Annotated in this window: 39 protein-coding genes and 1 riboswitch; of the genes, 10 read left to right on the top strand and 29 right to left on the bottom strand. The window is 63.9% G+C overall.

What is annotated here, in order from left to right:
• Nucleotides 1-267: 267 nt before the first annotated feature.
• Nucleotides 268-762: a cysteine hydrolase family protein gene (locus I8J29_RS28580; RefSeq protein ID WP_208850748.1), complete on the bottom strand. Its 495-nt coding sequence runs from the start codon at nt 760-762 to the stop codon at nt 268-270.
• Between the two features lie 367 nt (nt 763-1,129).
• Here I8J29_RS28580 and I8J29_RS28575 point away from each other — a divergent pair, with 367 nt between their 5' ends.
• The gene (locus tag I8J29_RS28575; RefSeq protein WP_208850747.1) at nt 1,130-2,299 is read left to right on the top strand and encodes a hypothetical protein; all 1,170 of its coding nucleotides are present in this window, start codon (nt 1,130-1,132) and stop codon (nt 2,297-2,299) included.
• 66 nt (nt 2,300-2,365) lie between these two features.
• Here the strand turns inward: I8J29_RS28575 and I8J29_RS28570 are convergent, their stop codons facing one another.
• On the bottom strand, nt 2,366-3,586 hold the full coding sequence (locus I8J29_RS28570; protein WP_208850746.1) for a GTP-binding protein: 1,221 nt from the start codon (nt 3,584-3,586) through the stop codon (nt 2,366-2,368).
• Nucleotides 3,587-3,965: 379 nt separating this feature from the next.
• Here I8J29_RS28570 and I8J29_RS28565 point away from each other — a divergent pair, with 379 nt between their 5' ends.
• Nucleotides 3,966-4,691, top strand: coding sequence for an SDR family NAD(P)-dependent oxidoreductase (locus I8J29_RS28565; RefSeq protein WP_208850745.1), 726 nt, complete (start codon nt 3,966-3,968; stop codon nt 4,689-4,691).
• A gap of 14 nt (nt 4,692-4,705) precedes the next feature.
• A complete protein-coding gene (locus I8J29_RS28560; protein WP_208850744.1) occupies nt 4,706-5,338 on the top strand; it encodes a ThuA domain-containing protein in 633 nt (210 codons plus the stop codon).
• Between the two features lie 177 nt (nt 5,339-5,515).
• On the opposite strand, the gene I8J29_RS28555 is transcribed toward I8J29_RS28560, so the two are convergent.
• From I8J29_RS28555 to I8J29_RS28535, 5 genes are all read right to left on the bottom strand, one after another.
• Entirely contained in the window at nt 5,516-6,364 is an 849-nt protein-coding gene (locus tag I8J29_RS28555) for a bifunctional 5,10-methylenetetrahydrofolate dehydrogenase/5,10-methenyltetrahydrofolate cyclohydrolase (RefSeq protein ID WP_208850743.1), read from the bottom strand.
• Between the two features lie 63 nt (nt 6,365-6,427).
• Nucleotides 6,428-6,509, bottom strand: a riboswitch (ZMP/ZTP riboswitch).
• Nucleotides 6,510-6,585: 76 nt separating this feature from the next.
• Nucleotides 6,586-7,062, bottom strand: a complete 477-nt coding sequence (gene coaD / locus I8J29_RS28550; RefSeq protein ID WP_208850742.1) for a pantetheine-phosphate adenylyltransferase — start codon at nt 7,060-7,062, stop codon at nt 6,586-6,588.
• Complete coding sequence (locus I8J29_RS28545) at nt 7,059-7,571, bottom strand: phosphoesterase (protein WP_208850741.1); 513 nt, start codon at nt 7,569-7,571, stop codon at nt 7,059-7,061. Before I8J29_RS28545 ends, coaD begins: the two co-directional genes overlap by 4 nt.
• Before the next feature lie 23 nt (nt 7,572-7,594).
• Nucleotides 7,595-7,927 carry a cupin domain-containing protein gene (locus I8J29_RS28540; protein ID WP_208850740.1) on the bottom strand — a complete coding sequence of 111 codons (333 nt, stop codon included), beginning with the start codon at nt 7,925-7,927 and terminating at the stop codon, nt 7,595-7,597.
• A complete protein-coding gene (locus tag I8J29_RS28535; RefSeq protein WP_208850739.1) occupies nt 7,927-8,967 on the bottom strand; it encodes a zinc-dependent alcohol dehydrogenase in 1,041 nt (346 codons plus the stop codon). The genes I8J29_RS28540 and I8J29_RS28535 overlap by 1 nt, the downstream gene beginning before the upstream one ends.
• A gap of 243 nt (nt 8,968-9,210) precedes the next feature.
• Here I8J29_RS28535 and I8J29_RS28530 point away from each other — a divergent pair, with 243 nt between their 5' ends.
• The 3 genes from I8J29_RS28530 (at nt 9,211) to I8J29_RS28520 (ending at nt 12,947) form a co-directional block, all read left to right on the top strand.
• Complete coding sequence (locus I8J29_RS28530; protein ID WP_208850738.1) at nt 9,211-9,918, top strand: G1 family glutamic endopeptidase; 708 nt, start codon at nt 9,211-9,213, stop codon at nt 9,916-9,918.
• A gap of 141 nt (nt 9,919-10,059) precedes the next feature.
• Nucleotides 10,060-11,646 carry a phytoene desaturase family protein gene (locus tag I8J29_RS28525; RefSeq protein ID WP_208850737.1) on the top strand — a complete coding sequence of 529 codons (1,587 nt, stop codon included), beginning with the start codon at nt 10,060-10,062 and terminating at the stop codon, nt 11,644-11,646.
• 338 nt (nt 11,647-11,984) lie between these two features.
• Nucleotides 11,985-12,947, top strand: coding sequence for an aldo/keto reductase (locus tag I8J29_RS28520; RefSeq protein ID WP_208850736.1), 963 nt, complete (start codon nt 11,985-11,987; stop codon nt 12,945-12,947).
• 174 nt (nt 12,948-13,121) lie between these two features.
• Here I8J29_RS28520 and I8J29_RS28515 read toward each other — a convergent pair whose 3' ends face one another.
• A complete protein-coding gene (locus I8J29_RS28515; protein WP_208850735.1) occupies nt 13,122-13,628 on the bottom strand; it encodes a GNAT family N-acetyltransferase in 507 nt (168 codons plus the stop codon).
• 159 nt (nt 13,629-13,787) lie between these two features.
• Between I8J29_RS28515 and I8J29_RS28510 the strand changes: the two genes are divergently transcribed.
• Nucleotides 13,788-14,111, top strand: a complete 324-nt coding sequence (locus I8J29_RS28510) for an ArsR/SmtB family transcription factor (protein WP_208850734.1) — start codon at nt 13,788-13,790, stop codon at nt 14,109-14,111.
• Nucleotides 14,104-14,568, top strand: a complete 465-nt coding sequence (locus I8J29_RS28505) for an SRPBCC family protein (protein ID WP_208850733.1) — start codon at nt 14,104-14,106, stop codon at nt 14,566-14,568. Before I8J29_RS28510 ends, I8J29_RS28505 begins: the two co-directional genes overlap by 8 nt.
• Nucleotides 14,569-14,654: 86 nt before the next feature.
• Here I8J29_RS28505 and I8J29_RS28500 read toward each other — a convergent pair whose 3' ends face one another.
• The 5 genes from I8J29_RS28500 to I8J29_RS28480 all read right to left on the bottom strand — a co-directional run bounded on the left by I8J29_RS28500 (nt 14,655) and on the right by I8J29_RS28480 (nt 16,959).
• Complete coding sequence (locus tag I8J29_RS28500; protein ID WP_208850732.1) at nt 14,655-15,236, bottom strand: maltose acetyltransferase domain-containing protein; 582 nt, start codon at nt 15,234-15,236, stop codon at nt 14,655-14,657.
• 75 nt (nt 15,237-15,311) lie between these two features.
• Nucleotides 15,312-15,773, bottom strand: a complete 462-nt coding sequence (locus I8J29_RS28495; protein WP_208850731.1) for a hypothetical protein — start codon at nt 15,771-15,773, stop codon at nt 15,312-15,314.
• A gap of 58 nt (nt 15,774-15,831) precedes the next feature.
• Nucleotides 15,832-16,122, bottom strand: coding sequence for a GNAT family N-acetyltransferase (locus I8J29_RS28490; RefSeq protein ID WP_208850751.1), 291 nt, complete (start codon nt 16,120-16,122; stop codon nt 15,832-15,834).
• Nucleotides 16,123-16,135: 13 nt separating this feature from the next.
• Nucleotides 16,136-16,375 carry a hypothetical protein gene (locus tag I8J29_RS28485; protein ID WP_208850730.1) on the bottom strand — a complete coding sequence of 80 codons (240 nt, stop codon included), beginning with the start codon at nt 16,373-16,375 and terminating at the stop codon, nt 16,136-16,138.
• A 17-nt stretch (nt 16,376-16,392) separates the two neighbouring features.
• Nucleotides 16,393-16,959 (bottom strand): GNAT family N-acetyltransferase, encoded by a 567-nt coding sequence (locus I8J29_RS28480; protein WP_208850729.1) that lies wholly within the window; start codon nt 16,957-16,959, stop codon nt 16,393-16,395.
• A gap of 231 nt (nt 16,960-17,190) precedes the next feature.
• Here I8J29_RS28480 and I8J29_RS28475 point away from each other — a divergent pair, with 231 nt between their 5' ends.
• The gene (locus I8J29_RS28475) at nt 17,191-18,042 is read left to right on the top strand and encodes an alpha/beta hydrolase (RefSeq protein WP_240546554.1); all 852 of its coding nucleotides are present in this window, start codon (nt 17,191-17,193) and stop codon (nt 18,040-18,042) included.
• A 180-nt stretch (nt 18,043-18,222) separates the two neighbouring features.
• Here the strand turns inward: I8J29_RS28475 and I8J29_RS28470 are convergent, their stop codons facing one another.
• The 16 genes from I8J29_RS28470 to I8J29_RS28395 form a co-directional block, all read right to left on the bottom strand.
• Nucleotides 18,223-19,110, bottom strand: a complete 888-nt coding sequence (locus tag I8J29_RS28470; protein ID WP_208850728.1) for a fructose bisphosphate aldolase — start codon at nt 19,108-19,110, stop codon at nt 18,223-18,225.
• A 209-nt stretch (nt 19,111-19,319) separates the two neighbouring features.
• Nucleotides 19,320-19,511 carry a hypothetical protein gene (locus tag I8J29_RS28465; RefSeq protein WP_208850727.1) on the bottom strand — a complete coding sequence of 64 codons (192 nt, stop codon included), beginning with the start codon at nt 19,509-19,511 and terminating at the stop codon, nt 19,320-19,322.
• Nucleotides 19,508-20,482 (bottom strand): TIR domain-containing protein, encoded by a 975-nt coding sequence (locus I8J29_RS28460; RefSeq protein ID WP_208850726.1) that lies wholly within the window; start codon nt 20,480-20,482, stop codon nt 19,508-19,510. The genes I8J29_RS28465 and I8J29_RS28460 overlap by 4 nt, the downstream gene beginning before the upstream one ends.
• Nucleotides 20,483-20,858: 376 nt before the next feature.
• Nucleotides 20,859-21,767 (bottom strand): hypothetical protein, encoded by a 909-nt coding sequence (locus tag I8J29_RS28455; protein ID WP_208850725.1) that lies wholly within the window; start codon nt 21,765-21,767, stop codon nt 20,859-20,861.
• A 79-nt stretch (nt 21,768-21,846) separates the two neighbouring features.
• Nucleotides 21,847-23,451, bottom strand: coding sequence for an ABC transporter substrate-binding protein (locus I8J29_RS28450; protein ID WP_208850724.1), 1,605 nt, complete (start codon nt 23,449-23,451; stop codon nt 21,847-21,849).
• A gap of 62 nt (nt 23,452-23,513) precedes the next feature.
• Nucleotides 23,514-24,476, bottom strand: coding sequence for a carbohydrate ABC transporter permease (locus I8J29_RS28445; protein ID WP_208850723.1), 963 nt, complete (start codon nt 24,474-24,476; stop codon nt 23,514-23,516).
• Nucleotides 24,477-24,496: 20 nt separating this feature from the next.
• Entirely contained in the window at nt 24,497-25,444 is a 948-nt protein-coding gene (locus tag I8J29_RS28440) for an ABC transporter permease (protein WP_240546553.1), read from the bottom strand.
• A gap of 151 nt (nt 25,445-25,595) precedes the next feature.
• Nucleotides 25,596-27,221 carry a response regulator transcription factor gene (locus tag I8J29_RS28435; RefSeq protein WP_208850722.1) on the bottom strand — a complete coding sequence of 542 codons (1,626 nt, stop codon included), beginning with the start codon at nt 27,219-27,221 and terminating at the stop codon, nt 25,596-25,598.
• Nucleotides 27,214-29,001, bottom strand: a complete 1,788-nt coding sequence (locus I8J29_RS34530) for a sensor histidine kinase (protein ID WP_208850721.1) — start codon at nt 28,999-29,001, stop codon at nt 27,214-27,216. Before I8J29_RS34530 ends, I8J29_RS28435 begins: the two co-directional genes overlap by 8 nt.
• A 140-nt stretch (nt 29,002-29,141) precedes the next feature.
• The gene (locus tag I8J29_RS28425; RefSeq protein ID WP_208850720.1) at nt 29,142-30,527 is read right to left on the bottom strand and encodes a peptidyl-prolyl cis-trans isomerase; all 1,386 of its coding nucleotides are present in this window, start codon (nt 30,525-30,527) and stop codon (nt 29,142-29,144) included.
• Between the two features lie 115 nt (nt 30,528-30,642).
• The gene (locus I8J29_RS28420; protein ID WP_208850719.1) at nt 30,643-33,588 is read right to left on the bottom strand and encodes a golvesin C-terminal-like domain-containing protein; all 2,946 of its coding nucleotides are present in this window, start codon (nt 33,586-33,588) and stop codon (nt 30,643-30,645) included.
• 3 nt (nt 33,589-33,591) lie between these two features.
• A complete protein-coding gene (locus I8J29_RS28415; protein WP_208850718.1) occupies nt 33,592-35,319 on the bottom strand; it encodes an S-layer homology domain-containing protein in 1,728 nt (575 codons plus the stop codon).
• A 193-nt stretch (nt 35,320-35,512) separates the two neighbouring features.
• A complete protein-coding gene (locus tag I8J29_RS28410) occupies nt 35,513-36,799 on the bottom strand; it encodes a DUF5050 domain-containing protein (RefSeq protein WP_208850717.1) in 1,287 nt (428 codons plus the stop codon).
• A gap of 206 nt (nt 36,800-37,005) precedes the next feature.
• Complete coding sequence (locus I8J29_RS28405; protein WP_090643849.1) at nt 37,006-37,680, bottom strand: TerC family protein; 675 nt, start codon at nt 37,678-37,680, stop codon at nt 37,006-37,008.
• Between the two features lie 88 nt (nt 37,681-37,768).
• The gene (locus I8J29_RS28400; RefSeq protein ID WP_420831170.1) at nt 37,769-39,622 is read right to left on the bottom strand and encodes an ABC transporter ATP-binding protein; all 1,854 of its coding nucleotides are present in this window, start codon (nt 39,620-39,622) and stop codon (nt 37,769-37,771) included.
• Nucleotides 39,615-41,363: an ABC transporter ATP-binding protein gene (locus I8J29_RS28395; RefSeq protein ID WP_208850716.1), complete on the bottom strand. Its 1,749-nt coding sequence runs from the start codon at nt 41,361-41,363 to the stop codon at nt 39,615-39,617. The genes I8J29_RS28400 and I8J29_RS28395 overlap by 8 nt, the downstream gene beginning before the upstream one ends.
• 862 nt (nt 41,364-42,225) lie before the next feature.
• On the opposite strand from I8J29_RS28395, the gene I8J29_RS28390 reads away from it, so the two are divergent.
• Nucleotides 42,226-43,080, top strand: an 855-nt coding sequence (locus tag I8J29_RS28390) for a ParB/RepB/Spo0J family partition protein (protein WP_208850715.1), incomplete at its 3' end; no start/stop codon positions are given.

Genomic DNA, 43,080 nt, shown 5'->3' with positions numbered 1-43,080 from the left:
CGATTAGAACGAAGCATGACGACACCATCCGATCTGTCTATGTTACTTATATTATACTATATTAACGCGGTGTCGTGTTAAATTAAAAGGACAAACAATTGGCTGTCGAGACTTTCTCGACAGCCTGGGACCCGCTGCAACGGGCAGCGGGTCCAAATCTATATTCTAAAAGGGGGGTCGAGATTGATTATAGGCGCCGTAGATTAAAACAAGCTGAAATTCGGATTGCATTCCCGTTACAATTGCGTGTTGGAAGATTACGGCGCGTCACGAGCGGCCCGTCATGTAGGCGATGACGGGATGCGAGATCAGGTTGCGATCCCGAACGGCGGACGCGATCGCGTCCGGATACGCGCTCAACAGGCCGTTCTGCAGCAGGACGGGCGTAAAGCCCCGCTCGGCCGCGCCGTTGTAGGTGAACAGCACGCACTGCTCCGCCGCGAAGCCGGCGATGACGACGAGCTCCGCGCCCCGTTCCGTCAGCCGCGCCTCCAGCTCCGTGCGCCAGAACGCATTCCCGCTCTCCTTGGATACCTTCAAGTCGCCGTCCTTGACCACGATGCCCGGAATCGGGTCGAAGTCGCCGCGGTTCGCTTCCTCCATGCCCTCGACGTCCAGCACGTGGACGACGGGATGCCCGCCGCCGCGGAGCCGCTCGGCCGCGAAATTGATGTATGCGCACGCGCGCTCCACCGCTTCTCCCCCCACGCGCCCCCGCAAATGCACGGGCTGCATGTCTACGATCAGTAATGCGATTTGCATCGAATAGCCTCCTTATGCGCAACCGGAGCCGCCGGCCTTGCCGTACGCGCTCCGCGTTTCTTTCGGCTACTTATTTCGGCGGCGGCACGCCGTTTCCTCCCGGCGGCGGACCGCGGCGTCCGGCCGGCCTGGCCCGGATGCCATTCGCTCCCGGAACGGAGCGGGCGGCGGACGTTAAGTTTCTATAAAATTTTGGAAATTCGCCAAGAAATCCGAAAGCGCTCCCGAATAGTATCCTTTAGGCTTCCAAGCATCGGCTATGCCATCAACGGCCGGCACCCGGCGATCGGCATCCCAAGGAGGTGTGCAGGCGCTCTGCAGGTGCCGATAACCGGTCCCATCCCAACGAAAAGCGAGGAGAATACTTATGAAACGACGTTCGAACCCGTTCGTTCGGGTCCTGCTGCTGTCAGCCCTCTGCCTGCTGCCCGCGCAAGCCGCGGCCGCCGCGCAAGCGCATGCCGCCTCGTCCGAGCAGCTCCTGAACGCCTTCGACGGCACCATCCGCGATTTCGACGCCGCCCGGATTCTGTGGGCCGCGAACGACGGCAGCACGCTCTGGCTGCACGACCGCCTGAACGGCGGCGACGCCAAGATCTACGACGCCTCCGGCACCGATACGCTCGTCGGGCCGGCGAAGCTGTCCGCCTCGGGCGTCGTCTATAACGTCAACACCCGCACGGGCGTATGGCCGCCCGCGAGCACGGTCTACGCCTGGGCGAACGGCGCCGCCGCGCCGATCGGAAGCGGCGAGGACGTGAAGCGCGTGACGGACGGCGGCACGGTCGCGGTGCTCACGAAGCATACGGTCGACCTCGCGACGGGACAAGCCCGCGAGCCCGGCTACGACAAAGCCGATTCCGCCGGCGGAACCGCCGTGTATACGGCGCCGAGCGGGCCGCTGCAGACGCTCGCGCTCTTCCGGGCGCTGCCGGGCGGGGGCGCCGAGCAGCTCGCGGCGCCCTCCGCGAAGGTAACGCAGTGGTTCGGCTGGACGCTCGGCTACTACGGACCGCTGACGGACGGCGGGAGCATCCTTTACCGCGAGCTTGTCGTGCTGAACAATTACCATGACATGAAGTGGGCGCTGCGCCTGCGCGGGGCCGACGGCGCCGTGACGACGCTGGCCTTGAACCCTTGGGCGAAGGGCAACTATTACGTCCCGAACGACGATTACCGGCTGAACGGCGGCTGGGTCGCCTATACGGCGTACCATAAGGAGCCGAACAGCTGGAGCCTGTACGTCCGTTCGCCGCAAGGGACGGAGAAGACGGCGTTCGAGGCCCCGGCGGGCTGGTCCTTCTCCGCCACGCAGCTGCGCATCGACGAACTGGCTCCCGACGGCACCGTCGCGTTCACGTTCAACGGCAAGTCGGAGCTCTACGATACCAAGACGGACAAGGTCGTCGGCACGGCCGGAGGCTCGTCCGCCTATCAGTACCGGGAGCATGCCTTCGCCGGCGGCGGCGATGCTTCCGCCCGGTACGGCGTCTGGTACCGCGTCAGCGGCGGATCGCTGTACGCGGTGCGTCCGTAGGCGGCGAGAGAACGCCCCTTGATTGGAAGAGCCGGCCCGCCGACGATCGGCGGGCCGGCTCTTGTCTTAATGCAAGCCGTGCTGCTCCGGCGCCGCGTTCGGCAGCCGGTCCGCGAACCGGCTCCAATCCCGCTTCATCTCCGCGTCGGTCAGCAGGCACGCGTCGAGCCCGTCCGCGATGCCCGCCCGGTCCATGCCGATGCCGATGAAGACGAGCTTGTTGATCCGGTCGCCGTGCTCGGCGTGCCACCGCGCGGCCGCTTCCGGCTCCTCCCGCAGGATCGCCCGCCGCTCCGCTTCGGGCAGCGCCGCGATCCAGCAGCCCGACGGGCCGAAATGAATGGACGGCCCCGCCTGGCTCAAGCTTTGGCCCATCGCGTTCCGGGTGGCGAGCCACACGATGCCCTTCGCCCGCACGATCTCCTCCGGCCAGCGGCTCATCCAGCGGTAGAGGCGCTCGGGATGGAACGGCCGGACGCGCTCGTAGACGAACGACGCGATGCCGTATTCCTCCGTCTCCGGCACGTGGAGCTGCTTCTCCATTTCGCGGATCCAGCCGGCCGACAGGCTGGCTGCCTCGAAGTCGAACAGCCCCGTGTCCAGGATGTCCGACGGGGCCACGCGTCCATGGCTGGCGCGGATCAGCTTCGCCCGCGGCTGCAGCTTCCGCAGCACGCCCTCCAGCTCCGCCAGGTCCGCTTCGTCCATTAAGTCGCATTTGTTCAGGACGAGCACGTCGCAAAATTCGATCTGGTCGATCAGCAGGTCGACCACCTCCCGCGCATCGTCATCGCCGACGTGCTGGCCGCGGGCGAGCAGCGATTCGCCGGAGGAATAATCGTGCCAGAACCGGTACGCGTCCACGACCGTCACCATGCAGTCGAGCCGGCAATAGCGCGACAGGTCGATGCCCTGTTCCTCGTCCACGTACGTGAAGGTTTGCGCGACGGGAACCGGTTCGCCGACGCCCGTCGACTCGATAAGGATATAGTCGAAGCGCCCATCCTTCGCGAGCTGCTCCACCTCCCGCAGCAAGTCCTCGCGCAGCGTGCAGCAGATGCAGCCGTTGGACATCTCCACCAGCTTCTCGTCCGTCCGCGACAGCCCGCCGCCGTCTTTGACGAGCGCGGCGTCGATGTTCACCTCGCTCAAATCGTTGACGATGACGGCCACGCGGAGACCGTCGCGGTTTTGCAGCACGTGGTTCAGCAGCGTCGTCTTGCCGGAGCCGAGGTAGCCGCTCAGGACGGTGACCGGAATTCGGCGCTCAAGGGTTTGTTGGTTCATGGATTCTCCCTGCTTTCCTATGTAAATTTTACGATCTGGAGACATGCAGCCGCCAAGGCAATTGCATGCGCGTCATTATTCGATCGGGGCGGCGGGCAAAGGCCGAAACGGAACGGCGCTCTTAGCCCGCGCCTTAATCGTAATAATTACTATTAAATCCTAACAGGCGCCGCCGCCGGCGTCAACCTCAAGCTGCCGGCTGCCGGATTTTGGCGTCCGGACCGAGGGGCGCTGCGCCGCGACACGCCCGATGCGCCGAAGCTCGTTCGCCCGGACGGATTGCCGCCTCGCCGCCTCGCCTCTATAATGGGGCTTAGACAACGAAGCGATCGCGCGAGAAGCACGGCATCCTTAATTCGAACCTATGGAGGGACTGCTTATGCCGCATTACCGGCACGTTTGCATTACCGGCACCGACCGCGGAATCGGGCTGGAACTGGCGATTGCCCTGTTGGAATCGGGCTGCACCGTCTACGCGGGCGGTATCGTCCATCCCAATCCCGAGCTGGAGCGGCTGTCGGCGATCTATCCGAATCGGCTGCACGCCTCCCGCCTGGACGTCGGAAGCGACGACAGCGTGAAAGCGTTTGCGGAATGGCTCGCCGCTCTGACGCCCGAGCTGGACCTGCTGATCAACAACGCCGCGCTGCTCGGCGACACCGGCAGCACCGTCGCGGACGAGCTCGACTTCGCCGACATGCAGCGGGTGTACAACGTCACCGCGCTCGGCGCGATCCGCATGGCGAACGCGCTGCTTGCGCCCGTCATGAACGGCGGCAAGCTGATCGTGAACGTCTCGTCCGAAGCGGGCAGCCTCGGCCAGAGCCACCGCGACGCCTGGTTCGGCTACTGCATGGCCAAGGCCGCGCTCAACATGGGCTCGACCATCGTCCACAACAAGATCCGTCCGGATGGCGGCCGCGTGCTGCTGCTCCACCCCGGCTGGGTGAAGACGTCGATGAGCGGCACGTGGAACGACGCCGGCACGTACACGCCGCGGGAAGCGGCCGCGCAGCTGCTCGCCCGCGTCGCGGAACGCGGCGGCGAGCTGCGCGAATTGCCCCTGTACCTCGAAGCGGATACCGGCCGCGAGCTGCCATGGTGAGGAGGACGACGAAGATGAACGAACCCGTACGCACGCTGCTGCTCGGCGACTTCGCGGCGGCGCCGTGGCATCCGCTGGAGCCGGCGCGCGCCGAGCTGGACGCCGCGCTCGGCCCCGAATTCGCGCTGGAGGCGACCGAGGATTACGACGCCCTGAGCCGGCTCGATCACGCGGAGCATCCGCTGTGCATCTCCTACGCGGACTGCTGGGACCGGACGCCGACGCCGGCGCAGACGGCGGGCCTGCTGCGCTACGTCGCGGGCGGCGGCGGACTGCTCGTCGTGCATAACGGCATCTCGCTCCAGCGCAGCCCGGAGCTGCGGCAGCTGATCGGCGCCCGGTTCACCGGGCATCCGCCTTATCAGCCGCTCGTCTACCGCCCCGCGGAGGAGCACCCGATCCTGGGCGGCGTCGGCGAATTCCCGCTCGAGGAGGAGCCGTACCGGTTCGAGCTCGATCCGCTGGCCGAGCTGGACGTGTTCCTCGCCTACGACTTCGAGGGCGAACGCTGCCCGGCGGGCTGGGCGCGCGACTACGGCCTCGGCCGGGTCGTCTACCTGCAGCCGGGCCACCATGCCCCTTCCTTCCGGCCCGAGCCGTACCGCCGGCTGCTGCTGAACGGCGCGCGATGGGCGTGCCGGCGGTAATCCGGTGCGGACGGTAATCCGGCGCGGAGCAAGCCGCCTCGGAAAGAACCGGATGCCTCGGCGCGGCGGGCAGCCCCACGGCTCCCGAACGCGGCGTTTCATCCAAAAAGGGCCGTCCCGCAAGCGGATTCGCTTGCGGGACGGCCCTTCGTTTGCCGCGCGGCCCCGAGGATCGCGCTACGCGCCGAACTTCTCCGCCGCGTCCACCGTATGCTTCAGCAGCGTCGCGATCGTGACCGGCCCGACGCCCGCCGGCACCGGCGTAATGGCGGAGGCATGGGCCGCGCACGCCGCGTAATCGACGTCCCCGACGTTGCCGGGATTGTAGCCGGCGTCGAGCACGACGGCGCCCGGCTTGATCCAGTCGCCCCGCACGAACTTCGGCTTGCCGACGGCGGCGACCACGATGTCCGCGAGCCGGACGATGGCCGGCAGATCGGCCGTGCGCGAATGGCAGGTCGTCACCGTCGCGTCCGCGTTCAGCAGCATCGCCGAGACGGGCTTGCCGAGGATCGGGCTGCGGCCGATGACGACGGCATGGCGGCCGCTTACGGGCAGCTCGTAGTGCGCCAGAATCGCCATGATCGCCGCCGGCGTGCAGCAGGGAAAGTCCGCCAGGCCGAACGCGGTCCGCGCGTAGCCGAGCGTCGTCACGCCGTCGACGTCCTTCTGGGCGGCGATCGCTTCGAACGCCGCCCGCTCGTCGATGTGCGGCGGCACGGGATGCTGCAGCAGAATGCCGTGCACCGCGGCATCGCCGTTCAATCCCCGGATGGCCGCGACCAGCTCTTCCGTCGTCGTCGCCGCGGGCAGCTCCACGCGGATCGACGCGATGCCGAGCCGCTTGCACGCGTTGCCTTTCATCCGCACGTACGTGGCGGATGCCGGGTCGTCCCCGACCAGCACGGTCGCGAGACACGGAACGACGCCCCGCTCCTTCAGCCGCGCGATGCGCGGCGCGAGTCCTTCTCTGATGCGGTCCGCGACCGCGCCGCCGTCCAATACCAACGTTTCCGAATGCGTCATGCTCCCTCATCCTCTCGCGTAATGGTCCCCTACAACAGAAAGAGGCAAGGGGACGAATCCCCTTACCTCTGCCCAGGCGTACGGCCGTATAAGCGTTCCGTGCTCCCCCGCGGTTCCCCGCGTTACGCCAGTCACACGCGCTTTTTGAATCGATGGTTGTATTATACCGTCCGGGGGGGCCGCAGGCAACCCGCATCGGGATATTCGCGCGGCCGCTTCGCCTACTTCGCGAACGTCACCATTTTCGCGTACGCGTCCGGATGCATGAAGGTCTGCGCCAGCTCGGTCTTGTTCGACTGGATGAACATCCGCACGAGCGAGCTGCTGGTCTGGATGTCCTTGAGATACGGCGACAGGTAGACGGTGTCCGCCGTCGTCGCGGTGCGCATGTACTGCTCCAGCTGCAGCTCGTACTCGAGGTCCGTGGAGTTGCGGATGCCCCGGATGACGGCCTTCACGGCGTTCGCGTTGACATAGTCCGCCACGATGCCCTCGAACGGCACGACGACCGCGTTCGTCACGTGGGCGGTCGACAGCTCCACGAGCCCCGTGCGCTGCGCGAGATCGAAGTAATGCTTCTTGCTCCGGTTGTTCGCGATGAGGACGTGCACCTCGTCGAACAGCGTGCCGGCCCGTTCGATGACCGAGATATGCCCGAGCGTGATGGGGTCGAAGCTGCCCGCGTACACGACCCTCATGCCTGCTCCTCGCCCGGCACGACGGCGTCGCGGATCTGCTCGAACGTAAGCGGCGTGTAATCCCAGTGCTCCACGCAGACGTTGAAGTGGTGGACGCCCTCGTATTTTTGCCCGTGGATGTGGCCGTGAACGTTCACGTACGGCATATGCCGGTTCATGTACATCGGCTCGTGCGAGAGGAAGAAGAAGTCTTTATAGATGATGGGATGCTCGCTCGCCTCGTCGAAGCCGGCGTCCAGCCACCACTGCCGCCCGCGCCCCCGGTCGTGATTGCCGAGGATGAGATGCTTGTACCCATTCAGCCGCTCCACGATCGCCTGGGTCCGGTCTCGGTTCAGGAACGAGAAGTCCCCGAGATGGAACACCTTGTCCCCTTCCCCGACGACCGCGTTCCACTTCGCGATCATCGTCTCGTCCATCTCCTCGGCGTTCGCGAACGGCCGCGATTCGAAATCGATGATGTGCTTATGGCCGAAGTGATGGTCCGAGATGAAAAACGTCCTGCCCATGCGGTTCACGCTCCTTGTCTGCCTTACTCGTCGTCCGTAATCGTCGCGAGCAGATCCGCCCGAAGCGGCGTGAACGTCTCGACGGCGACCGTGTCCGCGAGCGCCGTCACTTCATGCACCGCGCCGCCGGGAATGACGAACTGCTCGCCCGCTTCGGCGACCGACAGCGCCCCGTCCATCTCCAGCTGCAGCCGCCCGCTGACGACGAACGTCAGCTGCTCGTGCGGATGCGAATGCGCCGCGCCGACCGCGCCGGCGCGCAGCTTCACCATCATGCTCATGATCGTCTCGCCCGGCGGGAAGATCTTCCGCTCGATCCCCGGCCCGGACGCGTGCCATTCGTCAAAACGCGGCATCAGGCTTCGCCTCCCGGCACCAGCAAGACTTTCGATACGTGGCCCGGCGCCTTCAGCAGCGTCTCGAACCAGCGTCCGCCTTCGCGGAGCGGCGCTTCGACCACGCCGTCGGCCAGGCCGATGCGGCCCTCTTCGATCCACCGGAGCGCCGTCCGGAAGTTCGCCGCGGAATACGCGAACGCGCCGGTCATCGTCACTTCGTTCCGGATCGCCACGTTCACCGGCAGCGCCGATTCTTCCTCGTGCAGCCCCGTGAACACCGTGCGGCCGCCGCCCTTGCACGCGAGCACGCACTGCCGGCGCGTCAGGCTCGCGCCGACCGCGTCGATCGCGGCGTCTACGCCGGCGCCGCCGGTCAGCCGCTTCGCTTCCTCCAGCGTATCCGTACCGGACGCCGGGCATACGGTATGCGCCGCCCCGAGCTTGGCGGCGATCGCCAGCCGCTCCGCGTTCATGTCGACGGCGATGACGCTGCGCGCGCCATGCCGCAGGACCGCCTGCAGCGTAAGCAGCCCGATCGGCCCCATGCCGACGATGAGCACCGTATCCGACGGCTTCGGCGCGGCCAGCTCCGCCGCGCGGATCGCGCAGGCGGCGGGCTCCGTCATCGCCGCCTGCCGCAGCGTCACCGCATCCGGCACGGGATAGACGAACGCGGCCGGCAGCTTCACGTACTCCGCGTTGCTGCCGGGCAGCGCGGCGGACAGCAGCTTCCGCGACGCGCACAGCTGCTGCCGGCCGGTGACGCACGGCTCGCATTGCCCGCACGTGACGAGCGGGTTGGCCGTGACGCGCTGGCCGAACGCCCAGCGGCCGTCAGCCGCGGCCCGGCTGCCGATGGCGGCGATCGTGCCGGAGAATTCATGGCCGAAAATCATCGGCGGCTTGCGGAGCGAATTTTTGCCCAGATACCCGCTGAGCTCCGACCCGCAAATGCCGGAGTACGCCACGCGTATGAGCAGCTCGTCCTCGCCCGGGACCGGCTTCTCCGTCTCCCGGAGCACCATCTCCCGCGGTCCTTCGTAAATCAATGCCTGCATGCGCGATTTCCCCTCTCCACGATCGATTTCGGTTTCGTAAAGGTTTGGCAAATTTCGGCTTCATTCCTCTACATGGTAGCATTCCGCCCGCGAAGTCGAAAGCCCCAATCGGGCATCGGTCCGGTTCGGCAGGCGGTCCGGCGGCGGACGCGTCTCCCGAGCGCCGGACCTTAGACGGCCGTGACAACCCGCGGCGCGCGGGAATACGCTGGACGTAATGACAACGTACAGGAGGTTCGGCGATTGAACAACATCCGAAGAGGATCCGCGCCGCGAAAACGATCGACCTTCCTACAGCCGCGCCCGGTGAAGATTCCGCCGGGGTGGCGGGCGGAGAACTGGTCGGGCTACGCGATCAGCGGGAACCGAGGCGCGTATCGCCGCGTTTCGGGCTATTGGGCGGTGCCCCGCGTGAAATCGGCCAAAGGAAACCGCTATTCGTCCGCTTGGATCGGGATCGACGGCTTCGACAATCCGTTCTTGATCCAAACGGGAACCGCGCACGGTATCGAGAACGGCAAGGCGAGCTACTATCCGTGGTGGGAGATTCTGCCCGCCTACGAGACGCGGATCCCCCGGCCCGTCGCGCCGGGCGACGCGATGTTTGCCCAAATCACGAAACTGCGCGGCGGCAAGTGGCGGATTCTGCTCCGGAACCGGACGAAAGGCTGGACGTTCAAGACGGTTCAAGCCTATGCCGGCCCGGCTTCCTCGGCGGAATGGATTTTGGAGGCGCCCACGGTCGGGTTCGCGACGGCGCCGCTGGCGAATTACGGACGGACCGCCTTCTTCGGCAGCAGGCTGAACGGCAAGCGTCCCTGCTTCAAGCGGCGCAACCGGGGCGTCATGGCGCAGAACGGCCGCATCGTCTCCACGCCGTCCCTGCCCAACAAAGCCAGAGACGGCTTCCGCGTCGCCTACGGCCCCGACATGCCCACTCCGCCTTGCTGAGGGCGTTCGCATCCAATTCATGGCTGATTCCCGACTGTCCATCCCTTTAGGAAACATTTGGAATGCTCGACAGGAAACGCCACCTCTCGCCGTCGGCTTGCCTTACACTGAAGCTAGCTTTTACGACGCGGGAGGGAAACGATGTTGACAACGTACGATGTCATCCTGATCGGAAGCGGCCATAACGCGTTAATCGCGGCCGCTTATTTGACGCGCGCGGGAAGAAGCGTCCTCGTGCTGGAGAAGAACGACCGTCCGGGCGGATTTCTCCGCACGGAGGAGCTGACGCTGCCCGGCTTCAAGCACGACGTCTATGCCGCCGCCCACCCGCTGTTCCTGACCGGGCCCGCCTACGCGGACTTTGGAGAGGCGCTCGAAGCGCGCGGCCTGCGTTACGCGAACACGGAGCTGCCGACCGGCGTCTCGATGGAGAACGGCGACACGGCCGTCTTCGCCCGCTCCGGCGAGGAATTGGCCGCCGAGGCCGAAAGGCTCTCCCCCGGCGACGGCGCCGCGCTGGGGCGCATGTTCGAGGCCTTCGCTCCCTATGCGGGGCAGGTGTTCGAGCTGTTCAATCTGGATTTGTCGGGCCCTCGGGCGACCGAAATCATCCGGGAGCTGCTGGCGGCTCCCGGCGCCAAAGGCTACTCGCCGTTTGCCTCCTCCCTGTTCTCGACCGCCCGCCAGGCGGTGAGCGAGTTCCGCTCCCTGGTGACGCGCGCCATGCTGGCCTCCTGGGTCACGCATCTCGGCCGCACGCCGGACGAGGTCGGCAGCGGCGTCTGGGTGCCGCTGACGGCGATGGCGCTCATGGGCGGAGGGATGCCGATCCCCGAAGGCGGCAGCGAGCGCCTCGCCCAAGCGTTGGCCCGGCTGGTGCAGGACCAGGGCGGCACGATTCTGACCGGCGCGCACGCGCAGCGGATCGTCGTCCGCGACGGCAAAGCCGTCGGCGTGCGCACGGCGGACGGCGAGGAATACCGGGCGGCGCAGGCGGTCGTCGCTTCCACCGGCCCGGATCAGCTCTACCTGTCGCTCCTCGCGGACGCGCCGGTCGGCGCCGATCTCCGCGCCCAAGCCCGGCGCTTCCGGTACGGAAGAGGCTGCGTGCAGATCCATCTGGCGCTGAGCGAACCGCCCCGATGGCCGGACGCCCGGTTCGCCCGCGTCGGCCAGCCGCATCTGACCGACGGGCTCGACGGCTTCACCCAAGCCATCGCGCAGGGCATGTCCGATCTGCTGCCCGCGAAGCCGACCTTCACGGTGGACTGCCCGACCAACCTCGATCCGAGCCGCGCGCCGGCCGGCAAGGCAATCATGCGGCTTCAGGTGCTGGAGGTGCCGTGCCGCCCGCGCGGCGACGCGGCCGGCGAGATCGAGGTCGGCGACGGCGCCTGGACGGCCGAATTGACCGAACGCTTCGCCGAGCGCGTCATCGGCGTCGTCGGCAAGCATATTCCGAACGTCCCGGACGCGATCGTCGGCAAGTTCGTGGTCACGCCCGACGTCATCGCCCGCTTCAACCCGAATTCCGGCCCCGGCGACCCGTACGGCGGCGCGCACGATTTGGCGCAGAGCTACTTGTTCCGCCCGCTGCCATCCCAGCCAAGCCACCGGACGGAAATCCCGAATCTCTACATGCTGGGCGCGGCCACTTGGCCGGGGCACGGCATCAACGGCGGGTCGGGCTACATCGTGGCGCAGCAGCTGCTGGCAGGAGACCGGTAGCCGGCTTCTCCCGGGTTCCGAGCACGGTTCTGCCCTTCCCTGGAAAGTTCCCCTCCGTGCAGCGCACCGCTTGCGGCGCACCGTCTGCGCGGAGGGGACTTTTTTATTTGGCGATAGGCTCGCGAACCGATCTCCGGCGTACTGTGCATGACCCAGAACTACAGGGTACGGCGACTTCCGAATACAAGCGATGCGGACGCGCCGGAAGTTGAAGATTTTGTGAATGAGGCACCCCGCCCGCAAATTCGGACGGGTTTCGGTATAATGGTCTCTGGGGATGCGTCGCGCCCCGGAACGCCGCGCGTCCGAGTTGAAGCTGAAGAAGGAGCGGTGAACGAATGCAATATACGTATTTGGGGAAATCGGGATTGAAGGTCAGCCGGCTGTGCCTCGGCACGATGAATTTCGGATGGACGACGGAGGAGCCGGAAGCGTTCCGCATCATGGACGCGGCGCTCGATGCGGGCATCAACTTCTTCGATACGGCGAATCAGTACGCCTTGGGCCGCACGGAGGAAATCATCGGCCGCTGGTTCAAGCAGGGCGGCGGCCGCCGCGAGCGCACTGTGCTCGCCACGAAAGTGTACAACGATATGCACGACGACCATGACGGACCGAACCGCGAAGCGGGCTTGTCCGCGTATAAAATCCGCCGGCACCTGGAAGGCTCGCTGCGCCGTCTGCAAACGGACCATATCGAGCTGTACCAGATGCATCATATCGATCGGAACGCAAGCTGGGACGAGCTGTGGAACGCCTTCGAAATCGCCGCGGTTCAAGGCAAAATCGGATACGTCGGCTCGAGCAACTTCGCCGGCTGGGACATCGCGGTCGCGCAGGGCGAGGCGAAAGCGCGCGGACTGCTCGGCCTCGTATCCGAGCAGCACAAGTACAATTTGCTCTGCCGCCTGCCGGAGCTGGAGGTGCTGCCGGCGTCGCGAAGCCTTGGCCTCGGCATCCTGCCTTGGAGCCCGCTGGACGGCGGCCTGCTGGCCGGCGCGCCGAGCGGCGGCACCGCCAGACGCAGCGGCGATGCCGCGCGCGTCGAAAGGCACCGGCCGCAGCTCGAAGCGTTCGCCGAGCTGTGCGGCGAGCTCGGGGAGCGCGAGGACATCGTGGCGCTGGCCTGGCTGCTTGCCAATCCGGCCGTGACCGCGCCGGTAATCGGCGTCCGCACGCTGGAGCAATTCGAGCGTTCGCTGCGCGCGGCCGAGCTCAAGCTGGACGAGCCGGCGCTGAAGCGGCTGGACGAGATCTTTCCCGGTCCGGGCGGGGATGCGCCGCGCGCTTACGCGTGGTAAACGCCGCAATCGGAAACGGCCCGCAGGTTAAGCCTGCGGGCCGTTTTTTTGCCGTATTTCCGCATCCGCGGCCTCCATGCCATTCGCAAGCCGGCCGCCGTCTGCCTGTTCGGCTGTCCGTTATGACTGCCGTCCAGCCGTTCCCGTCCCCGGCGCTCGCGTAACGCTCCTCGTTCAAGACGCCGCCACGGTTTTCTCCATGATAAAGTCGTCCATGACGTAGCCGTTTCCGATATCCGCGACGAGCTCCCGCTCGATCCGGAAGCCCTTCTTCTCGTAGACCGCGATGCTGCCGGCGTTGTGCCGGTTGACCGTCAGCCAGATCGCGCCCAAGGACCGGTCGCCGCAGAGCCGTTCCAGGAACGCCATCGCATGGCTGGCATAGCCCCGCCCCCGGTGCTCCTTGGCGATATAGAACTTGCTCAGGAAGAGCTTGTCCTCTTCCGGTCTGACCGCCATATAGCCGACTGGCGTCCCTTCGTGCCGGATCATGTAATATTCGTAGCCTTGATGATGAATCTGTTCCGTGATCGCCGGAACGGATTGGAATTTCCCGAGCATGTATTCGATCTGCTCCATCGTGATGATGGATACGTAATATTCGCGCCAGATCCGCGCGCCCAATCGAACCGTTTCGGCGATTTCCTCCGCCGTATTCACAAGAGTAAAGCTAACCTCCATCTGTCCTGACCGCCTTTTCTAAGATTATCGCTTGCCGTGACCGCCGGCCCTCTCTATTCTCGCACTTCGCGCTTCCGATGGCCAGCATCGCGCACGGGACGCGCGAAAGCAAACAAATATTAAGTTGACACTTAATTTAGTTAATGCTAAATTATTGGCATGATCGATAAAGCGCTAACCGCCCTGACGGAACCGCGGCGCAGAGAGATTTTACATCTCATCCGTCATGGAGAGCTGCCCTCCAGCGCCATCGCCTCGCACTTCGACATTACCGCGCCGGCGATCTCGCAGCACTTGAAGGTTCTTGAAGAAGCCGGGCTGGTCGTCGTAAGGCGCGCCGGCACCAAACGTTATTACGGGGTAAGGAGGGAAGGTTTCGCCGAGTTGATGACCTATATCGGAAGCTTCTGGGACGACAGCCTGCTGCGTCTGAAGGAAGCGGCCGAAGAAGAAGAGAGGAGAATCCAAGAATCCGATGACTGACAACACCCTGACGAAGCAAATCTTCATCGCGTGCCGGCCCGAAACGCTGTTCGCGTTCTTCACCGACCCGGACAAAATGATTCGCTGGATGGGCCGCCAGGTGCTGCTGGAGACGAGAATCGGCGGCAAATTCCGCATCGACCTCAATGGCAGCGACATCGCGATGGGCGAATACAAGGAGCTGGTTCCGAACGAGCGAATCGTGATGACGTGGGGCTGGGAGCGGTCCAAGCTGGTCCCTCCGGGCTCCAGCACCGTCGAATTCAAGCTCGCGCCGCAGGACGACGGCACTTTGCTGACGCTCACGCATTACGACCTGCCGTCCGCCGAGGAAATCGCGTCGCACGCGAAGGGTTGGACGCATTTCATGGGCCGGCTGCAAACCCTTGCGCAAGGATTAGGCTCCGGCGCCGATTCGCGGCCGAACGGCGCCATGTACGACCCGGCAGCGAATTAGGAGGGGTTTTCCCGATCGATGCAGATGACAAAAGGCCGCCGGTGCGCCGGCGGCCCTTGCTTGCGGAAGATGATCGACGGGCCGGTTCAGACCGAGCCGGCGCCATTGTCGATCGGCTTGATGACGCGGGCCGGATTGCCGCCGACCACCACGTTATCGGGCACGTCCTTGGTCACGACCGCCCCGGAAGCGATCACCGCGTTGTCGCCGATCTTGACGCCCGGATTAATGACCGCGCGCCCGCCGATCCACACGTTGCGGCCGATGGTCACCGGCTTCCCGAATTCCGCGCCGGAGACGCGGGGCTCGGCTTCCAAGGGATGCGTCGCGGTGTAGATATGCACGCCGGGCGCAAGGAAGCAGTTGTCCCCGATGCGGATCTCGCAAACGTCCAGGAACACGCAGTCGAAATTGGCATAGAAGTTCTCCCCGACATGCAAGTTATAGCCGTAATCGCAGCGAATCGTCGGTTCGACATAGAGGCTGCGCCCCGTCGAGCCGAACAGCTCCCGCAGAATCGCTTGCCGCTCTTCGTGCTCCGTCTCCAGCGTTTGGTTGTAGAGCCGCGTCAACCGGCGCGCGTTCAACCGGTCCTTCGTCAGTACCGGGTCGGCGGCCTGGTACAGCTCGCCGCTCAACATTTTTTCCTTCTCGGTTTTCGGTTGCATGAGGGAACTCCTTTCGTCGTCTAAGCCCGTTCGACCGGTCCGCCGTTCCGCGTTCCGATAGGGTCAGCATGCCCATTACCACCAGCTCGCAAAAGGCCTGCTGGCCACGTTCACCCGATTCTCTTCCGCCCATTTTAGGATCGTCGCCATGCCCCTGTCCTCGCCGTCCGCGAAGCGGAAACACAGATGCAGCGGCACAAGCCATGTCCCGTACGGTTTGATTCCGATTACCGGTCTAAAATAGCCGGCCTTCATGATGCGTTGAATGTCCTTCGCCAGGATCTCGCGTCCGTTGATGCGGATGGCTCCGTCGCAGAGCTGCATCGCCGTCGGCTGCTGCATCGCCCTGAAGAACGTTCCTATTAAGACCGTTGCGCTCACAACGAACAGGACAATCCAAGGCACGATACGCGATATATTGGACTGGCTTTGAATGAAATCGATAAGCCTCGGCAGGGTAATCAAACAAACGATCGCCATGCCGATAATGGTTCTGAATCTGGCCGGCTTCTTAATCGAAAGCGTCATGACCTTCACGGCGCCGGGCCTCCTTCCTGCACTGCGGAACTCGGTATTTTAAGCGGTTCAACGAGGCTTATCCTTTGTTCAACGGTTGTCGGTCTAAATAAAAATACGCCAACCCCTCTCTTAACGCAGGAGCCAGTTCGAAGTTCAGCTTGTTTAGCAACGCTAACGACCGCTTGTTCTTCGGGTCGACCGTCGCCTCGATCCGGTCGAGGCCCATCCGCTCGAACCCGAAGGCGATGACGGGCTTCAGCGCCTCCCGCATCAGTCCCTTGCCCCAGTGCGGCTTCGCCAAATCGAAGCCGAGCTCCGCCCGGCTCCGTTCTTCCCGAACCCAGCAATGGTACCCGCAGGTGCCGATAAGCTCTGATCCGTTACCCCCAGCTCTGCACGATCACGGTCACGACCAGCACGATCGCGAACAACGCGAACGCCCCCAAGAAAAAATAGCCGAACATCCGCAGCGGCTTCGGCATGCCGTTCAGGTCGACCGGCTTGTCGGGCACGCCCATGACGGTGCGGTAATGCTCGGTCACGTCGTTGAACGAACCGCCCGGCTTCGTTTGCGCGATCGTTTCCTCGCGCCGCTCGCGTTGATCCGGCTCTTCCGGCATCCGGGTTCCTCCTCGCCTTACGCTTCGCCTTCCCGGCGAAACCGTTTGTAATGAAGATACGTCTCGCCGTCGATGACGATGCCGCCTTGTTCGCGAAAGCCGCACTTCTCGATGACCCGGCGCGACGGCTCGTTCCCATTCAGCGCGAGGGCGTTCAGCTCCTCCGCAAGCTCGCGCTCGAACAGGTATCGGACGAGGCCGTTCGCCGCCATTGTCGCGTAGCCCTTGCCGCGATGGGCGGCGGTCAAGCCATAGACGATTTCCCGGTTGGGCGGCGGGAGCTCTTCCTTCATGCCCGTGCACGCCCAGCCGATGAAACCGCCCGTCGTCTTCAGCACGATCGCCAGCCGCAGACGAAGCTCGCCGATAGGCCCGCCTTCCTCGACGGCTTGCAGGAACCGCTCGTTTTCCGGGATTTCGTAGTTCAGCAGCCAATCGGCGCGGCGCTCCTTGGGGACGTTCCATCCCGGCAGGTAGCGGACGATCTCGGGTTCATGCGTGATGGCGTGAAAATCGTCCAGATCCTCCGGACGAAACGGCCGCAGCGCAATCGGGCCGCAGTCGATCATATATTCGTCGTGCATCGTCGTCCTCCATGCATCCGTCATGTTCGCCTTGCAACTCGGCGATCCGCGCACTCGAAGCCGCCTCCCAATTGGCCGTGCTCGGACCTTACTCCCCTTTCTCCTTCGCCCGCCGGATATCCTCCATTTTCCATTTATTTTTTTGGAAGCGTCACCCTCTCATTTCATAATCCCGGGTCCGGTGTGGTAAAGTTGAAGGAGGAGTGTATTGAACGAGGAGGCTGCTGGATCATGAAGGAGCGACTATTCGAGCTGCGCTGCCGGGACGGCTCTATGCGCCATGCGGCGGAATGGGAACCGGACGGAGAGGAGCGCGGCGGCATCCGCGGCGTGATCGCGCTCGTGCACGGCATGGGCGAGCACGTCGGCCGCTACGAGCACGTTGCGGAAATGTTCACCGGTGCCGGCTACGCCGTCTTGGGCTTCGATCAGGTCGGCCACGGACGGACGACGGGCAAGCGCGGCCATACCAAATCCTACCCGGCCCTGCTCGACGGCGTCGATGCGCTGCTGGCCGAGGCGAAGAAGCGTTATCCCGGCACGCCGGTTTTCTTGTACGGACACAGCATGGGCGGGAATGTCGCGCTCAACTACGTGCTGCGGCGCAAGCCCGGCATCTGCGGCGCCATCGTGACCGGACCGTGGCTGAGGCTCGCCTTCAACCCGCCGCCGCTGCAGCTGATTATCGCGCGCGTGGTGAACCGGCTGTTTCCCGCCTATACGAACGAACGGCCGATGGTCGGCGACCATTTGACTTCCGACCCGGCGATGATCAAGCGCTACCAGGAGGACCCGCTCGGCCATGGCTCCATCACGGCGCGCTTCTTCCTGAGCGTGCAGGGCGCCGGCCTCTGGGCGCTGAAGCACGCCTCGGAATGGCGTTTGCCGCTGCTGCTCATGCACGGCGGCTCGGACAAAGTCACCTCGATCCAAGCGAGCCGCCAGTTCGCCGACGAGGCCGGTGCGCTCTGCACGTTCATGGAGTGGCCCGGCTACAAGCACGAGCTGCATAACGAGCTGGACCGCGAGGAAGTGTTCGACGTCATGCGGGACTGGCTGGACGAACGGCTGAAGGCGCTCTGAATGTGCGCCTCGCCCGGCCGGCTTCGTGCGGATGAACCAGCGTGCGACGGGCAGCGCAGGGAAGACAGCATCCTTTCCTGCGCTCCCTTTACAGCTGAAAAAGCGGACGTTGAGCAATGATGCAGAAAAAAAACCCGCCCGGCGATTGCTCGCCGCACGGGACTTGGAAGCCGTTGAACGTCAGGTGATCGAAGCGTTATAAATGGCTTGTATGGTGTTCGATAGCGTCGCGTTAAACTGCTCGTCCGATTGCTGAGCGGCAAGTCCTTCGGACAGCGCTCGCGAGAAGCTGGCGATTAGTCCATGATTGCGAGCCAATTTTTCGTTTGCTTCCTTCATCCCGAAGCCCCCGGACAATGCAACCACTCTCAACACATGCGGCTCTTTCATGAGGGCTTGGTATACATTATCCTCGGAAGGGATCGTAAGTTTGAGCATGACGTTCGCGCCTGGATCCAGCGCATGCAATCTCTCCAGGAGCTCTTCTTTCAATACGCGTTCGATGTGATCTCGATTTGCGCTGTGAATATCGACTTCAGGCTCGATAATCGGAATTAAGCCTTCGGCTAGAATCTGCTTGGCGATATCGAATTGTTGTTCGACAACCTTCTTTATGCCTTCCGGGTTCGCTTCTTTGATGACCGAACGCATTTTCGTACCGAAAATATTTCGCTCCGCCGCAAGCTTCAAACGTTCCGTTAATCCCGTCATTGGCTTCATGAGCTGAACGCCGTTCTGAACATCGGCCAGACCCTCGTCGATTTTCAGGAATGGCACGATCCCCTTGTTCTCCCACAGATAATCAGCCGTAAACTTCCCTTCGATTGTCCGGTTCATCGTATTTTCAAACAAGATGGCGCCTAGGATCGCGTCGGCATTAAAGGCCGGACTCGTGATGATGCGCGTTCTCATTTCATGCACGACGCCATACATCTCTTCTTCATTCGCGTACCGGTCTTCTTTGATTCCGTACTGAAGCAGCGCTTTAGGCGTACTTCCGCCGCTTTGGTCCAAAGCGGCAATAAAGCCCTTGCCCGAGTGAATGCGTTCCACCTGTTCCTTGTTCATTGATAGCCACCATCCGTTTCCTATGAATTGGCGCCTCTAAATGCCCAAAACCAGTATATCCGAAAACCAAGGCGCTCACACCGGCATCTTCGCGTTCTTCCCGACGGGAATCCATGCCTCGGAGTACCCGCTCTGAACGCAAATCTCCGGCTGGACATAAAATACCGCCCGGCTCGCAGCGAGCCGGGCGGTTGTATCATGCCGCGCCATCAATGCGCGAACAGCGGTTTCTTGTACTCGGCTTTCCGTTTCAACAGGACGAAGCCGTTCTCCTCCCGTCCGGTGCCGATGACCGGAGCGAGGACCATGGCGTTCATGTCGACCACGACGACCTTGCCCGTTCGCTCGCGCGTAACCGGTATGCGCGTCCGCGCATTTCTCTTCGCTTCTTTGCCGTTCATGCCGGATCGCCTCCAAATACGTAGTGGACCGTGCTCATCAGCTCGTCGTTCTCGTCCATCAGCTGCTCCAGCTGCTCCCGCGTCGAGACGTTCCCCGTCAAGTGCACGGTCACGACCAGCTCCTTACCCACAGGATAGCACAGCAAATAAATTTTGCCAACGCCGTGTCCCTTGTACAGGATCGCCTGCTCCGTGCTCGTCCGGAAGACGTCGACGACGAGCGGCACCTGCTCGCCCGCGTCCTGATAGGCCGAGAAGGAATAGAACTTGCCTCGCCCGACGTTGCCGGCGACCTGCCGGATGCCGTCGTTCCCTTCGGCGCGCCATACCGCCGCGCCGGACACCCGGCCGACCGAGCCGCCGTCGTAGGCGGTGCGGACCGCTTCGTAGAGATGCTCGTACTTGCGCGCGCCGTCGCGCACGATATCCGCGCTGAACTGGATTAGAAATTGCAGCAGCGAGGCGTGGGCCGGATTGCGGTACGGACCGAGCTCCGCGATGCGGTCCGCGATCGCGCCGCACGCCGTGCTGACGGCGGCGTCGAGGTTTGTCCGGTCCGGATCGTAGGTCAAGTAGGTCAGCCCGTTCAAGTCCGACGGGATATGGAATTCGCTGACGACGCTGCCGTCCCCGCGCGCCTTGGCGACCGTCCGCGGCACGACGAAGAATACCCGCTCCCGCTTCAGCCGGCCCCAGAACAGCCCCAGCTCGAAGACGACGTTGTCGCGCGGAATCATCATGATCTGGTCGCGTAGCTCCACGACGTCGTGCGGCGTGAACAGGAATACCGCGAAGTCGCTCGCGTCCGCCTGCACTTCCAAATCGGTCATGGCGTCGTGATTCGCCTGAAACGTTCCCGCGAACCACGGCGTCACCTCCGCGATCCGTTCGAGCTCCCGCGTGACGGCCAGCGCCAGCCGCTTGGCTTCGCTCGTCGAGCCCAAAAACACTTTCGGCCTGCTATCCGACATGACGTCCCCTCTTCCCGATAGACATGCTGCGCCTGCTAGTTGTCATCATTCTACCATACGCCGCCCGCGGGCACGGCATGAAATTTCCATCCGGAAAGTTTTCCGCTCACGCTGCTTCTTTCTCTTGCTCTTTCTCTTGCTCTTTCTCTTTCTCTTGCTCTTTTTCTTGCTCTTCCTCTCCCTTTCGCATTCGCCTTCTCCCTCCCCCGCCCTCTATTACCCGCAGGCCGGCGCATGCGAAAGAGGCAGCCCCTGCGGAGCCGCCTGTATACCCATCTCTATTCGTACGAATCTACGAACGCGAAGCGCGGCCGCCGTTCGCCGCGAACGGCCACCCGGGCTGCTCTAGCCCGCCGCCGCCAACAATTACACCCTCTTATCCCCGCCCCAGCGCCCGGCGAATGCTCGTCTCCACCGGCGAATACGCCGCCGGGTCCGCGCGGTCGAAGTTCATCCGCTCCTTCAGCGGCGTCTTCTGGTTGCACATGAAGCGCGGCACGCCGGAGTGATTCTGCGACGGCGTATGGTAGAGGAACGGATGGCAGAGGATGACGTCGCCCGGCGAAGCCGTCGTCTCGGCCACCCGCAGCCGGAAGCCGTCGCCGTCGGCATGCCACGCCCCCATGAACCGCTCGACCCGGCCGGGGTCGTCCTCGCGCTCGCCGTTTTGCCCGGTCAGCGCCGCCAAGTACGGATGCTCCAGGTTCAGCTTATCGATGCCCTCCTGCGGCTCAAGGCCCTCGGGATGGCGCTCCAGGAAGCGCGCGACGACCCGGTGCGAGCCTTCCACGATCAAGGTCCCGCCGCCTTGCGGGCCGATCTCCGAGAAGATGCACAGGCACAGCAGCCCTTGATCCGGACTGTCCACGTAATGGCGGAAATGGCCGCCGTCCCAATGCCAGCCCTTCGTCGGCACGGTCCAGGGCCGCTCGGCGCCGAGGGAGAAATTCACCGGCCACCAGCCCCACGTGCTGACGACGGCCTCCTTCCCGTACACGCCGCGGTCGATCCAGCGGCCGTGCCCGACCAGGTCCTCGATCGCGTCGGCCATCCGCTCCGTGTTGCAGCGGTCGAACGCGCCGCCGCTGTAGGCCTCGCGCAAATAATGCATCGGTTTGTCCCACGTGGCGCGGTCGTTCGCGTCGATGCCGGCGGGCCGCAGCTTCTCCCACACGAACTGCTGGCATTCCAGCGCCAGCTCCCGCGGGAAGGCTTCCTTCACCTTCACCCAGCCGCGCGCCATGAAATGGTCGATCTCTTCCTTCGTCAAAACTTTGTTCTCCATAGGTCTCCACTCGCTTTCCGCAAATTTCGAATAAGAAAGCCGGTGCCCGACTTGCGCACCGGCCGTATGGATCCGACGATTATTTCGACTGCGCCGCGCGCCAGGCGTCGAGCTGCTTCTGCTCTTCGGCGATGACCTTCTCGATGCCGGCCGCCTTCAGCTTGTCGATGTACTTCGGCAGATACACGTTCGGATCGAGCGTGCCCGTGCCGAGGCCGGAGTTGAACTCCTTGCCCACGTTCGTGATGGCGGCGACCTCCGTCTTCACGTTCGACGGGTCGAAGACGAAGCCGAGCAGCGGCGAATTCTTGGCGGCCTTGTTGAACGTCTTGAATTTCTCCCACTTCTGCGGATCCTCGTTCGTCCACAGGTAGTCGTTGAACTGGTTGCCGAACAGCCACGCCTGGTTCAGGTTATAGCCCGAGGTTTGCGCCGTGACGCCGTCCGCGAAATCGATCGTGTTGTCGCCGACCTTCTTGTAGTGCTTGCCTTCGATGCCGAAGGCGATCAGGTTGACGAGGTATTTGTCCGTGTACAGCAGGTTCAGGAACATCATCGCCCGCGCCGGATCCTTGGACGTGCGGGAGATCGAGGCCATGGAGCCCTGCGTATCGCCCGTGCCGATGATCGGCTGCGTCAGCTCCACCTGCACCCACTGCACGCCGGTCGCCGTGCTGACCTCGGCGTCCTTGCCCGGCTTCAGCTGCTCCGGATACGCGAACGCCTTGCCGGCCTTTAGACCGCCGCTCAGATCCTGCAGCGTCGCGGCGTCCTTGTTGACGTAGCCCTTCTGGTACCACTGATGAATGAGATCGTACCCGGCTTTCGCCTCCGGCGTCTCGAGCCCCATGACCAGCTTGAAGTCGGTCGAGCCCTTCGGCAGCGTGCCCGCGCCGCCGTCGTAGTAGTCGAAGTTGTTGTTGTTCCAGACGTTCAGCAGCGAGATGTCCTTGTTCAGGTAGAACGGCGTGACGCCCGGTTCCTTGTCCTTGATCATGTCGAAATACGGCTCGAGGTCCTGCAGCGTCTTGATCGTGGTGAGGTCGATCGCGTATTTGTCCACGAGGTCCTTGCGGAGCATGACGCCGAATTGGGTCGCCATCTCCTTGTTGACCGGCATGCCGTAGTTCTTGCCGTTCACCTTGGAGCCTTCGAGCAGCGCGGGCTCGATGACGGCTTTCGCTTCCGGCGCGTACTGGTCGATCAGGCTCGTGATGTCGATGATGTTGCCTTGGGCGATCTTCGTCGCGAAGCCGTCCCAGTTGGCCGTGTACATGAGGTCGAACGGTTCGCTCGAAGCGAATTTCAGGTTCATTTTATCCGCCCAGCTGCCCCAGTCGATGACTTCCAGGTCGAAGGACGCGTTGATCTTATCCTTCAAATACTTGCTGACTTCCTCGTTGACGAGCGCTTGATCCTTCTGCGCCGCGGCGCCCGGAACGAACCATTTGATCGTGTACGGTTCGAGCTTCGAGGCGTCGGAGCCGCCGTTTGCCGCCCCGGCATTCGCGTTCGCGCCGCCGTTACCGGTCGCGGCCGCCGCGTTATCGCCGCCCCCGTTGCCGCCGTTCGCGCTGTTGCTGCCGTCGTTGCCGTTGCTGCCGCAGCCGGACAGCATCATTGTCACGGCGAACGCCGCCGTCAATGCGGTAAGTCCCTTGCGCTGGATCCCCTTGACCTTCATATGAACCCTCCCATATCGAATATGAACGCCTAGCTCTGTATGCTAACCGGTCTCGGCCGGGATTAGCCCTTCACCGCGCCGACCGTCAAGCCGGCGACGAAATACCGCTGGAAGAACGGATACGCGAGCACGATCGGGCCCATGCCCACGATGCACATCGCCATGCGGACCGTTTCGTTCGGGATTTTGGCGATCTCCGCGGCGCCCACCGCCGTATTGCTCTGGGCGTTCGCCTGCAGGAACTGCAGGTTGCGCATGACCCGGTACATCATGTACTGGAGGTTGACCATGTTGTCCTTGTTAATGAAGACCAGGCTGTTGAACCAGTCGTTCCAGTAGGCCAGCGTGTAAAACAATCCGATCGTCGCCATGACCGGCAGCGACAACGGCAGCACGATGCCGAAGAAGATGCGGAACTCGCCGGCGCCGTCGATCTGCGCGGATTCGAGAATCGACGGATGGATCGTCTGCTGGAAGAACGTCCGCGTCGTCAGCACGAGGAACGCGTTCATGAGCAGCCCCGGCACGATCAGCGCGAACAGCGTATCCTTCAGGTGGAACAGGTTCGTGTAGACGAGGTACCACGGCACGAGCCCGCCGCCGAAGATCATCGTGAAGAAGATGAAGAAGGAGAAGAAACCCCGGAAGGCGAAGTCGCCGCGCGACAGCGGATAGGCGTACAGCGCCGTGATCATCATGCCGACCAGGCTGCCGATGACCGTCGTCGCGATGGAGATGCCGTAGCCGACCGCGATTTTGTGGAAATCGTACATCAGGTAATGATAGGCCGCCGTGCTCCAGACCCGCGGGATGATGGAATAGCCGTGCAGCGCGATGGCGTTCTCGTCGCTGAAGGACGCGGAGAGCACGAGCAGGACCGGGAACAGGCACAGGCAGCAGTAGACGATGAAGAAGACGTTAATGACCAGATTGGAGCCGGGCGAAATGGCGTTGATCGGCTTTGCCGCTCGCGGTTTGGATACGGCCGCCGCGGCTGCCGGCGATTGGGCGGTGGTGGTGTTCATGCGCGGTTGTCGCTCCTTCCCTAAAATAGCGCGTTTTCCTTATTGATCCGGCGGACGATGAAGTTGACCGACAGCACGAGCACGAAGCCGACCGCCGACTGGTACAGCCCCGCCGCCGAAGACATCCCGACGTCGCCCAGCGTAAGCAGCGCGCGGTACACGTACGTATCGATGACGTTCGTCGTCGGATACAAGGCGCCCGCGTCGAGCGGAACCTGGTAGAACAAGCCGAAATCGGCATTCAGGATATGCCCGACGGCCATCAGCATCAGGATGATGATGATCGGCTTGATCTGGGGCAGCGTGATGCTCATCGCCTGCCGCCATTTGGACGCGCCGTCCATGAGCGCCGCCTCGTAGTATTCGTTGTCGATGCCGATGACGGCCGCCAGGTAGATGACCGTGGAGTAGCCGATGTTCTTCCAGATGTACACGAGCGGGAGAATGTACGGCCAATAGTTCGGTTCGCTGTACCACGCGACCGCGTCGAAGCCGAGCGGGACAAGCACATGCGTATTGATAAAGCCGAATTCCGTGCTCAGCAGGGAGTAGCCCAGGTACCCGACGACGACGGCCGACAGGAAGTACGGCAGGAACATGACGCTCTGGTAGAATCGGGCCGCGAGCCGCGCGCGCACCTCGTTCAGCAGAATCGCGAACGTGACGGCGATGATCGGCGTAATCGTAATGAACAGCGCGTTGTAGAGCAGCGTGTTGCGGGTAATCGTCCAGGCGTCGGACGTTTTGAAGAGAAATTTGAAGTTGTCGAAGCCCACCCATGGACTGTGGAAGATGCCTTTGCTCCAATCCACGCTCTTGAAGGCGATGACCGTGCCGAACATCGGCAAATAGTTGTTGACGAGCAAATAGATCGTGCCGGGAAGCATCATCAGCAGCAGGTAGCGGTTCTTCATCACCTTGCGGCCGAACGATTGGCGGGGCTTTCTTAATTCCGTGTTCAGATTCATCACCTCGTATCCTTGCAATGTCGTATCCGTGCTTAAGGATATTGTAAAAGAGCGGCGCGCCCGCCGATACGAACGGAGATGACCAAGATAACGTTATTATGACAAACCCCCGCCGGGCGGCGGGGGTTGAAGGAATGATGGGGCGGCCGGCTCAGCCCGCGAAGCCCTGGTAGCGCTTGCGGTACTCCTGCGGGGAGAGGCCGACGGTTTTTTTGAACACCTTGCCGAAGTACGAGAAGTTCTCGTATCCCAAGGCGTCGCCGATATCGCTGATCTTCTGGTTCGTTTCGGTGAGCAGGATCTTCGCCTGGCCGATCTTCGCCGAGATGATGAAATCCATGAGCGACTGCCCCGTTTCTTTCTTGAACAGACGGGAGAGATAAGCGGAATTGAGATACACGTGCGACGCCAGCTCCTCGCGGTTCACGTCGCGGATATGCGCCTGCACGTAGCGCTTGACCTTCTCGATGTTGGCGCGGTGATCGCCCTCGTGCTGGCTGAAGTAGTCCATGCCGGCCGTCAGCAGCCGTTCCGCCCAGCTCTTCAGCCGCGCGAGCGACCGCGTGGCCGTTCCGTCGCCGGCGAGCAGCTTGGCGCCGACGACCTCCTTCGCCGGCCAGCCCTTCCGGTGAGACACGTGGTAGACCATATGCAGCAGCAAGTGGTACACGCCTTCCAGCGTTTCGGGCGTGACGGCCGTGCCCGCCAGCTCCTTGCACGCGGCGTTCAGGCGCTCCAGCAGCTCCGCCTTCTTGCCGGATTCGAACAGCACGGTCCATTCCGCCCAGTCGATATGCGCGGGCGCCTGCGCCTGCCGCGCCGCCGCGCGCGCGAAGCCGCGATCCCGCAGGAACAGCACCGCCGCCGTCTCGCCGACGTTGCCCTGCTCCATCTCGAGCAGCGCATGGTACGTCTCGGGCAGGTCGGCGATGGCGGCGGGCTCGCCGACGTAGCAGGACAGCTTGCAGTAGAAATAGTCGGACGACGCTTTCATGTAGCGCCGGCAGACGGCCTCGAGCCCGGCTTCGTCCCCGCGCGGCCCCTCATCCTCGTACAGCAGGGCGAACAGGATGCCGCCCGCGTCCCGGACGACGGCGCCGCCGCGCTCGTCGAGGAACATCTCCTCCGCGCTCTTCAGCAGCGCGTACTCCAGGATCTCCTCGTCCCGCTTGCTGAACGCCTCCCGGAATTCCTCCACGCTGAGCAGGATGGGCCGGACCCTCGCGTCCGGCGAGATCGGCAGGCCGTAGCTTCCGATCGCCTGCGCCAGCCGCTCGCCGCTCATGGCGACGCGCGCGCCCAGGACGTCCTGCCAGAACTTCTCCCACAGCAGCGGCTTCTGCGTCTCCCACAGCCGGGCGTACTTCTCGTACCGCTCCGCGTACTGCCGCTTGTCCCGCTCCTGGCGCAGCTTCTCGCACGCCCGCGCGACGACCTCCGCGATCTGCTTATGCTTGACGGGCTTCAGCAGGTAGTCGAAGCCGCCGAGCTGGAGCGCTTGCTGCGCGTAGGCGAAGTTGGCGTGGCCGGTGAAGAAGATCGTCAGCGTATCGGGGTAATGCTCGTTCACCCATTCCAGCAGCTCGAGCCCGTTGCTGCCGGGCATCTCGATATCGCACACGATGATATCGATCGGATGCGCGCGCAGCGCCTCCTTCGCGGTGCCGACGCCGTAAGCGCTGTAGACGCCGCCGATGCCGACGGACGGCCAGTCGATGCAGGCGAGAATCGCTTCGACGGCGTACTTCTCGTCATCGACGACAAGCAAGTTATACATCGCTGTCTCCTCCTTCGTGGTCCCGCTCAAGCGGAATCCGGATGCGTACGACGGTGCCCGCCGGTTCGCCGGCGGAGAACCGGATCTCCGCCCGGCTGCCGTACATCATGCCGAGCCGGCGACGGACGTTCCAGATGCCGAGCCCGCCGGCGCCCTGACCGTCCGGCTCGGAAGCGCTTTCGCTTTGCAGCAGCCGCAGCTTCTCCGGCTCCATGCCTCGTCCGTCGTCGGACAGCCGGATCTCGCAATCGCCGCTGCCGTCCGGCGCCGCCTTGGCGGCGATGCGGATCCGGTACGGGCGTTCGCCCTCCGGCATGCCGTGGATGACGGCGTTTTCGACGAACGGCTGCACGGTGAGCGGCGGCACGTTCCGGTCCTTCAGCTCCTTCGGCAGGTCGATCTCGTACGTCAGCTTGTCGGGAAACCGCAGCTTCTGGATTTCCAGGTAGTTCGCGATATGGTCGATTTCCTCCGCGAGCGTGATCGTTTCGCGGTGCGCGCGCGTAATGAAGCGGAAGTAATCCGCCAAATGCTCGGTCATCTTCTCGACCAGGTCGTTCTTGCGCAGCGCCGACAAACTGTAAATGATGTTCAGGGAATTCAAATAAAAATGCGGGTTGATCTGCGCCTGCAGGTGCTTGAACTCCGCCTCCTGCTTCTTCAGCATCCCTTCGTAGACGTCGATCTTCAGCTTGCTGATCTGCCCGGCCATCCCGTTGAACGTGTCGATGAGGAACGCGAACTCGAAGGACGAGCCTTCCTTCAGCCGCACGCTGAGGTCGCCGTGCATGATCCGCCGCATCCCCGACATGAGCGCCTGCATCGGTTTCAGCAGCGTCCGCTTCAGGAAGATCGAATAGAGCAGGATGACGACGAGCCCGAGCACCGGAATGAGATAGATCGCGCCCTGAAAATAAAACAGCTGCTTCAGCAGGTTCTTCTCCGGCACGATGGCGACCATATGGATCGGCGCCTGGGCGAAAGGCGCGCCGACCGCCAGGTAGCCGAGCCCGTCGGAAGCGCTGCGGAACTTGCCGTACGCTTCGTTGCCCGGCGTCTTCAGGCTCCGCTCGATCCGCGAGACGTCGCCGCTCGTCAGCGCCGTGGCCGTCAGCGGCACGCCTTCGTTCGACACGATCAGCTCCTCCAGATCCTGATCGGACGGCGCCGCGTTCAGCTCGTCGATCAGCTGCTCGGCCTTGATCAGCGCGCCGACGTACACGTTGGCGCTGGGATCGGCCACCTGCTCGAGGCGGACGAGATAATTGACGCCTTCGGACGAGACGACGTCCCAGCTATGGACCCGACGCGTCTCCTTATCCGCGAGATAGCGGTCCAGCACGAGATGGTACCGCTCGATCTCCGGATAGGAGCGCTGGCTCGTGATGAGCCGCTTGGCCGTGTCCAGGTAGACGAAGAACGTGTCCACTTCTTTGTAGGCGGCCTGATCCTGATCGAACGACGTCAGCACGGACTGCTTCGCGAAGAAGTAGTCGCCGCTCTCCTCCGGATACGTTGAGAGCGTTAACAAATTCGTGTACGACGGATTGTTCGTCGCCTGCCGCAGCAGGTAGCTGACCGTCTGGCCGAGCGCCATGTCCTGCTTCGCCGCCTGCGTGGAGATCAGGTTGGAGTTCGATTGGGACACCTGCTCCCGCACGACGTTCATCGCATAATAATTGTTGTAGAACAAAAACACGATCAGCGGTACCGTAACGGCGATGAAGCCGACGATGAATTTATAGCGAAGCGTACGCTTGCCCCGGACGATAACGACCACCCCGCACCTCCGTCTTGACCTGCTGCGATCCCCTAAAAAAACGCTTAAGATTGAACAAGCAGCTCTAGCGTAGCACACGCCGCAAAAAAAAACAGCCCGTTTCCGATTGGAAACAGGCTGCTTCTGTTGGGAATTATTTACTATCGTTGCGCGTCGACAGCGAGACGGTCATACACGTCATGCCGAACGACGACCTTAACGTCCTTGACCGCCTCGTCGACGAGCGCGGCGTACGCCTCGTCGGCCAGCCGGGCGCGGATCCCGTCCCGCACGTCCCCGAAGGGATGCGCCGCGCCGGGCGTCCGCTTCGTGACGACGCCGACGACGTACGCGCCGTTCTCGCGGAGGACCGCCGTCCGCTCGCCGGGCCGCAGCTCCTGCACGCCGGACGCGAGCCGCGGCGTCTGCAGGGCCGCCGTCCGCGCGGTCTTCGCGTCGAGCGCGAAAGCCGTCACCTTCGCCGCGTCCGCGTAGCCGCTCGCCGCTTCGGCGGCCGTCAGGCCGCGGTCCAGCTTCGCCGCGATGGCTCGCGCCGCTTCTTCCGCCTCGCGCTCGGACAGCGAAGCGCCCGGCGCGAAGGAGACGGCGACGACGTCCGCTTGCACGGCGGCTTGGTCCGCGAACTCCGCCGCGTGCGCGCCGTAGTAGGCGCGGAGGCGTTCGTCGGTCCAGGCCATCCCGCCTTCGAGCTTCTCCTTCAAGGCGCCGAGGAGGTCGGAATTTTGCAGGTTGTAGTAGGCCGCTTCGGTATACTGCGCGGGCCCGTATACGCCGGGGCCGTCCGCGCCCGCCTTCGCCCGCCGCGCGTTCTCGGCCTTCAGCCGCTTCAGGAACGCGCCGTACGAGACGTCGTCCGTCAGCCCCTCGCGCACCGCCAGCAGCTGCTGCGCCTTCAACCGGACGGTCTCCGCAAGCGCGTCCCGCTTCAGCTTGGCGAGCGGCGTCTCCCCGCCGAGCGGCGTCGTCCAGAAACCCGGACCGTCCTCGGCGCCGTACGTCGTCCGGTAATACGCCGCCGTCTTCGCCTTCTGCGCCGCCATCGCCTGCGCCAGCTCGGCCGCCGCGATCGGCGCGCCGTCGACGGTCGCGGCGGCGCGGAGCGGATCGCCGCCCTGTCCGTGCCGCGGCAGCAGGACGGCGGCGACGGCGAGCGCCAGCGCCAGGGCGGCGGCGACGGCCAAGACCGCCGGACGCCGCAAGCGGGAGGCGGAGAGCCCGCGCCCGGACGGCCGAGAGGCAGGCGCTGGCAGCGCGGTAGGTGCCTTCGAGGCGCCAGGCGCCTTCGGCTCGCTCGCCGCGTTCGGCAGGCCGGCCGCGGTCGGCGCCATCGAGGCGCGGGACGTATTTGTAGCACGGGACGCCTTCGTCGAAGCATGCGGCGCCTTCGATGCTTCCAGTGCTTTCGCCGGCTGCGACGGTTTGGGCGCGCCCGGCGCCTGCGACGGTTTGGACGCGCCCGGCGTCTGCGACGGTTTGGACGCGTTCGGAGCCGGCGGCGCATTCGGCTTTAAGGCTGCGTTTCTCATGGCGGACTCTCTCTCCTCTCGCGAGCGGCTCCGGGCCGGTTCGGCTGCTATGGTAAGGGTAAACGGCAACAGCTGACAAAGACTTACGGATTACGGCCGGCGAACGGCCGCTTGCTTAGCCCGGGAACACGGTCTTCGTCGCCAGCGGATGCAGGGTACCCGTGCCGTCCCACACGAAGACGCGGATGCTGCCGCTTCGCTTGATCGTCTCCGGCAGGTCGAGCGTGGCCGTCAGCGTGGCGCTTGCGCCGCTCTTGACGGTCGCGACGTCGGAGAAGCTCCGCACGAGCCCGTTGTCGTCGTAGTATCCGGCGATCAGCGTGAACGGCCGGTCATAGCTCGTGAAGTTGACGACCGTCGCCTTGATCTTCACGGTGCTGCCGGCTTGCAGCGCCGTCACCGGCCTGCCGTCGGCATCGGCGAACGACGCCGGCAGCACGGTCAGCCCGCTGCCGACGTAGACGGTGACGCTGTTCGTCGCGATCGTCCGGCCGCCGAGGGTCACGCTCGCCTGCAGATGCGCCGCGCCCGTCTTGATCGCGGTGACGACGCCGTCGGCCGATACCGAGACGACGGAAGGCGCGTCGTTGTCATAGCGGATGGCGGGACCGTCCGCCTTCAGGTCGAGCGGCCGGCCCGCGGCGTCCGTGCCGGTCACGTTCAGCGCCGCCGTCTTGCCCGGCTCGAGCTGCGCGGCGTTCGAGGTCAGCGCCGCGGCCGTCATGTTGTCCGGCCCGAACGCGTCCAGGTACTGGAACCGGACCGCGTCCCCGACGATCCGGTCCGCGGAGCCGTCGCTCAGCGTGACGGAGCCCGCCGAGCCGGCTTTGAACTTCAGGTTGCCGAGCGGCACCCACTCGCCCTTCGGCGCGTTGTATTCGTTCACGGCGAACGTCTTGGCGCCGCCGTCGAACGCGACCTTGAAGGACGCGTCGGTCGCCCACACCTCGCCGGACGGACGCTGCGGCAGCCGGTAATACACGGCGTAATAGCCGTCCGCCGGCAGGTCCGGCGTCCAGACGATCGTGCCGGCGCCGCTGCCGCCGTCGCTGTAGCGGTATCCGGCGCCGTTCGCCGACGGGCTGCTGCCCGCGGTCCAATCGCCCGTGACGGCGGCGTCGGCGTCGTCCACGACGACGGCCGCGAACGTCGTCCGGACGGACAGCGCGTCGCTGCGCGGCGATTCGTTGCCCGAGAGGTCGCGGGCGACGACGTAGAAAGAATAGTCCGTGTCGGGCTGCAGTCCCGTCAGCGTGGCGCTGTTCTTCATGACGACCGACGCCAGCTTCGCGTCCGTCGCCGCGTCGTAGATGTCCGCGTCCAGCGGCACGCCGTCTTCGGCGGCCGTCCAGGACAGCGTGATTTCCGCGTCGGTCCGGCCTTCCGCCTTCAATCCGGCCGGCGCCGCCGGTGCCGTCGCGTCCGCTTTCGTGCTCGCCGGATCCTCGAACAGACCGATATCCGGGGAACCCGTATAGAGCGCGTTGCCGAACAAATCCCGGCCGCCGTTGTTCGGCACGGCCCGGCCTTCGCCGATCAGCGGCGAGGACGGCTGCAGCTTGAAGCCTTCGGCCTTGGCGATGCCGTCGCCGCCGGAAGGATCGACGAACCGCGGGTCGGCGTTCAGATTGCGGATGCCTTGGCTCGGCGGCTCCGCGCCGAAGAAGTCGTTGTTGTAGAACGCCGGCGCGGCCGGATACGCCGGATTGCCTTGCGGCGTGTAGAAAATATTGTTGATGTAGGTCGACTCCGGGTTGTTGGCCAGAATGAGGCCGTCGCCGTTGTCGTTGTAGAACACGTTGTTGTAAAACACGCCGGGGTCGCTCACTTCCACCGTCCGGCCGGACGCGCGGTGGTTCTGGTCGTTGCGGCTGACGTTGTACCGGTAATAGTTCGTGCCGTTCGTCAGCTGGCCCATATCCATGACGAAGCCGCCGGCGTTGTCGTGCGAGTAGTTGTACTCGAAGTAGTGGTCGCCCTGCGCCAGGATGTCCGTATCGAACGCCGTGGAATCGGCGGTCAGCGAATCCTTGTAATGCACCCGCGCCACTTCGTTGTGCCGGATCGTCGCGCCGTTCGTCTTCCACACCCAGACGCCGGCGATCCATTTGAAGTCGTACGAATTGATGCCGACGTCGTACACGGCGTTGTTCTCGATGACCGGGTTCTCCGCGACGCCGACGACGATGCCGTCGGAGCCCGTCTTGTCGATCGTGTTGCCCCGGATGACGACGTTCTTGTGGTACAACGACAGATCGTTGATGTAGCCGCCGTCCATGTTGATGCCGATCGTCCGGATGTCGTGGATGCGGTTGTTTTCGATCAGCAGATCCTTGTAATAGCCGTGCTTGTCGGGCGCGACGGTCTCCCATTCCCACGCGTTGATCATGATCGCGGCGTTGGCGTTCTTGTTGATCTTGGCGTTCGGATCCGGATTATCCGGGTCGTGGACCCAATCCTCGCCGCTGACCGATAGGCCCGCGACGTCGTGGATGTCGAGGCCCTTCAGCTGAATGCCGCTCATCGGGCCGTTATGATAGGCCATGAGCCATACGCCCGACCGTTTGTGGAACACCGTCTTGTAGTCGTCCGGGTTCGCCGCGTTGAAATTCGTGATCTCGATATCCTGCAGCGTGACGTACTGCTGGTTCTCGATCTTGACCGCGGCGTCGAGGCCGCCGCCGTTGATGACCGGCTTGGCGTCGCCGCCGTACGCGCCGACCGTGATCTGCCCCTCGGGACTGCCGGAAAACTTCATCTCGAACCGTTCGTTCCAAACGCTGCCCGACTTCAGCAGGATCCGGTCGCCGGGGTGAAACGCGCCCGCGACGCCTTCATCGGTCACGTGCCGGAGCGTCTTCCACGGGTGGTCCTCATCCGTGCCGGCGTTCGCGTCGTCCCCGGCCGAGGCATCCACGTAATACGCCGCGCCCGCCGCCGCATCCGGCGCCGCGTCCGCTAGCGCCCGGTGCGGCGCCCACGCGCCGGCGCCCGCCAACTGCAGCGTCACGGCGGCCAAGGCCGCCGCGAGGCCGACTCTCCATCGCTTGCTCGTCTTCATCGCTTATCCTCCCTCGGTCGTCTTGGCGTCCAGCATGCGGATCAAGAGCTGCGCCGCTTCCGCGCGCGTCGTGATGCCGCCCGGCACGAACAGATTGCCGCCTCTTCCGTTCATCAAGCCCTTCTCCGCGGCGAGCGCCGCGTACGGGCGCGCCCACGGCGCGATCGCGGCGGCATCGGCGAACGCCGGCACCGCCGACGCCTCCGGCGTCCAGCCCATCGCGCGGACCGCCATCGCCGCCAATTCGGCGCGCGTGATCGGCTGGCCGGCGCGGAACGTGCCGTCTTCGTAGCCGCCGATCCAGCCGGCTCCCGCCGCGCGGCCCACCGCGTCGGCCGCCCAGGCCGGAACGGCGTCCGCGTCCTTGAAGCCGAGCAGGCCGGCCGCGGCCGCCGGCTTGAACGCCCGGCTCAGCATGACCGCGAATTCGCCGCGCGTCACGGCCCGGTCCGGCCGGAACGTCTCGTCCTCGTAGCCGGTCACGATGCCGAGCGCCACGGCCCGCTGGATGGCGTCCGCCGCCCAATGGCCGGCAATGTCGGTCAGCGCCGGCTTGTCGCCCTGATCGCCGCCACCCGTCTGACCGCCGCTGCCGTCGTCGCCCGTGCCCGCTCCGCCGGTCGTGGACCCGCCTCCGCCGCCCGGATAGACGATCGGCGGATCGTCCGGCGCCGGAGAGCCCGGCGTGAAGTCGAACGTCACGCTGGCCGGACGCGCGACGCCTTCGCCGCCGACGGTCGCCGTGTAGATGCCGGCGTCCGCGCCGGCGACGCTGGCGCTCGTCATCGGGAAGCGGAACGAATAGCGGCCTTGCGCGTCGCTCGTCGTCTGATCGACGTAGACCGGCGATCCCGTTCCGCCGGGACCGGTCACGAGCAGCGTGACGTCCTTGCCGGCGACGCCCTGCGTCTGTCCGGTTACCGTCACCATATTGGCATCGCTTACGCTAACGTCGGCGGTAATGTTCTGCGCCGGCGCCGTGCCGGGCTCCAAGCTCGCAAGGCCCCATTGGCTGCGGAACTTCTTCTTCGTCTCGCCCGTCGTCGTCCAGCCCCATTGCCCCCGGCCCGAAGAACCGCCGTCGTTCAGGACCGCGTTCATCAGCATCTGCTTGCCGTCCCAAGGCTCCGTCAATCCGAGCTCGCCGAGCGGAATCGCCGCTTCCAGCGTATAGCCCTTCTTGTCCGCCGCGCGCTTGGCCGCGAGCGGGAAGGCCGGGAACGCGAAATTCCCGTTCGTGAACACGTACGACTGCGCGCCGTTGCTTACGCTGCCGCTGATGACGACCTGCACGTCGCTAGGCAGCATGCCGTCCGGCTTGTTCGCGAGGTCCGCCGTGCCGAAGAACAGCTCCAGGTTGTCCCCGTTCCAAATATTGCTGCCCGTGTTCTCGTTGATCATCGGCGTGGGATCCTGGATGACCGCGCCGACATACAGATTGTCCGCGTCGTACTTCACGTAAATCGCGGCGCCGTGGGCGTTGCCGCCTCCGTCGGTGACGCCGGCGATCGTCAGGGCGTCCGCCCCCACCCATTCGCCGGCGGGCGCGCCGCCTTCGTCCGTCTCGACGACGCCGTCGATCGAGAGCGCGCCGCTCGCCTGCTTGACGGTCGCCGTCCCCGCGCCGTCCGCGGCGAACGCCTGTCCCGGTCCCGCGAACGCGCCGCCCGCGCTGCCGAGCAGCAGGCTCAGGACGCCGAGCGTCTTCAGCCTCGTGAACGTTCTGCTCATTCCTTCATCTCCTTTGGTCGCTGATCTGACATGCCATGCAAGTTCAGGATACGCTTGCCCGGATGGACTGACTATGAAGGAATGTGCCGTTGTTAGCGTTTTTGTGACCTGATGGGCGGGCATGACGAAACAAGCCTTCCGGCGATGCCGGAAGGCTTGTCCTCACGTGTTACGAAATTCTCTTCTCTGCCGTCTAGCCGCAGGCCGGATCGTTCGTCGGCCATCCCTGCGGCCAGCACTTGGGCGGAAACGACTTCACGGCAACGTTCCGGCTGCCGTCCAGTTTCACCCGGTAGTCATCGTCGTCCCCGAGCGAATAGACGAACCAGTCTCCGACAAGCTTCGTGCCGAACCAATGATCTTCCAAGCTCATGATCCGCTGCTTAAGCCCGGACCCGTCCGCCTTTTTGCGCTCCAGAACGCCGGTGCCTTCGACGGCGTCGTATTCGTAATAGATCCAGCCGTCCTTGGCCGTCACGAAATTCGCGCGAATGCCCGTCAGTTTGACGGGTTTCCCGCCGCCCAGCTTGATTCGATAGATCGGACCGGTATAGGATAAGCCGCCTTCCTCGTCGACGGCTTCCGTGTTGTAGTACATCCACCCTCCGTCCACGATATAATGCGCGGTTCCCTTGCCGGCCAGCTTCGTTTTTTTGCCGTCCGCGCCGATCCGATAGATCCCGTGATCGGTCGAACGGTAGAAAACGGTGCCGTTAATCGCCAGCACGGGACCGCTCTTGTCGCCGAATAACGCCTCGTAGCGAAGTCCGCCGGGCACGTTGCCATCGTTCGAAGCCACCGAATCGGCGTAATCGCCGGCGATTTTCTTACGCCCCTTGCCATCGAGCCCGACCCGGTACAGATCGCCCCCATAGCCGTCCTCATGCGTAAGCACGTAATACACATATCCGTCATGCACGGACATGGAATAATAATCGAGCCGCCCGTTGTCCGAAAACAACGTTTTATTCCCGCTGCCGTCCAGGTTGGAGACATTCACGTTTCCTCTGGTATACTGCTCGATTTTCTCGTCCCCGAACGAAACCCTCTCCTTGCCCGTTCCATGCCAATAGACGACCGACGAACCCGATTCGAATAAAAACCGATCCTGAAAATCATGCTCGTACAACTGCTTCAACAGCGGCTGATCGTCCGTTACGCGCACGACGGCCATGTTTCGATTGTCGCGCAGCGAATACGAGCCAGGAGGAGTAAAATACAACAGCTTCTCCCCGTCGGCGGGCTGATCTTGGGTGCCGTCCAAATACCGTTTGCGCGTCATCCAATCCGAATCTTGGTAATAGATCCATCCCGTTTCGTCTACGCCCAGCAGCTGATTCTCGTCGGCATCCGCCAACGTCTGCGCCATCGCGTCCTTTTGCGCCCCGGTCAGTCCGGCTTGCTGCGCGGTAACGGCCGTTTGGCCCGTCAGCAGCGAAAGCGCGGCCGCGCCGGCAATCAATCCCTTCCAAATCTTCATGCTCGCTCTCCCTCTGGCAGGCTATTTTTCTAGTCCCGTTTAGTAGATTACCATATACAGGATACAGGATAATAGCGGGAAAATAATCGCGGCTGAGGGAGCTTGTCTTCCTGCCCGCAGCGTTTGCCGCCGCGCAAAAAAAAGCGATTCGGCAAGCCCCCTTTCGGGAGCTTGCCGAATCGCCCTTCGCCCGCTTGACTCCGCGCCTACGCTTCCTGCACGTGCCGCGAACGCCCGCGGCGCTGCAGCACGTAGCCGATCGCGATGACGAGCAGGCCGCAGACGAACGGGAACACGTCGTCTGCCCAGCCGGCCACCTTGAGAATGAACGACGCCAGCGTCTCGTTCTCTTCCAGCATCTCGCCGGCGGTGTAGCCGAGGATGCCCGCGCCGAGATAGATGAAGATCGGAAACTTATGCAGCACGACCATGATCAGCTGGCTGCCCCAGACGATGATGGGAATGCTGAGCGCGACGCCGATCGCCATGATCCAGATCTGATTGTTGGCGATGGACGCGATCGCGAGCACGTTGTCGAGGCTCATGATGAAGTCGGCCACGACGATCGTGCGCACCGCCTTCCACAGCGATTGCGCGCCTTCGATGTCTTTGCTTTCCCCGTCGTCCTTCAGCAGCGATACCGCCACCCAGAACAGCAGCAGCGCGCCCGCGACTTGAATGAACGGCAGCTTCAGCAGGTACACGGCCACCACGGTAAGCACGATCCGCAGGCCGACCGCGGCCAGCGCGCCCCACCAGACCGCCTTCTTGCGGTTGTCCGGCGGCAGGTTGCGGCTCGCGAGCGCGATGACGACGGCGTTGTCGCCGCTCAGCACGAGGTTGACGAGCAAAATTTCCAAGATCAGCAACAGAAAATCCATTTCACTGCCCCTAACCTATACCAGGATACGGTATTCTTCCCTCCATTATCGCACAGTTGAATCAGGATTGTCTAATGAGGCATCGCCGTCACGCTTGCTTGAGCGGCTTGGCGGCGCCGAGGCCCGGACGTTCGGAGCGGCCCTGCGAGTGCCGGTACAGCTCGTCGTAATAGCCGCCCGCCGCGAGCAGCTCGCGGTGCGTGCCCTCCTCGACGATCTCGCCCTGGCGCATGACGATGATCCGGTCGGCGTTCATGATCGTGGACAGCCGGTGCGCGATGACGAGCGTCGTCCGCCCTTCGGAGACGACCGCCAGCGCGCGCTGGATGAGCTGCTCCGAGTGCGAGTCCAGATTCGCCGTCGCCTCGTCGAGAATGAGGATGCGCGGCTTGAACACGATGATCCGGGCGAACGAGATGAGCTGCCGCTCGCCGGCGGACAGGCCGCTGCCCCGTTCCGACAGCAGCGTGTCGTAGCCGTCCTTCATGCCCCGGATGAGCGCGTCCGCGCCGACGAGCCGGCATGCCTCGATGACTTCCTCGCGCGAGATCGCGTCGTCGAAGAGCCGGACGTTGTCGACGATGCTGCCGGAGTACAGGTACGGTTCCTGCTGCACGAGGCCGATCAACCGGTGCAGCGTCTCCTGCGGCATGTCGCGGACGTCCGCGCCGTCGATGGTCACGCTGCCCGCCTTCACGTCGTAGAAGCGGCAGAGGAGGCTGATCAGCGAGCTCTTCCCCGCGCCGGTCGTCCCGACGATGCCGATCATTTCGCCCGGGCGCACGTGCAGGTCGAGGTGATGCAGGACGGGGATGCCGTCCGTGTAGCCGAATTTCACGCCGTTGAAGTCGATCTGCCCCTTCACGTTGGCGACGTCGAGCTTCGCGTCCGGCCGATCCTGAATCTCGGGCACCGTATCGAAGATCGACCAGATCCGGTTCATCGATACCGAGGCGGACAGAAGCGTGTTCCACTGCTGCGTGATCGTATTGATCGGCTGGAAAAACTGCCGGATGTACGTGATGAACGCGAACAGCACGCCGAACGGGATCGACTCCCCGAGCACCGCGTTGCCGCCGACCCACGTGACGAACGCCACGGACAGGTTGCCGAGCATGTCGAAGGAGCGGTTGAACAGCACGTTGGTGCGGATCTCGCGCAGGTTGGAGCGGAAGTACGTCCGGTTGCGCTCCGAGAACTGCCGCTGCTGCTCCTTCTCCTGGTGGAACACCTGGATGATGTGCATCCCCGCGAGGTTCTCCGCCACGAAGGCGACGAGCCGGGACAGGTTCGTCCGCGCCATTTGGTACGTCGTGCGCATGTAAGTGCGGAACGAAATCGCCATCACGGCGATGATCGGCAGCAGAATCAGACAGTACAGCGTAAGGTGCACGTCGAGCCGGAACATGAGCACGATGATGAACACCAGCGTCAAGCCGTCGCGGAGCACGCTCAGCAGCACCTGGCTGAAGAACTGGTTGATCGTCTCCGTGTCGCTCGAAACGTGCGTGATGAGACTGCCGCTCGGCACGCGGTCGAAGTACGACATCGACTGCCGCGTGATGTGGCGGAACAGATTTTTGCGGATGGCCGCGACGATGCTTTGTCCCGCGTGCTGAAGCAGATTGTTCTGCAGGTACGTGAACAGGAAGCCGCCGACCGAGAGCAGCAGGTACACGCCCGCGATCAGGAACAGCATGTTCGCGTTCGCGTCGCCCTTCGTGAGATGGTCGTCGATCGCGATCTTCACGAGATACGGCTGCAGCAGATCCGCGGCGATCGCCAGGATAATGCAGCCGAACACGGCCAGAAACGTCGTCAGATGCGGCCTCGCGTATTGGAACAGACCCTTGTACGCGGAGCTGTTCGACTTCGGCGGCTGCGGCAGCGAAGGATCGCCCGCGCCGCCGTCCGCCTTGATTTTCTCCCTCGTCTTAGCCAACGCTGTTCCCCTCCTCCTGTATCGCGTGCAGCATCGCGTAGATGCCCTTCTGCGCGAGCAGCGTCTCGTGCGTGCCCCGCTGCACGATGCGCCCTTCGTCCATGACGATGATCTCGTCAGCGTGCTTGAGCGCGCTGATCCGGTGGGCGATCAGAATCGTCGTCTTGCCGCGGCGCTCCTTGCGGATCGTCTCGATGATAGCCGTCTCCGTCACGGCGTCGACGGCGCTGACGCTGTCGTCGAGGATGAGGACCGGCGCGTTCATGAGCATGCCGCGCGCGAGCGCGGTCCGTTGGCGCTGGCCGCCCGAGAGCGTGACGCCCCGTTCGCCGAGCTTCGTCTCGAAGCCGTCCGGGAACGTCATGATGCTGTCGTGGATCTTCGCCTGCTCCGCCGCCTTCTGCACGAGCGACAGCTCGGAGCTGCGGCGGAAGAACGCGATGTTGTCGCGGATCGTCGTGCTGAACAGGAAGCCGTCCTGCGGCACGTAACCGATGCCGCCGCGCAGGCTCTCGAGCGTCAGCTCGTTCAGCGGCGTGCCGCCGATGTTGATCGTGCCGGAAGGCGTATCGAAGACGCGGAGCATCAGCTTGACGAGCGTCGTCTTGCCGCTGCCGGTCTTGCCGATGATGCCGAGCGTCTTGCCCGGGGGCACCGTCAGCGTGATGTCCTTCAGCGCTTCCTTGGACGCGCCGGGGTATGCGAACGTCAGATGGTTGACCGTAAGCGGCGCGTGGGCCCAGTCCACGTCGACCGCCGCTTCGTGCTGGACGATCTCCGGTTCGCGGTTCATCAGATCGTTCACCCGTTCGAGCGACGCCCGCGAGCGCTGGATCGTGTTGATGACGTTGCCGATCGCCTGTAGCGGGTTGACCATCATGCGCACGTAGAGCGTCAGGGCGACGAAGTTGCCGAGCGTGATCCGGCCCGTCAGCGTCAAGTAGCCGCCGAACGCGAGCGTGATGATCAGCGACAGCGCGCCGAGGAACGGAATGAGCGCCTGGAAGAAGGAGGAGACGCGCACGAGCTTCAGCTGATTGTCCTTGATCACGTCGACCGTCCGGCCGAACCGGCCGTTCATGATGTCCTCGACGGCGAATTTCTTCGTGACCCGGATGCCGCCGAACTGCTCCTCCGCGGATTCCGTCATTTTGCCGAGCGATTCCTGCACTTTGTGCGAGCGCGCCCGGATGACCGGCCCGAGCTTCACCACGATCCACGGAATGGCGATCAGCGGCGAGACGCAGACGAGTATGAGATAGAGCGGGATGTTGCTGACGATCATCATGACGATGGCCGCGACGATCAGCATCGCGGCGTTCGCCGTCTGGTTGACGCCCATCGAGATCGATTCGCGCACCGTCGTCACGTCGTTCATGACGTAGCTGAGCAGCTTGCCGACGCCGTTCTTGGAATAGAACTGCTCGCCGAGCTTCGTGAAATGCTTGAACAGCTTCTTGCGGGCGTATTGCTCGAAGAGCCGTCCGACGTACATGATATGGAACTGCCCGATGCCGCCCAGGATCCCGTAGGCGAGGCCGATGACCAGCAGCGTCAGGCTCGCGTCCATGACGGCCGTTTGCGTCAGCCCCTGCTGCTCCAGCTGGTCGGTGAACTTGCCGAGCACCTTGGGATAATACGACTGAAACAGGTTGGCCGCCAGCGTGAACGACACGCCGGAAGCGTAGATGTACCACTTGGAACGAATAAACGAAATCAATAGTCCGCGCCTGTTTGCCATAGTGCAGCTCCTCCCCCATAACCGATTCGTGGCCTTGCCGTGCTTGCTTGCCGTGCTTGCTTGCCGTGCTTGCTTGCCGTGCGTGCTTTTCGTCCGAATCCATCTCCCCGGCTTCCCCGTTGCCGGAATCGCGCGCCGAAAAAGCCTCCCGCAAACGGATCAGCTTGCAGGAGGCGATGGACGCTTGCCGCCGGCCTGCCGCCTGCGACTCAGGCGGAGCTCCGGACGACCGTATGCGGTTGTGCGTTCGCGCTGCGGGCCGATCGCGCGCCGTCGTACGGGGCGCGTTCCCGATGCGCCGCTTCCGTCGTCCGGCTTCGCGCAGCGTCCGCTCGTCCGCCGGCCGATGCCGGGACGATGCCCGAAAGGCCGCGCCCGTCCGCGGTCGTTTCCCGCCCCGCGCGCTGTCGGCCGCAGGATGCGCAAACAAGCCCGGACGCCTGGCGCGCCGTGCCGATTGCCTGTTGTGCTTTGCGTGCCGTGCCGACTGCCGGTCGTGCCTTGCCGATTGCCTGTTGTGCCTTGCGTGCCGTGCCGATTGCCGGTCGTGCCTTGCCGATTGCCGTTCGAGCCTCGATGTCCTGCCTCAAGCCGAGCACCTCTTCTCCCCAGACTGGCGACGCGTCGACGTGTTAAAGCGAACTGCCCGCAGGAGCGCAAGCCCAACCGCCGTCCTAGCTGAATTTGGAAAATATTTGGTACCTGTAAACCGCCAAGTAGTATCGTATCACATCGCGCCGCAGAACCCAATTGCGACGTAAGCGGTTACGGGGCCATTTTCACAAGCAAGCACGTGTTATATAATACGGAGGACTGATTTGCGCCGAATTTCACGACCTTCTGCAAGGATAGGAGTGCAACCATGGATATTATCGAAATCGAAATGCGATTGATCGACGAGGATACGGATCAGCCGCGCTACCAGTTCGACCAAGAAGCGCTGGAGGAGCTCATGCGGAGCATCGAAGAGCTTGGCCTGCTCTCCCCCATCAAGGTGCGGTCGACGCCGGACGGGCGGTACAAGATCATCTACGGCAACCGCCGGTACAAAGCGTGCAAGATGCTGAACAAAGCCGCGATCCCGTGCATCGTCTCGACGGCGACGGACGAGATGGACATTTATTTGGAGCAGATCGCGGAGAACCTGACCCGCGAAGGCTTCTCGCCCATCGAAGAAGCCGAGGCGTTCCACAAGCTGATGAACGACTCGAAGTTCAACAGCTCCCTGAAGTTTCTCGCGAGCAAGCTCGGCAAGCCGGAGACCTACATCAAGAACAAGTGCGAGCTGCTGAAGTTCGGCAGCGCCGTCCGCAAGCTGATCGTCGCCGGCACGCAGATCCGCAAGGACAAGCTGACCGAGGACCAGGTGCTCCCGCTCAAGGACCTGCCGCTCGAGCACCGCGACCCGCTCGCGCTCCTCGCGGCGAGAGACGAGCTGCCGGTCGGCGACGTGAAGAAAATCGCGAAGCTGTTCAAAGACAAGGAGATCTCCGACGGCACGAAGGACAAGCTCTTGTACAAGTCCGGCTACGAGCTGCTGCAGACGTGGTCGACCGTGCAGCAGAACAAGAAGGAGCGCGAGCGCGCCGCCGAGCTGAAGGCCGAGCAGGCGGAACGCGCCGCCGCGGCGAAGGCCGAGAAGGCGCGCCAGGCGGCGGAAGCCGCGGCGGCGGCCGAGGCCGCGCAGGCGAGCCGGGCCGCGGAAGCGCCCGCGGCC

The sequence above is a fragment of the Paenibacillus artemisiicola genome (assembly GCF_017652985.1).
GTDB classification, from domain to species: Bacteria; Bacillota; Bacilli; order Paenibacillales; family Paenibacillaceae; genus Paenibacillus_Z; species Paenibacillus_Z artemisiicola.
This window is presented reverse-complemented; position numbering and strand designations above follow the sequence as displayed.

Bases quoted from the DNA above. Each gene is read 5' to 3' on its own strand.
- I8J29_RS28575 (WP_208850747.1), top strand. From the start codon at position 1,130: ATGAAACGACGTTCGAACCCGTTCGTTCGGGTCCTGCTGCTGTCAGCC.
- I8J29_RS28560 (WP_208850744.1), top strand. From the start codon at position 4,706: ATGAACGAACCCGTACGCACGCTGCTGCTCGGCGACTTCGCGGCGGCG.
- I8J29_RS28410 (WP_208850717.1), bottom strand. From the start codon at position 36,799: ATGAAGATTTGGAAGGGATTGATTGCCGGCGCGGCCGCGCTTTCGCTG.
- I8J29_RS28435 (WP_208850722.1), bottom strand. From the start codon at position 27,221: ATGTATAACTTGCTTGTCGTCGATGACGAGAAGTACGCCGTCGAAGCG.
- I8J29_RS28460 (WP_208850726.1), bottom strand. From the start codon at position 20,482: ATGTCGGATAGCAGGCCGAAAGTGTTTTTGGGCTCGACGAGCGAAGCC.
- I8J29_RS28525 (WP_208850737.1), top strand. From the start codon at position 10,060: ATGTTGACAACGTACGATGTCATCCTGATCGGAAGCGGCCATAACGCG.
- I8J29_RS28405 (WP_090643849.1), bottom strand. From the start codon at position 37,680: ATGGATTTTCTGTTGCTGATCTTGGAAATTTTGCTCGTCAACCTCGTG.
- I8J29_RS28440 (WP_240546553.1), bottom strand. From the start codon at position 25,444: ATGAATCTGAACACGGAATTAAGAAAGCCCCGCCAATCGTTCGGCCGC.
- I8J29_RS28485 (WP_208850730.1), bottom strand. From the start codon at position 16,375: ATGCCGGAAGAGCCGGATCAACGCGAGCGGCGCGAGGAAACGATCGCG.
- I8J29_RS28555 (WP_208850743.1), bottom strand. From the start codon at position 6,364: ATGACGCATTCGGAAACGTTGGTATTGGACGGCGGCGCGGTCGCGGAC.
- I8J29_RS28565 (WP_208850745.1), top strand. From the start codon at position 3,966: ATGCCGCATTACCGGCACGTTTGCATTACCGGCACCGACCGCGGAATC.
- I8J29_RS28415 (WP_208850718.1), bottom strand. From the start codon at position 35,319: ATGAGCAGAACGTTCACGAGGCTGAAGACGCTCGGCGTCCTGAGCCTG.
- I8J29_RS28465 (WP_208850727.1), bottom strand. From the start codon at position 19,511: ATGAACGGCAAAGAAGCGAAGAGAAATGCGCGGACGCGCATACCGGTT.
- I8J29_RS28455 (WP_208850725.1), bottom strand. From the start codon at position 21,767: ATGGAGAACAAAGTTTTGACGAAGGAAGAGATCGACCATTTCATGGCG.
- I8J29_RS28450 (WP_208850724.1), bottom strand. From the start codon at position 23,451: ATGAAGGTCAAGGGGATCCAGCGCAAGGGACTTACCGCATTGACGGCG.
- coaD (WP_208850742.1), bottom strand. From the start codon at position 7,062: ATGAGGGTCGTGTACGCGGGCAGCTTCGACCCCATCACGCTCGGGCAT.
- I8J29_RS28445 (WP_208850723.1), bottom strand. From the start codon at position 24,476: ATGAACACCACCACCGCCCAATCGCCGGCAGCCGCGGCGGCCGTATCC.
- I8J29_RS28505 (WP_208850733.1), top strand. From the start codon at position 14,104: ATGACTGACAACACCCTGACGAAGCAAATCTTCATCGCGTGCCGGCCC.
- I8J29_RS28420 (WP_208850719.1), bottom strand. From the start codon at position 33,588: ATGAAGACGAGCAAGCGATGGAGAGTCGGCCTCGCGGCGGCCTTGGCC.
- I8J29_RS28470 (WP_208850728.1), bottom strand. From the start codon at position 19,110: ATGAACAAGGAACAGGTGGAACGCATTCACTCGGGCAAGGGCTTTATT.
- I8J29_RS28580 (WP_208850748.1), bottom strand. From the start codon at position 762: ATGCAAATCGCATTACTGATCGTAGACATGCAGCCCGTGCATTTGCGG.
- I8J29_RS28395 (WP_208850716.1), bottom strand. From the start codon at position 41,363: ATGGCAAACAGGCGCGGACTATTGATTTCGTTTATTCGTTCCAAGTGG.
- I8J29_RS28475 (WP_240546554.1), top strand. From the start codon at position 17,191: ATGAAGGAGCGACTATTCGAGCTGCGCTGCCGGGACGGCTCTATGCGC.
- I8J29_RS28480 (WP_208850729.1), bottom strand. From the start codon at position 16,959: ATGCACGACGAATATATGATCGACTGCGGCCCGATTGCGCTGCGGCCG.
- I8J29_RS28545 (WP_208850741.1), bottom strand. From the start codon at position 7,571: ATGGGCAGGACGTTTTTCATCTCGGACCATCACTTCGGCCATAAGCAC.
- I8J29_RS28535 (WP_208850739.1), bottom strand. From the start codon at position 8,967: ATGCAGGCATTGATTTACGAAGGACCGCGGGAGATGGTGCTCCGGGAG.
- I8J29_RS28425 (WP_208850720.1), bottom strand. From the start codon at position 30,527: ATGAGAAACGCAGCCTTAAAGCCGAATGCGCCGCCGGCTCCGAACGCG.
- I8J29_RS28570 (WP_208850746.1), bottom strand. From the start codon at position 3,586: ATGAACCAACAAACCCTTGAGCGCCGAATTCCGGTCACCGTCCTGAGC.
- I8J29_RS28520 (WP_208850736.1), top strand. From the start codon at position 11,985: ATGCAATATACGTATTTGGGGAAATCGGGATTGAAGGTCAGCCGGCTG.
- I8J29_RS28515 (WP_208850735.1), bottom strand. From the start codon at position 13,628: ATGGAGGTTAGCTTTACTCTTGTGAATACGGCGGAGGAAATCGCCGAA.
- I8J29_RS28540 (WP_208850740.1), bottom strand. From the start codon at position 7,927: ATGCCGCGTTTTGACGAATGGCACGCGTCCGGGCCGGGGATCGAGCGG.
- I8J29_RS28500 (WP_208850732.1), bottom strand. From the start codon at position 15,236: ATGCAACCGAAAACCGAGAAGGAAAAAATGTTGAGCGGCGAGCTGTAC.
- I8J29_RS28510 (WP_208850734.1), top strand. From the start codon at position 13,788: ATGATCGATAAAGCGCTAACCGCCCTGACGGAACCGCGGCGCAGAGAG.